General features: G+C 58.2%; 59 protein-coding genes, 1 tRNA gene, 1 pseudogene and 1 riboswitch. Of the genes and pseudogenes, 16 read left to right on the top strand and 45 right to left on the bottom strand.

Features of this window, described 5'->3' with window-relative positions:
* On the bottom strand, positions 1-249 hold a 249-nt coding region (locus tag BMX04_RS16420), incomplete at its 3' end, for a transposase (protein WP_139194595.1).
* 160 nt (positions 250-409) lie between these two features.
* Here BMX04_RS16420 and BMX04_RS16415 point away from each other — a divergent pair.
* Entirely contained in the window at positions 410-1,168 is a 759-nt protein-coding gene (locus BMX04_RS16415) for a DUF6478 family protein (RefSeq protein ID WP_050663088.1), read from the top strand.
* Positions 1,169-1,181: 13 nt separating this feature from the next.
* On the top strand, positions 1,182-1,559 hold the full coding sequence (locus tag BMX04_RS16410; RefSeq protein WP_074787971.1) for a hypothetical protein: 378 nt from the start codon (positions 1,182-1,184) through the stop codon (positions 1,557-1,559).
* A gap of 59 nt (positions 1,560-1,618) precedes the next feature.
* Here the strand turns inward: BMX04_RS16410 and BMX04_RS16405 are convergent, their stop codons facing one another.
* Positions 1,619-2,431: an MBL fold metallo-hydrolase gene (locus BMX04_RS16405; protein ID WP_074787970.1), complete on the bottom strand. Its 813-nt coding sequence runs from the start codon at positions 2,429-2,431 to the stop codon at positions 1,619-1,621.
* A 124-nt stretch (positions 2,432-2,555) separates the two neighbouring features.
* Positions 2,556-3,776 (bottom strand): bifunctional alpha/beta hydrolase/OsmC family protein, encoded by a 1,221-nt coding sequence (locus BMX04_RS16400; RefSeq protein ID WP_074787969.1) that lies wholly within the window; start codon positions 3,774-3,776, stop codon positions 2,556-2,558.
* Between the two features lie 198 nt (positions 3,777-3,974).
* On the opposite strand from BMX04_RS16400, the gene BMX04_RS16395 reads away from it, so the two are divergent.
* Complete coding sequence (locus tag BMX04_RS16395) at positions 3,975-4,718, top strand: GGDEF domain-containing protein (protein WP_074787968.1); 744 nt, start codon at positions 3,975-3,977, stop codon at positions 4,716-4,718.
* A 116-nt stretch (positions 4,719-4,834) separates the two neighbouring features.
* A complete protein-coding gene (locus BMX04_RS16390; RefSeq protein ID WP_074787967.1) occupies positions 4,835-5,023 on the top strand; it encodes a hypothetical protein in 189 nt (62 codons plus the stop codon).
* A gap of 6 nt (positions 5,024-5,029) precedes the next feature.
* Here BMX04_RS16390 and dddP read toward each other — a convergent pair whose 3' ends face one another.
* Complete coding sequence (gene dddP / locus BMX04_RS16385; protein ID WP_074787966.1) at positions 5,030-6,370, bottom strand: dimethylsulfonioproprionate lyase DddP; 1,341 nt, start codon at positions 6,368-6,370, stop codon at positions 5,030-5,032.
* Positions 6,371-6,540: 170 nt separating this feature from the next.
* Here dddP and BMX04_RS16380 point away from each other — a divergent pair, with 170 nt between their 5' ends.
* Positions 6,541-6,834 carry an SCP2 sterol-binding domain-containing protein gene (locus BMX04_RS16380; protein WP_074787965.1) on the top strand — a complete coding sequence of 98 codons (294 nt, stop codon included), beginning with the start codon at positions 6,541-6,543 and terminating at the stop codon, positions 6,832-6,834.
* A 13-nt stretch (positions 6,835-6,847) separates the two neighbouring features.
* On the opposite strand, the gene BMX04_RS16375 is transcribed toward BMX04_RS16380, so the two are convergent.
* The 10 genes from BMX04_RS16375 to thiD form a co-directional block, all read right to left on the bottom strand.
* Complete coding sequence (locus BMX04_RS16375) at positions 6,848-8,476, bottom strand: AMP-binding protein (RefSeq protein ID WP_074787964.1); 1,629 nt, start codon at positions 8,474-8,476, stop codon at positions 6,848-6,850.
* A gap of 87 nt (positions 8,477-8,563) precedes the next feature.
* Positions 8,564-10,078, bottom strand: coding sequence for an Asp-tRNA(Asn)/Glu-tRNA(Gln) amidotransferase subunit GatB (gene gatB, locus BMX04_RS16370; protein WP_074787963.1), 1,515 nt, complete (start codon positions 10,076-10,078; stop codon positions 8,564-8,566).
* A gap of 63 nt (positions 10,079-10,141) precedes the next feature.
* Positions 10,142-10,825 (bottom strand): thiaminase II, encoded by a 684-nt coding sequence (gene tenA, locus BMX04_RS16365; RefSeq protein ID WP_074787962.1) that lies wholly within the window; start codon positions 10,823-10,825, stop codon positions 10,142-10,144.
* Positions 10,822-11,754 (bottom strand): ABC transporter substrate-binding protein, encoded by a 933-nt coding sequence (locus tag BMX04_RS16360; RefSeq protein ID WP_074787961.1) that lies wholly within the window; start codon positions 11,752-11,754, stop codon positions 10,822-10,824. Before BMX04_RS16360 ends, tenA begins: the two co-directional genes overlap by 4 nt.
* Positions 11,751-12,728: a HesA/MoeB/ThiF family protein gene (locus BMX04_RS16355; RefSeq protein WP_074787960.1), complete on the bottom strand. Its 978-nt coding sequence runs from the start codon at positions 12,726-12,728 to the stop codon at positions 11,751-11,753. The genes BMX04_RS16360 and BMX04_RS16355 overlap by 4 nt, the downstream gene beginning before the upstream one ends.
* A complete protein-coding gene (locus BMX04_RS16350; protein WP_074787959.1) occupies positions 12,725-13,321 on the bottom strand; it encodes a thiamine phosphate synthase in 597 nt (198 codons plus the stop codon). Before BMX04_RS16350 ends, BMX04_RS16355 begins: the two co-directional genes overlap by 4 nt.
* Entirely contained in the window at positions 13,321-14,091 is a 771-nt protein-coding gene (locus BMX04_RS16345) for a thiazole synthase (RefSeq protein WP_074787958.1), read from the bottom strand. Before BMX04_RS16345 ends, BMX04_RS16350 begins: the two co-directional genes overlap by 1 nt.
* A 1-nt stretch (position 14,092) precedes the next feature.
* On the bottom strand, positions 14,093-14,290 hold the full coding sequence (gene thiS, locus BMX04_RS16340) for a sulfur carrier protein ThiS (RefSeq protein ID WP_074787957.1): 198 nt from the start codon (positions 14,288-14,290) through the stop codon (positions 14,093-14,095).
* Positions 14,274-15,260, bottom strand: a complete 987-nt coding sequence (locus tag BMX04_RS16335; RefSeq protein ID WP_074787956.1) for an FAD-dependent oxidoreductase — start codon at positions 15,258-15,260, stop codon at positions 14,274-14,276. The genes thiS and BMX04_RS16335 overlap by 17 nt, the downstream gene beginning before the upstream one ends.
* Complete coding sequence (gene thiD, locus BMX04_RS16330; protein WP_074787955.1) at positions 15,257-16,051, bottom strand: bifunctional hydroxymethylpyrimidine kinase/phosphomethylpyrimidine kinase; 795 nt, start codon at positions 16,049-16,051, stop codon at positions 15,257-15,259. Before thiD ends, BMX04_RS16335 begins: the two co-directional genes overlap by 4 nt.
* A 46-nt stretch (positions 16,052-16,097) precedes the next feature.
* A riboswitch (TPP riboswitch) is annotated at positions 16,098-16,202 on the bottom strand.
* 54 nt (positions 16,203-16,256) lie between these two features.
* Here thiD and BMX04_RS16325 point away from each other — a divergent pair.
* Both BMX04_RS16325 and BMX04_RS16320 read left to right on the top strand, forming a co-directional pair.
* The gene (locus tag BMX04_RS16325; protein ID WP_244888573.1) at positions 16,257-17,699 is read left to right on the top strand and encodes an MmgE/PrpD family protein; all 1,443 of its coding nucleotides are present in this window, start codon (positions 16,257-16,259) and stop codon (positions 17,697-17,699) included.
* Positions 17,696-18,667, top strand: coding sequence for a D-2-hydroxyacid dehydrogenase (locus tag BMX04_RS16320; protein ID WP_074787954.1), 972 nt, complete (start codon positions 17,696-17,698; stop codon positions 18,665-18,667). Before BMX04_RS16325 ends, BMX04_RS16320 begins: the two co-directional genes overlap by 4 nt.
* A gap of 85 nt (positions 18,668-18,752) precedes the next feature.
* On the opposite strand, the gene BMX04_RS16315 is transcribed toward BMX04_RS16320, so the two are convergent.
* The 4 genes from BMX04_RS16315 to BMX04_RS19505 form a co-directional block, all read right to left on the bottom strand.
* Positions 18,753-19,868 carry a site-specific DNA-methyltransferase gene (locus BMX04_RS16315; RefSeq protein ID WP_074787953.1) on the bottom strand — a complete coding sequence of 372 codons (1,116 nt, stop codon included), beginning with the start codon at positions 19,866-19,868 and terminating at the stop codon, positions 18,753-18,755.
* Positions 19,869-19,970: 102 nt separating this feature from the next.
* The gene (locus tag BMX04_RS16310) at positions 19,971-20,591 is read right to left on the bottom strand and encodes a ribonuclease HII (protein WP_074787972.1); all 621 of its coding nucleotides are present in this window, start codon (positions 20,589-20,591) and stop codon (positions 19,971-19,973) included.
* Positions 20,592-20,685: 94 nt separating this feature from the next.
* Positions 20,686-21,138, bottom strand: coding sequence for a hypothetical protein (locus tag BMX04_RS16305; protein ID WP_074787952.1), 453 nt, complete (start codon positions 21,136-21,138; stop codon positions 20,686-20,688).
* 22 nt (positions 21,139-21,160) lie between these two features.
* Positions 21,161-21,538 (bottom strand): hypothetical protein, encoded by a 378-nt coding sequence (locus BMX04_RS19505; protein ID WP_074787951.1) that lies wholly within the window; start codon positions 21,536-21,538, stop codon positions 21,161-21,163.
* Between the two features lie 195 nt (positions 21,539-21,733).
* Here BMX04_RS19505 and BMX04_RS16295 point away from each other — a divergent pair, with 195 nt between their 5' ends.
* On the top strand, positions 21,734-21,967 hold the full coding sequence (locus BMX04_RS16295) for a hypothetical protein (protein WP_050663066.1): 234 nt from the start codon (positions 21,734-21,736) through the stop codon (positions 21,965-21,967).
* A gap of 25 nt (positions 21,968-21,992) precedes the next feature.
* The gene (locus BMX04_RS16290) at positions 21,993-22,697 is read left to right on the top strand and encodes a winged helix-turn-helix domain-containing protein (protein ID WP_074787950.1); all 705 of its coding nucleotides are present in this window, start codon (positions 21,993-21,995) and stop codon (positions 22,695-22,697) included.
* Here the strand turns inward: BMX04_RS16290 and BMX04_RS16285 are convergent, their stop codons facing one another.
* The 6 genes from BMX04_RS16285 to BMX04_RS16260 all read right to left on the bottom strand — a co-directional run bounded on the left by BMX04_RS16285 (position 22,698) and on the right by BMX04_RS16260 (position 29,573).
* On the bottom strand, positions 22,698-23,708 hold the full coding sequence (locus tag BMX04_RS16285; RefSeq protein WP_074787949.1) for a cytochrome d ubiquinol oxidase subunit II: 1,011 nt from the start codon (positions 23,706-23,708) through the stop codon (positions 22,698-22,700).
* Position 23,709: 1 nt separating this feature from the next.
* Positions 23,710-25,095 carry a cytochrome ubiquinol oxidase subunit I gene (locus tag BMX04_RS16280; RefSeq protein WP_074787948.1) on the bottom strand — a complete coding sequence of 462 codons (1,386 nt, stop codon included), beginning with the start codon at positions 25,093-25,095 and terminating at the stop codon, positions 23,710-23,712.
* A 670-nt stretch (positions 25,096-25,765) separates the two neighbouring features.
* Entirely contained in the window at positions 25,766-27,670 is a 1,905-nt protein-coding gene (locus tag BMX04_RS16275; protein WP_083398219.1) for a sensor histidine kinase, read from the bottom strand.
* Positions 27,671-27,868: 198 nt separating this feature from the next.
* A tRNA-Arg gene (locus BMX04_RS16270) sits at positions 27,869-27,945 on the bottom strand.
* A 426-nt stretch (positions 27,946-28,371) separates the two neighbouring features.
* Complete coding sequence (locus BMX04_RS16265; protein ID WP_074787946.1) at positions 28,372-28,746, bottom strand: helix-turn-helix domain-containing protein; 375 nt, start codon at positions 28,744-28,746, stop codon at positions 28,372-28,374.
* Positions 28,747-28,748: 2 nt separating this feature from the next.
* Positions 28,749-29,573 (bottom strand): hypothetical protein, encoded by an 825-nt coding sequence (locus tag BMX04_RS16260; protein ID WP_139194594.1) that lies wholly within the window; start codon positions 29,571-29,573, stop codon positions 28,749-28,751.
* 166 nt (positions 29,574-29,739) lie between these two features.
* Here BMX04_RS16260 and BMX04_RS19155 point away from each other — a divergent pair, with 166 nt between their 5' ends.
* The 3 genes and pseudogenes from BMX04_RS19155 (at position 29,740) to BMX04_RS16245 (ending at position 31,861) form a co-directional block, all read left to right on the top strand.
* Positions 29,740-30,288, top strand: coding sequence for a hypothetical protein (locus tag BMX04_RS19155; protein WP_139194593.1), 549 nt, complete (start codon positions 29,740-29,742; stop codon positions 30,286-30,288).
* Positions 30,285-30,662, top strand: a complete 378-nt coding sequence (locus BMX04_RS16250) for a hypothetical protein (protein ID WP_074787943.1) — start codon at positions 30,285-30,287, stop codon at positions 30,660-30,662. Before BMX04_RS19155 ends, BMX04_RS16250 begins: the two co-directional genes overlap by 4 nt.
* 243 nt (positions 30,663-30,905) lie before the next feature.
* A pseudogene (locus BMX04_RS16245) lies at positions 30,906-31,861 on the top strand (IS5 family transposase).
* Positions 31,862-32,169: 308 nt separating this feature from the next.
* Here the strand turns inward: BMX04_RS16245 and BMX04_RS16240 are convergent.
* Complete coding sequence (locus BMX04_RS16240; protein WP_139194592.1) at positions 32,170-32,742, bottom strand: hypothetical protein; 573 nt, start codon at positions 32,740-32,742, stop codon at positions 32,170-32,172.
* Between the two features lie 624 nt (positions 32,743-33,366).
* On the opposite strand from BMX04_RS16240, the gene BMX04_RS16235 reads away from it, so the two are divergent.
* Entirely contained in the window at positions 33,367-33,696 is a 330-nt protein-coding gene (locus BMX04_RS16235; protein WP_074787941.1) for a hypothetical protein, read from the top strand.
* 755 nt (positions 33,697-34,451) lie between these two features.
* Positions 34,452-34,820, top strand: coding sequence for a hypothetical protein (locus tag BMX04_RS19150; RefSeq protein ID WP_139194591.1), 369 nt, complete (start codon positions 34,452-34,454; stop codon positions 34,818-34,820).
* A 46-nt stretch (positions 34,821-34,866) separates the two neighbouring features.
* Here BMX04_RS19150 and BMX04_RS16230 read toward each other — a convergent pair whose 3' ends face one another.
* Positions 34,867-36,234 (bottom strand): IS5 family transposase, encoded by a 1,368-nt coding sequence (locus BMX04_RS16230; protein ID WP_074787940.1) that lies wholly within the window; start codon positions 36,232-36,234, stop codon positions 34,867-34,869.
* Positions 36,235-36,488: 254 nt separating this feature from the next.
* Entirely contained in the window at positions 36,489-37,067 is a 579-nt protein-coding gene (locus BMX04_RS16225) for a nucleoside hydrolase (RefSeq protein ID WP_338101075.1), read from the bottom strand.
* Positions 37,068-37,600: 533 nt separating this feature from the next.
* Between BMX04_RS16225 and BMX04_RS16220 the strand changes: the two genes are divergently transcribed.
* On the top strand, positions 37,601-38,239 hold the full coding sequence (locus BMX04_RS16220) for a tyrosine-type recombinase/integrase (RefSeq protein WP_074787938.1): 639 nt from the start codon (positions 37,601-37,603) through the stop codon (positions 38,237-38,239).
* A 34-nt stretch (positions 38,240-38,273) separates the two neighbouring features.
* On the opposite strand, the gene BMX04_RS16215 is transcribed toward BMX04_RS16220, so the two are convergent.
* The 9 genes from BMX04_RS16215 to BMX04_RS16175 all read right to left on the bottom strand — a co-directional run bounded on the left by BMX04_RS16215 (position 38,274) and on the right by BMX04_RS16175 (position 48,919).
* The gene (locus BMX04_RS16215) at positions 38,274-38,609 is read right to left on the bottom strand and encodes a hypothetical protein (RefSeq protein WP_074787937.1); all 336 of its coding nucleotides are present in this window, start codon (positions 38,607-38,609) and stop codon (positions 38,274-38,276) included.
* Entirely contained in the window at positions 38,606-39,085 is a 480-nt protein-coding gene (locus BMX04_RS16210) for a hypothetical protein (RefSeq protein WP_139194590.1), read from the bottom strand. The genes BMX04_RS16215 and BMX04_RS16210 overlap by 4 nt, the downstream gene beginning before the upstream one ends.
* Before the next feature lie 320 nt (positions 39,086-39,405).
* On the bottom strand, positions 39,406-40,134 hold the full coding sequence (locus BMX04_RS16205) for a M48 family metallopeptidase (RefSeq protein WP_074787935.1): 729 nt from the start codon (positions 40,132-40,134) through the stop codon (positions 39,406-39,408).
* Complete coding sequence (locus BMX04_RS16200) at positions 40,124-43,234, bottom strand: type I restriction endonuclease subunit R (protein WP_074787934.1); 3,111 nt, start codon at positions 43,232-43,234, stop codon at positions 40,124-40,126. Before BMX04_RS16200 ends, BMX04_RS16205 begins: the two co-directional genes overlap by 11 nt.
* A 7-nt stretch (positions 43,235-43,241) precedes the next feature.
* On the bottom strand, positions 43,242-43,655 hold the full coding sequence (locus BMX04_RS16195) for a hypothetical protein (protein WP_074787933.1): 414 nt from the start codon (positions 43,653-43,655) through the stop codon (positions 43,242-43,244).
* Positions 43,652-44,842 (bottom strand): restriction endonuclease subunit S, encoded by a 1,191-nt coding sequence (locus BMX04_RS16190; protein WP_074787932.1) that lies wholly within the window; start codon positions 44,840-44,842, stop codon positions 43,652-43,654. Before BMX04_RS16190 ends, BMX04_RS16195 begins: the two co-directional genes overlap by 4 nt.
* Positions 44,839-47,280, bottom strand: coding sequence for a type I restriction-modification system subunit M (locus tag BMX04_RS16185; protein WP_074787931.1), 2,442 nt, complete (start codon positions 47,278-47,280; stop codon positions 44,839-44,841). Before BMX04_RS16185 ends, BMX04_RS16190 begins: the two co-directional genes overlap by 4 nt.
* Before the next feature lie 361 nt (positions 47,281-47,641).
* Positions 47,642-48,355, bottom strand: coding sequence for a DUF932 domain-containing protein (locus BMX04_RS16180; RefSeq protein WP_083398217.1), 714 nt, complete (start codon positions 48,353-48,355; stop codon positions 47,642-47,644).
* A gap of 45 nt (positions 48,356-48,400) precedes the next feature.
* Positions 48,401-48,919: a hypothetical protein gene (locus BMX04_RS16175; protein WP_217644504.1), complete on the bottom strand. Its 519-nt coding sequence runs from the start codon at positions 48,917-48,919 to the stop codon at positions 48,401-48,403.
* A 115-nt stretch (positions 48,920-49,034) separates the two neighbouring features.
* Here BMX04_RS16175 and BMX04_RS16170 point away from each other — a divergent pair, with 115 nt between their 5' ends.
* Entirely contained in the window at positions 49,035-49,250 is a 216-nt protein-coding gene (locus BMX04_RS16170) for a hypothetical protein (protein WP_074787928.1), read from the top strand.
* Positions 49,251-49,277: 27 nt separating this feature from the next.
* Here the strand turns inward: BMX04_RS16170 and BMX04_RS16165 are convergent, their stop codons facing one another.
* The 9 genes from BMX04_RS16165 to BMX04_RS16125 all read right to left on the bottom strand — a co-directional run.
* A complete protein-coding gene (locus tag BMX04_RS16165) occupies positions 49,278-49,553 on the bottom strand; it encodes a hypothetical protein (RefSeq protein WP_074787927.1) in 276 nt (91 codons plus the stop codon).
* Positions 49,541-50,083: a CHC2 zinc finger domain-containing protein gene (locus tag BMX04_RS16160; protein ID WP_074787926.1), complete on the bottom strand. Its 543-nt coding sequence runs from the start codon at positions 50,081-50,083 to the stop codon at positions 49,541-49,543. The genes BMX04_RS16165 and BMX04_RS16160 overlap by 13 nt, the downstream gene beginning before the upstream one ends.
* Positions 50,084-50,221: 138 nt before the next feature.
* The gene (locus BMX04_RS16155; RefSeq protein ID WP_074787925.1) at positions 50,222-51,157 is read right to left on the bottom strand and encodes a replication-relaxation family protein; all 936 of its coding nucleotides are present in this window, start codon (positions 51,155-51,157) and stop codon (positions 50,222-50,224) included.
* A 143-nt stretch (positions 51,158-51,300) separates the two neighbouring features.
* On the bottom strand, positions 51,301-53,439 hold the full coding sequence (locus BMX04_RS16150; RefSeq protein ID WP_139194588.1) for a type IV secretory system conjugative DNA transfer family protein: 2,139 nt from the start codon (positions 53,437-53,439) through the stop codon (positions 51,301-51,303).
* Entirely contained in the window at positions 53,439-54,410 is a 972-nt protein-coding gene (locus BMX04_RS16145; protein WP_244888572.1) for a type IV secretory system conjugative DNA transfer family protein, read from the bottom strand. The genes BMX04_RS16150 and BMX04_RS16145 overlap by 1 nt, the downstream gene beginning before the upstream one ends.
* A gap of 406 nt (positions 54,411-54,816) precedes the next feature.
* On the bottom strand, positions 54,817-55,179 hold the full coding sequence (locus BMX04_RS16140) for a MarR family transcriptional regulator (RefSeq protein WP_074787922.1): 363 nt from the start codon (positions 55,177-55,179) through the stop codon (positions 54,817-54,819).
* 139 nt (positions 55,180-55,318) lie between these two features.
* Positions 55,319-55,510 (bottom strand): helix-turn-helix transcriptional regulator, encoded by a 192-nt coding sequence (locus tag BMX04_RS16135; RefSeq protein WP_074787921.1) that lies wholly within the window; start codon positions 55,508-55,510, stop codon positions 55,319-55,321.
* Between the two features lie 41 nt (positions 55,511-55,551).
* On the bottom strand, positions 55,552-56,064 hold the full coding sequence (locus tag BMX04_RS16130) for a site-specific integrase (RefSeq protein WP_139194587.1): 513 nt from the start codon (positions 56,062-56,064) through the stop codon (positions 55,552-55,554).
* A gap of 138 nt (positions 56,065-56,202) precedes the next feature.
* Positions 56,203-56,527 (bottom strand): transposase (locus BMX04_RS16125; RefSeq protein WP_175477394.1); only part of this gene is annotated, 325 nt, incomplete at its 5' end.

Raw genomic sequence — 56,527 nt, 5'->3', positions numbered from 1 at the left:
CAATGGCAGGTGGCTGCTGTGCATCACCGTGCCAGCCGTCACGGATGTCTGTCGCCCGCAGCCAGCACATTCCCAGGTCGCCCGATTTCGCTTGAGAGGCCAACCCTTGCAGGTGCCACAAGAGGGGCAGACGAAGCCGTCCGGCCAGCGTCGTTCTGCCAGATACTCCGAACACGCTTCCTCATCGAAAAAAAGCGCGTCGAACGCTTGGCGGGACATAGGTCTATCGTTTTTCCATCTGGCTGGCATGAGCGGAACAATAAGCGAACATCACAGATTTGCAAGCCCGGTGGCACAACATCCTGTGCCGCCGGAACGAAGGGGATAAGCCTTTTAATGTTATTCAAAGGCGGTCACTATATAACATGGGGCCGTCCCGCCTGAGAGGCTTGGCAAAGGTGCGTTCTGCATGAAAATTCTCGATGTCGTGATGCACCAGCGCAACCTGCGAAAGTGGCGGGGTGCTGCGCGTAACGCCTCGATGATGAATATCAGTGCCCTGCGTCGGGCACGGGCGCAGGCACGCAAGCTGATGTATTCCCTCAACGAGGTGATCTCGGTCGCCGATAACCGTCTTGCCTTGCCGATGATCGGCTCCAATGCCTTTCCGCGCCCGCACGGCACCGATTGGGCCTGGCGTCCCGAAGTCTGGCGTGAACCGCTGCCGGTGCCCGGCATGGCGTCGGTGCAATCGAAATCCATGCTGGGACGCGAGGTGACGCTGTTTCACGATTGCGCCCATTCGGAATTGTCACTGCGCCAGCTGCGCAACAGCCGCGAGGCCGATCTGGCCCCGTATGGCCTGCGTATGGATGTGTTCGCCTTTGACGGCTCGTTCCTGTCGCTGGTGCTGGATTTTCCGCAACAGGCGGTGGATGGGCTCACGCGGCGACACCTGATCCGTATGGACACCATCGTGGAACTGGAAAAGCCGCTCGAAATCTTTGCCCGACTGAATATCAAGCACGGGCCCAACACCGAACAGATCGTCCGCGAATTGCCGCTCAACGAGGAAGAGATCATGGTCGAGTTCGACCTGGCCTATTCCAACCTCAATGAAAAGCGGGTTGAACGCGCCTGGATCGACCTGATCTTCGAGAACCCGCAAATGAGCCAGGTCGTGCTGCGCGACGTCACCTTCAGCCGCCGCCCGCGCGCCGACCTCTAGGAATGGAGCGATTATGTCCGATCTGACACTGACCAAGACACGGCTTTTCGAGGGGGTTTGGGAAGGCGTGCTCTCGGGTGAGCCCACGGCCGGGACCACGCCGGAGATCGAGGTGACGCATCATCAGGACCCGATTGCAGGCGTTGAGGTGATCGCCCGCCCGGATGCGGGCGATTGGGTTGTGCGCGTGCCGGTCCCGCCCGAGAAGGTCGCTGACGGGGTTCAGACATTCGTGATCCGTGATCGTGCGACCGGCGCGGTTCTCGACAGCTTTGCGCTGCTGGCGGGGGATGTGCTGAGCTATGATATCCGCGCGGAAATGGCGCTGTTGCGCGAAGAGCTGGACCTGTTGAAGCGTGCGTTCCGGCGGCATTGCCTGGAAACGATGTAGGCGCAGTTCCGGCGGTTGCGTGGGACGGCCGATGATGGCGCGGCGGCGCGTGCCGCGCCTTACTCTGCCTCGCGCAGATAGGCCGGGCGCAGCACGATGATGGTGGGCCGGTCCGGCAGGCTGCGCAGCGAGACCTCGATCTCGCTCACCCCGGGGCGCAGGATCGCGAAATCCCCCTCCATCCCCGCCAGAAACCGCTCCAGCGTGCTGTCGGTAAACCAGTGCATCGGGATCACCACGCTGGCGCGCACCCGGCGCAGCACGTTCATCATGTTCTCGATATTCATGGTAAAGCCGCCATCGACCGGGGCCATGACCACGTCCATCCGCCCCAGCGCGGCATATTGATCGTCCGATGGTTCGTGATGCAGGTGGCCGAGATGCGCGATGCACAGGCCCTCGGCCTCGAAGACGAAGATCGAGTTGCCCTTGGGCTCCACCCCGCCGCCCGAGCGGATATCAGTCGGGACGTTGCGCACCAGCATGCCGCCGAGATCCAGGTGATGGTCGATGCCTTGCCCGAAGTCCCCCCAGCCGGGCAAAACATGCGGGATCGCCGGGTCAGGATTGGCCGTCCAATGGGTGGAATGGGCGTGGTTCATGGTGACGATATCGGGGATGAAATCGACATTGCCGACAAAACCGGTGAAATCCGTCACCGCGTTGTATCCCCCCGCCTGAATGAGAAACGAGGCATGCGCGATGTAGCGGATGCGCGCGGTGAACTCTGGCAGGGGATCGCGAAACCCGGCCTTGTGCAGATAGTCCAGCCCGGGCGTGGCATCGGCCAGCGCGATGCAATGGCTTGGGCGACGGTCCTGCGCCGTGGCGGGCAGGCCAAGCACCAACATGACAAGAAGCAGTCGGATCATCGGCAGTCCTCCTTATTGTCTCAAGGAGGATAGCACGGTTTGACGCCGCGTCAGCCTTTTGCCGCGCAGAGCGGGCGTGTTGCCCGGAGAATGCATGCCGGTGGCACATGGTCCTGCGCAAGAATTAATCAGGACGCGCAGCGCGGGTCTCGACGATCGAGGACCGCTCCAGCGTGCGATGCACCGGGCATTTATCGGCGATCTCCATTAGCTTGTCGCGCTGTTCATCGCTCAGATCGCCCTCCAGCCGTACCACGCGGGTGAACTTGTCGGCCTTGGCGTCGCTGCGGCTGTCGGCATCCTGCGCGTGCACCTTGTCATGGCAGACATCGACGCTGACATGATCGAGCGGCCAGCCCTTGCGGCGGGCATACATGCGGATGGTCATCGAGGTGCAGGCCCCCAGCCCTGCCGCGAGAAAGCCGTAGGGCGACATGCCGCGATCTGTGCCGCCATAGGCTGAAGGCTCGTCCGCCAGAACGTGATGGCCGGGCCCGGCATTCACATCCTGCAAAAAGCCGTCTGCATCGGCCTCCGAGACGCGCACCACGCCCTCGGGCGCACCGGGCGGCGGGGCCGGTGGGGTGAGGTCGAGATAGCGAGCGGCCCAGGCGGCGATCACCTGTGCGGCATATTCGGCATCGTCGGAATCGGTGATCAGGTGATCGGCACCGTCGAGCGTGACAAAGCTCTTGGGGTGCCTGGCTGCCTTGAAAATCTCGGCGGCGTTCTCGACGCCCACGGTGGCGTCGCGCGGCACGTGCATCACCAGAAGCGCGCGATTCAGATGGGCGATCCGCTCGGCGAGGTTTTCGGCGCGCACGTCCTCGATAAAGGCTTTACCGATCCGGATGGGACGCCCGCCCAGCGTCACCTCGGCCACGCCATCCGCCTCGATCTGCTCCAGCGCGCCTTCGAAGTTATGCGTCACATGGCTGGGATCGAACGGCGCGCCGATGGTCACGACGGCGCGCGCGCTGTCGATCTTGCCCGCCGCTGCCAGAACCGCGGCCCCACCGAGGCTATGACCGATCAGCAGGCTTGGTGCCATGTCGCGCGCGGAAAGCGCCTTGGCGGCTAGGTCGAGATCCTGAATGTTCGACGTGAACGAGGTGTTCTCGAACTCCCCCCCCGAATGGCCCAGCCCGGTGAAATCAAAGCGCAGCACGGCGATGCCTGCGCCTGCCAGCCGAGCCGCGATACGCCGGGCGGCGGGAATGTCCTTGGAGCAGGTAAAGCAATGCGCGAAGAGTGCGGTGGCCAGATGCGGCCCCTCGGGCAGGTCGAGCCGCGCGACGAGATCGTCGCCGGAATGTCCGGTGAAGGTGAGGCGTTCGGTGGGCATGGCATGTCCTTTTGCAAGTCGCGTTGTCCTTAGAGTAGGGAGGCGACCCCGGTATCGCCACCCCCGGTAGGACGCGTCACGCGAAGGTGAGGCCCCGTCGCAATTGCCTCAAATCCTGTGGATTATGGCGGCGATCCGCCACGCGTCGTTAACGATTGCGGGGCATCCTTGACCGGGGTCGAATGGAGAGGGGTGCCCATGCCTTGGGAGGTGCGAACGCGGCAGGATGAAATCCGGTTCACGCTGGTCGTGTCACTGATCGTGCTGGCGGCCAGCGGTGTGTTGCGCTCGCTGATGCTGCCGCCCGAACTGGCGATGCCGACGCTGGTGCCCGGTGCCGCAATGGCGGTGATGATCGCTGCGCCGATTGGCTGGATCATCGCACGGCGCCTGAGGGCCGTGCATGATCTCAGTGCGCGACTGGAACATGCACTGCACCATGATCTGCTGACCGGGGTGCGCACGCGGGCCAGTTTTTACGAGGCTGCGCGCGCGCTGGAGGGCCAGCCTTGTGTCGTGATCGTCGCGGATATCGACCATTTCAAGGGGTTCAATGATTGCCATGGCCATTTCGCGGGGGATCAGGCGTTGCGGCAATTCGCGACCCTTCTGGCCGGCAATTGCCGGGGCGGCGATCTGGTGGCGCGGTTCGGCGGCGAGGAATTCGTCATCGTGCTGCGTGGGACGGGGGCGGACCAGGGGCGCGCAATCGCAGACCGCCTTGCCGACCGGGTGCGCGCAAGCCCGATCTACGTCGGAGAGCGCAGCCTGTCGCTGACCGCCAGTTTCGGGGTCGCTGCGTGGACGCCCGGCGGCGACATGGATAACGCGATCCAGCAGGCCGATTGCGCCCTGTATCGAGCCAAGAACTCGGGTCGCGACCGTGTCTGTTGCCATCACGCCGGACCGGAGGGCGCGGCACCGCTTCAGGCGGTAAGTTGACAGGATCGGGCCATATTATCACAAAACGTGATGCTTGGCATGCGAAACATTCGCTTTAATTATGCAATCTGCGTGCCTACCTACAGTCTTGCACCATGCAAGGAAAGGACAGCACGATGCCCCATGATATCAGCCTCACCCCCGTCGGCCGCTCGCGCCGCGTTCCGCACTTCGCCATCGGACTTGGCCTTCTGGCGCTGCTTGTGGCGATCCTCGCCTCGAGCCCGGCACCGGAATCCCAAGACACGGACGCGGCGGCCCCTGTCCAAGAGGATTGGCACGGCAATGTGCGCCGCTCGCGCTGACCGGGGTCAGTCGCCCATCAGCACCGCGTCGAATGGATAGCGCGTCAGGTTCTCATAACCGTCTTCGGTGATGAGAACCTGATCCTCCAGCTTGATCGAGAAATCGCCCCCCACCTCGCCCACCAGCGCCTCGACGCAAAGCACCATGCCGGCCTCAAGCGGATAATCGAAGGCACCGGGCACGGCATGATCCGGATAGGCCACCAGCGGCCACTCGTCACAAAGCCCCACGCCGTGCATCAGGCAGCCGTATTTCTGCGCCTGATAGCGGTCCTCCAGAACATGGGTATTGGCGCTCAACTCGGGGATCATCACGCCGGGTTTGAGCATCTCCATATTGGTCTGGATATGTTCGACCGCGTGGCGCATGGCGTGGATCATGTCGGGGCGGGGTCGCGCATCGCCGATCCACCAGCTGCGCGAGATATCGACGCAGATGCCGTAAGAGCCGATGAGGTCGGTATCGAAACTTATGATCTCGTTATTCTGCGCGATGCGCGGCCCGCATTCCTGAAACCACGGGTTGGTGCGTGGCCCCGAGGCCAAGAGCCGCGTCTCGATCCATTCGCCGCCGCGCCGGATGTTCTCGGCATGCAGGACCGCCCAGATGTCATCCTCGCTGGTCTGACCGAGCGGCACATTGGCCCGCGCGAACACCTCCATCTCCGCGACCGCCGCCTCGCAGGCATGGCTTGCGCAGCGCATGGCGCGGATCTCGTCGGGGCCTTTGACGCTGCGCGCCTTCTCGGTGACCTCTTCGCCCTCCATCACGACAAAGCCCTGCGCCTCGAGCGCGCGCAAGCCATGCAGCATCGGCTTGTCCACGGCAAGACGGTGGTTGCCCGGCGCATGCTCGTCAAGGATCGTGCGCACGTCATTCGCAAAGACATCGGCGGCCACGTCCACCTTGTCGCCCCGGTCGAAATAAAACAGATCCGCGCCCGATCGCACCTCGCGCACCAGAGGGTTGAACGATGACAGGAACGGCGCGTTCTTGTAATCCCACATCACCATATGGCCATCTGCGCACAAGAGTACCGCGCGGAACGGGTTGTGCGCGTTCCAAAGCTGCATGTTGGTGCTGTCGGTGGCGTAGCGGATGTTCAAAGGGTCGAACATCAGCAGCCCCGCATAATCGCGATCCACGATATGCTGCGTCAGCCGCGCCCAGCGGTAGTGGCGCATCTCCTGCAGGTCGGGCAGGTCGAGCCCCGCCGCCGCCCATTCGGCAAAGGCCAGCTGCGTCGGGCCGATCTCGATCCGGTTGGCATCGTTGGGGGTGTTGTCGCCCAACATGGCCCCGCGCGTCGGGTCGATCTTGCGGGTGTCGCGGTAATGGGTGTTCATCGGTGGCGGTCCTCCTGCCCTGGGGTCAAGAGTGCCATGTACCGCGTGCGCGGCGCGCCCGATTGCGACATGGTGCGTGGTCGTATTCTTGCCGTGCCTGCGATGTGACGCGAGGTTTCGCTTGAACCGGGCCGCGCGACGGCGATGATCCGGGCACAAAGGAGCCCGGCATGACCACGATCATCGACGATTATACCACCACCCTCACCCCCAAGGCGCGCGGGCGCATCAAGGGGGTGGCCAAGCTGCGCATCGAGGGGCAGGGCAGCGTCATGCTGACCGAAGACGGCGCCGCGCCGGGTGACGAAGCGGCGGATGTGGTTTTATCGGCCAGTGACGAGGTGTTCCGCAACATCCTGTCAGGCGCGCAGAACCCGATCATGGCCTACATGTCGGGCAAGCTGAAGGTCGAGGGCAACGTGCAGCGCGCGCTCAAGGTCAGCAGCATCCTGACCGACGCCTGACGCCTGTCCTAAGTCACAGCCCCCGCGCTATCTGGCGCAGTTCGAATTTCTGGATCTTGCCGGTCGAGGTCTTGGGCAGCTCCTGAAAGACCACCGATTTCGGTGTCTTGAACCCGGCCAGACGCTCGCGGGCAAAGGCAATGAGATCAGATTCGTCTGCCGTCGCGCCATCCTTCAACTCGACAAAGGCGCAGGGCACCTCGCCCCATTTCTCATCCGGTCGCGCCACCACGGCACAGAGCAGCACCGCCGGGTGCCGCATCAGCACGCCCTCCACCTCGACCGAGGAAATATTCTCGCCGCCCGAGATGATGATGTCCTTGGCCCGGTCGGCGATCTGCAGATAGCCGTCGGGGTGCTGCACGGCGATGTCGCCGGAATGGAAATAGCCGCCCGCGAATGCCTCTTGCGTCGCCTTGGGGTTCTTGAGGTACCCCTTCATCACCGAATTGCCCCGGATCATGATCTCGCCCTGTGCCTGCCCGTCCATCGGTGTCTGGTCCATGGTCTCGGGGTCCATCGCGGTGATATCCTCCATCATTGGCATCAGGATACCGGTGCGGGCCTTGATCGCATAGCGGTCTTCGTCATCCAGATCGTTCCAACCCTCCTGCCACAGGCATTCGGTGACATGGCCATAGGTCTCGGTCAGCCCGTAGACCTGCGTCACCTGAAAACCCAAAGGCTCGATCGCCGCCAGCGTCGCGGCGGGGGGCGGGGCCCCGGCGGTAAAGACATCGACGATATGATCGAACGCACGCCGGTCCTCGCCCTTGGCGTTGACGATGGTGTTGAGCACGATGGGCGCGGCCCCGAAATGGGTGACACCCTCATCGGCGATGGCGTCATAGATCGCCTTGGCGGTGATGTCGCGGCAGCACACGGTGGTGCCACCCAGCATCGGCATCATCCAGACATGGTTCCAGTTGTTGCAATGAAAGAGCGGCACGATGGTCAGGTAACGCGGATAGCGCCGCATGTCCCAACTGACGACGGTGCCCATGGTCATCAGATACGCGCCGCGATGGTGGTAAACCACGCCCTTGGGCCGCCCGGTGGTGCCCGAGGTGTAGTTGAGCGCGAGGCTCTCCCATTCGTCCTGCGGCATGATCCACTCGAACTCGGGGTCGCCGGTCGCCAGCAATTCTTCGTATTCCATGTAATGGCCGTGGCCATGCACGCCCGCCTGATCGTCGGCCACCTCGATGATGCCGGGAGCGGGGCGCTCCATCAGCTCGGTGGCCTGCATGAGGGTGGGCAGGAATTGCGGATCGCAGAGCACCAGCCGCGCCTCGCCGTGGTCGAGGATATAGGCGATGGTGTCGGCCTCGAGCCGGGTGTTGATCGCGTTGAGCACCGCCCCCGCCGCCGGCACGCCGAAATGCGCCTCGCAATGGGCGGGGATATTGGGCAGGAGGGTGGCCACCACATCGCCCGGCTCGATCCCGAGACCCGCCAGCGCCGACGCGAGGCGAGAGACCCGCGCGTGATATTCGGCATAGGTCTTGCGGAACCCGTGATAGACCAGCGCCTCGCGATCCGGAAAGAGATGCGCCGCGCGCCGCAGATGCGACAACGGTGTCAGCGCCACGAAATTCGCGGCACAGCGGTCCAACCCGGTCTCGTCCTTCATCCAGCCCATCGAACCCTCCCTGATTCTCCCTCGCGGGTCCGGAGAGATTAGGCAAGTTCAGGGCGCTTTCAAATGGGGAAGATCGGGCGGAGGCCGTTACAGCCCCAGCTTCGCCGTCACGATCTCGTTCACTGCCTTGGGGTTGGCCTTGCCGCCGGTGGCCTTCATCACCTGCCCCACGAACCAGCCTGCGAGTTTCGGGTTGGCTTGTGCCTTTTCGACCTGCGCGGGGTTGGCGGCGATGATCTCGTCGACGGCCTGCTCGATCGCGCCGGTGTCGGTGACCTGTTTCATACCGCGCGCCTCGACGATCTCTTCGGGGTCACCGCCCTCGGTATAGACGATCTCAAAGAGGTCCTTGGCGATCTTGCCGGAAATGGCGTCGGACTTGATCAGCCGCACGATGGCGGCCAGTTGCGCCGGGCTGACCGGGCTGTCCTCGATGGAGTGGTCTTCCTTCTTCAACCGTCCAAAGAGTTCGTTGATCACCCAGTTCGCCGCCAGCTTGCCGTCGCCTGCACCTGCTGCGACCTGCTCGAAATATCCGGCGTTGGCGAGATCGGCGGTCAGCACGCTGGCGTCATACTCGCTGAGGCCGAACTCCAGCACAAACCGCGCCTTCTTGGCGTCGGGCAGTTCGGGGAGATTGGCCGCGATCTCATCGACCCATTCCTGCTCGATTTCCAGCGGCAGCAGGTCGGGATCGGGGAAATAGCGGTAATCATGCGCCTCTTCCTTGGAGCGCATGGACCGGGTCTCGTTCTTGTCCGGGTCATAGAGGCGGGTCTCCTGCACCACCTCGCCGCCCGCTTCGACAATCGCAATCTGGCGGCGCGCCTCGTAATCAATCGCCATCTGGATAAAGCGCATGGAGTTCATGTTCTTGATCTCGCAGCGGGTGCCCAGATGCGCGAAATCCTGCGTTTCCATGTATCTCTCATACTGCCCCGGACGGCAGATCGACACGTTGACGTCCGCCCGCAGGTTGCCGTTCTGCATGTTGCCGTCGCAGGTGCCCAGGTAACGCAGGATCTGGCGCAGCTTGGTGACATAGGCGGCGGCCTCTTCCGGGCCACGAATGTCGGGGCGGCTGACGATCTCCATCAGGCAGACGCCGGTGCGGTTCAGATCGACAAAGGACATTGCTGGGTCCATGTCGTGGATGGATTTGCCTGCGTCCTGCTCCATATGGATACGTTCGATCCGCACCAGCCGCGCGATGCCCGGTTCCATGTCGACGAGGATTTCGCCCTCACCCACCAGAGGATGGTAAAGCTGGCTGATCTGGTAGCCCTGCGGCAGGTCGGGGTAGAAATAGTTCTTGCGGTCAAAGGCCGACCAGAGGTTGATCTGCGCCTTGAGGCCCAGCCCGGTGCGCACCGCCTGTTCGACGCAAAACTCGTTGATCACCGGCAGCATGCCCGGCATCGCCGCGTCGACAAAGGCGACGTTGGAATTGGGCTCGGCCCCGAAGCGGGTGGAGGCCCCGGAGAAGAGCTTGGCGTTGGAGGCGACCTGTGCGTGCACCTCCATCCCGATGACGAGTTCCCAGTCGTGTTTCGCCCCGGCGATGACCTTGGGTTTCGGGGATTCGTAGGTGAGATCCAGCATCACGCGGCTCCATGCTCTGACTTGGCCCGCGTTCTACGCGGCAGGGGCCAAGGGGGCAAGGGGCTAGCGTCCGAAGCTGAGCCCCATATCCCAGAACGCCACCTCGAGCCGCGTGGCGGTGGTGAAGCGGTGGCAGAGCCGGTCCCATCCGGGCGTCGTTGTCGGGTCATCCCCCAGACGGCGCGCGACCGCCCCGTCAAAAAGCGCGCCCGCATCGCGGCAGACCTGCTGATAGTCGTCGCCCGCATAGGTGCCGATCCAATCGGCATAGGGGTGATCATCGGGCACCGGCCCCAGCCGCGCGCCGATCTCGCCATATCCCATGACGCAGGGTGCAAGTACCGCCAGCAGGTCGAGGAAATTCCCCGAATGCCCGGCATCGAGCACGTAGCGGGTATAGGCGAGGTTGGCGGGGTGTTCCTCGGCGCTATAGAGGTCGTCCTCGCTCAGCCCCGCCTCGGCGCAGGTTTTCACATGTAGGCTGAGCTCGTGATTGACCAGTGCGTCCACCGTGGCCGCACTGGCGCGCATCTCTTCGAGCGCATCCGCCTTGGTCACGGCCAAGGCCCAGGCGCGGGCGAAATGGATGAGGAACACGTAATCCTGCACCAGGTATCCGAGAAACGCCTTGCGCGGCAGCGTGCCCTCGCGCAGCCCCTCGACAAAGGCGTGATGGGTGTAGTGCGTCCAGACCGTCCCAGCCGCATCGCGCAGGCGGGGGAAGGTCGCTCCGTAATCATGGGTCATTCTGCGTTCAGGTCCATGGCAAGGCCCGAAACGGGCGTGTCAGTCTCGATCATCCCCGCCTCCAGCAGGAACTGCTCGAACCGCTTGTAGCGCGCGTGATCGAGCGCGGCGGGACGGGTGGCAAAGCGCGGGAAGGTGTCCACCCAGGCTTTCTCGTTCAGCTCGTCCTGCAACTCGCGCGAGGTGCCGGCGAATATCTCCCAGCTCTCTTGCGGATGGTTCATGATGTATTGCGTCGCGCGCTCGGTCGCATGCAGGAAGCGGCGGATCATGTCGGCATCCATGCGGTCGGGATTGGCGACATAGATCAGCTCGTCATAGGCGGGCACGCCCTCTTCCTCGATATAGAAACAGCGGCCCGGCACGCCTTCGATCTCCATCTGATTGAGTTCGAAATTGCGATAGGCGCCGATCACCGCATCCACCTGACCGGACATCAGCGAGGGCGAGAGCGACCAGTTCACGCTGACCAGTTCGATATCGCTCAGGTTATGGCCATGCTGCGCGAGAATGGTCGAGAGCAGCACCTCCTCGACCCCCGCCACGGAAAAGCCGACCTTGCGACCCTTGAGATCGGCGGTGGATTTCACCGGACCATCCTTCAGCACCAGCAGGCAGTTGAGCGGCGTGGCGACCAGTGTGCCGACCCGGCGCAGCGGCAGCCCGTTCTCGATCTGCATATGCAACTGCGGCTGATAGGAAATCGCCAGATCCGCCTGCCCAGCGGCAACCATCTTGGGCGGGTCGGAGGGGTCGGCGGGGGCGATTACCTCGACCTCCAGACCGGCCTCTTCGAAATATCCCAGTTCCTCGGCCAGGATGATCGGGCCGTGATCGGGGTTCACGAACCAGTCGAGGATCAGCGTCATCTTGTCCTGCGCCATGGCCGGGGCGGCCAGAAGGGCGAGGATCAGGGTCAGATATTTCATGTGTCTCTCTCCTGTTGGAGATCGCCGAGGGCGATCAATGCAATCTCTCCGTCCCAATGGCCACGCAGCCGCGTCGCGGCCTGCCATGACCGCAGGCCAGAGCGGCAGGCCAGCACGGCGCGCGCGCCTTGGGGGTGCAGGGTGTCGAAATCGGGCACGCTGTGGCGCTTGGCGTCTAATAGGGCGGGGCCGGATTCGTCCTCGGCGCGCAGGTCCACCAGCCAGTCGCCCGGCGTGATCTGCGCAGGCGCGATGAAGCCAAAGCCGCTTTCCGGCTCGGGCGCGCCATCGAAACGGAAGCCGCCGAAGCGGTGGCCGATGGCGTCGAACGTGACGAGTTGGCCGAGCGGTTGTGGCTCAATCCCTGCCAAAATTGCCATTGCCATCTGTGCCTGAAGGCTGCCGATGACGCCCACGCAAGGCCCCAGCACGCCATCTGTATCGCAACTGCCCAAACGGTCCGGCAGGTCAGGGAACACCGCCCGCAAAGACGGCGCGCCGCCGCAGAACCCGCCGACATAGCCGGAGGTGCCCACGACCGACGCGCTGATCAGCGGCCTGCCCAGTTCAAGGCAGGTGTCGGACAGCACATAGCTCGCGGCGAAACTGTCGGCGCAGTCCAGAACCAGATCAGCAGCGGCCACGTGATCCGATGCATTCATTGGGTCAAGCGGCTCTGAAACGGCGGAAATTGCGCAGTCCGGATTGAGTGCGCCCATATGCACGGCGGCAATCTGTGCCTTGGGCAGGCCGACATCCTCCATGCGAAACAGCGTTTGACGGTGCAGGTTGCTCAGGGAAACCCGGTCGCCATCCATCAGCGTGATCCGCCCCATGCCCGCGCCCACAAGGTATTGCAGCACCGGCGCGGCAAGTCCGCCTGCGCCGACAACCAACACATGCGCCGCCGCAAGCCGCGTCTGCCCCTCTGCCCCGAATTCAGGCAGGGCGATCTGGCGAGCATAACGGTTCATGTCGTGGCCTCGATCCATTGCCGCACCCGCGCCTCGGGGGTGTCATTGAGCGTGATATCGGTCACGGCAGAGACCACATCGGCCCCCGCCTCGAACGCACCTTGCGCCCGCTCCACCGACATGCCGCCGATGGCGACGAGGGGGATGTCGCCGATCAACCGCTTCCATTCCGTGAGCTTGTCCAACCCCTGCTCGTGCCACTTCATTTTCTTGAGAATGGTCGGATATACGGGACCAAGTGCCACATAATCGGGGTCATGCGACAGGGCGCGGTCCAGCTCAGTATGGTCATGGGTGCTGAGGCCCAGCTTGATTCCGGCGCGGCGAATGGCGGGAATGTCGGCGGTATCGAGATCCTCTTGCCCCAGATGCACCCAGTCGCACCCCTCATCAATCGCCGCCTGCCAGTGATCGTTGACCACAAGGATCGCGCCAGTCTCACTACACAGGCTCTGTGCCTGCGTAATTTGCTGTTTCAGTGCTTCGCCGGTCATATCCTTGACCCGCAATTGCACAAGCCCCACGCCAAGCGGCAAAAGGCGGCGCAGCCATGAGGCGTCATCGAAAATCGGGTAAAACCGCGGCAAGGTCATCAGGTAAACGCCCTCCCAAGAACAGGCGTCGACGGGGCGGCCATGTCGCGCGGCTCCATCGGGTCGGCCTCAAACCCCAGGCGACCCGCCTCCAGCGCGCGGGCGAACCCTTGGGCCATGGCTACCGGATCACCCGCCTTGGCGACCGCTGTATTCAAGAGCACCGCATCATAACCCAATTCCATTGCGTGCGCCGCCTGTGACGGCAGGCCGAGACCTGCGTCAATCACCAGCGGCAGGTCGGGGAAATGTGCGCGCAAACTGCGCAGCCCGTAGATATTGTTGAGCCCCAGCCCGGTGCCGATGGGCGCGCCCCAGGGCATCAGAACCCGGCACCCGGCCTCGACCAGCCGCTCGCAGAGCACCAGGTCCTCGGTGCAATAGGGAAAGACCTGAAAGCCGTCATCGGTCAGGATGTGCGCCGCTTCGACAAGGCCGAACGGATCGGGCTGCAACGTATCGGCATGGCCGATCACCTCGAGCTTGATCCAGTTGGTGTCAAAGAGTTCCCGCGCCATCTGCGCCGTGGTTACCGCCTCGCGCACCGAATGGCAGCCGGCGGTGTTGGGCAGGACGTGAACGCCCAGATCACCGATCATGTCCCAGAAGGCTTGCCCCGCGCGCTCGCCCCCGGCCTCGCGGCGCACCGAAACGGTGGCAATGCCCGCGCCGGAGCGTTTGAACGCCTGCGCCAGGATCGCAGGCGAGGGGTATTGCGCGGTGCCCAGCATCAGGCGCGATTTGATTTCGGTGTCGTAATACGTTGGCATGTCAGCCCCCTTGCCGAGGGGCCACGATCTCCACGCGATCCCCCTCGTTCAGTCTCTGTTCAGGCCTCAAAGTGGCGGGAACGAAGCCTTCGTTCACCGCTGTTGCCACCTTGGCCTCGCCATAGCCCAACTCGATCAGCAGCGCGTCGAGTGTCGTGGCGGCGGTCTCCTGTGCGGTTCCGTTAACCGTGATCTTCATGGACCAACTCCGATGTTTCGTTCTCGCGCGTAACCAGCCCGGCGGTCATGCGTGCGACGGCAGGCGACAATAGAAATCCATGGCGAAAGAGGCCGTTGACGTGGATCATCTCGTCCTTGCGGGTGATGCGCGGCAGGTTGTCGGGGAAGGCCGGACGCGCGTCGGCCCCGATTTCCATAACTTCGGCCTCGCCAAAGGCGGGGTGGAGCGCGTAGGCGGCAGAGAGCAGTTCCATCACCGAACGGGCCGAGGCGCGCCCCTTCTCCTCGCTCTCGATCTGTGTCGCGCCCAGCATGAACACGCCGTCGCCGCGCGGCACGATATAAAGCGGAAAACGCGGGTGCAGCAGGCGAACGGGACGGGTCAGGGTCACATCACGGCTGCGCAATATCACCATCTCACCCTTGACGCCGCGCAGGTCGGGCAGGGTGTCCTGTGCCGCAAGCCCGCGACAGTCGATCACCGGGCCCGTGGGGGCGGCGTCGCTTTGCTCGAACCGCGCGCCTGTGTCCTCCAACCGCTTGCGCAGATGCAAGAGCGCCGCGCGCGGGTCGATATGCGCTTCGTCTGTGAAGTAGAGCGCGCGGTCGTGGCGGTCGGCCAGATGCGGCTCTAACGCAGCCAAATCCTCGCCGGTGACCAGCCGGTGCCCGGTGGTGCGCCGCGCGAATTGATCGAGTTCGCGACGGTCGCGCTGCAAGGTCACCACGAGCGAGCCGCGACGGATCACCTCGACGCCCTGCGCCTGCCACCAATCGGCGGCCTGTTGCCCCAACCGCACCACCGGCTCTTCTGCGGTGAAACCCTCGCAGAAGGGCGCAAGCATGCCGCCCGCCCACCACGAACAGCCATGCGCGCCGGGCGATGGCGCGGGGTCGCGCAGGGTGACGGCGACGCCACGGTTGATGAGTTCGGTGGCGACGCACAGCCCCACGATGCCCGCGCCGCGGATAGTGACAGCTTCGGTCATGTCCAGACCTCGTGAAAATGATGCACAGGCCCATGCCCCTGCCCGATCTCGAGCGCGTCGGCGGCCAGGATCGCGCGGTGCAGCCAGCCGTGGGCGTCCTCAACCGCTTTTGACACGGTTAGTCCCTTTGCCAGCCCCGCCGCGATGGCGGAGGACAGCGTGCAGCCGGTGCCGTGGGTATTGCGGGTTGCGATGCGGCGGGCGTTGAGGCGCGTCACCTCATCGGCGATCAGCCAGTCGGTGCAGATCTCGCCTTGCCCGTGGCCGCCCTTCATCAGCACCGCCTTGGCCCCCATCACGCGCAGCCGCGCGCCCTGGTTCTGCATTTCGGCATCATTCATGGCCTCAGAACAGCCCAGAAGCGCCGCCGCCTCGGGCAGGTTCGGTGTCAGAAGATCGGCACGCGGCAGAAGCTGCGCGATCAACGCCGCGCGCGCCGCATCCGGCAACAGCCGGGCACCCGATTTCGCAACCATTACGGGGTCGAGCACCACGGGGCCGCGATACCCTTCCAGCGCCCGCGCCACCGTCTTGGTCAGCGCGGCATCACCCAGCATGCCGATCTTGATCGCATCAACCCTGATATCGCCCAATACCGCCGCAATCTGCGCCGCCACGCTGGCATTGGGGATCGGGTGCACATCGGTCACCGCGCGGGTGTTCTGCGCGGTCACGGCGGTGATCACGCTGGTGCCATAGACGCCCAATGCCGAAAAGGTCTTGAGATCGGCCTGAATACCGGCACCGCCGCCGCTGTCGGAGCCTGCGATTGTCAAAGCTGTGGCAATCATCTGCCGTTCCTCTCAGTCTTGCGGGGAACGGACGGGGGGCGCGCGAGGCGTGCATCGGTCCGTTCCCTACGCCGGTGTTAGCCGGATCAGGTTCGATGGGTTGGCGCATCGCCTCTCAGCCCGTGCATTCCGGGCACCCCAACGGAGTTGCCATAGAGGTAACAGTCACGTTGGGCCCTCGCAAGGGGTGAAAGCGGGACAGGATATGTCGCAAACCGTCTGCAAGGCACCACCGTCCTGCGTCACGATGGATCATGGCCAGATCCTGAAAGGCGCGATCATGTTCTATGCCGCCAATCCCCGACAGTTCGACCCGATCGCGCGGTTCGCGCTCGATCCCGACCTTACCGTGCCCGAGGAGGTGCTGTTGCAGACAGCGACCCTGCTCATCGACACGCTGGGGGTTGCGGCAGGGGCGGCGGCGCTCGATGTGGGGCGGATCGCGCGCGAGTTCGCCTGCGATTTTCACGGTGCCGCGCGCGAGGAGCACCGTGCGACGCTGCTTTTCGACGGGCGGCGCTGTGCGATGCCGGGGGTAGCCTGGGCGCTGGCCACGCAGATCGACAACCTCGATGCGCATGACGGGCTGAATGCCACCAAGGGGCATATCGGCTGCGCGTTGGTGCCTGCGCTTTTCGCCTTTGCCGAAGCGCGCCCTAGTCTGACCGGGCGGCAGGCGCTCACCGCACTGACCATGGGCTACGAGGTGGCAGCGCGCGCCGCTGTCGCGCTGCATGCCACGGTGAGCGATTACCACACCTCTGGCGCGTGGAACGCGCTGGGCGTGGCGGCGCTGGGCGCGCATCTGCGGGGAGATACCGAAGAGGTGCTGCGCCACGCACTGGGCATCGCCGAATATCACGGGCCACGCAGCCAGATGATGCGCGAGATCGCCAGCCCCACGATGCTGCATGATGGTTCTGGCATGGGGGCATTTGTCGGGATTTCGTCCCTGTTACAGGCTGAACGCGGGTTCACCGGCGCGCCCGCGATCACCGTCGAGGGGGCCGAGGTGGCGCATGTCTGGGCCGATCTGGGCCGCGACTGGACGGTGATGCGCAATTATATCAAACCCTATCCGATCTGCCGCTGGGCGCATGGCGGGCTCGAATGCCTGCGGGTTCTGGCAGAGGAGGAGGGCGTGACCCCGGATCATATCGAGACGCTGGAGGTGGCCACCTTCGCGCAATCCGCCGCCCTCTTTCCCGGCATGCCCGAGACCACGAGCGAGGCGCAGTATTCGCTCGGCTTCGCGCTCGCGGCCTATCTCGTGCATGGCCGTCTCGGCCCGGCGGAGATTACTGGCGACGCGCTGCGCGACCCGTGCGTGGCGGCGATGCACGCCCGCATCACCGTGCGCGAGGAGCCGCGCCATTCGGCGCGCTTTCCAGAGGGGCGGTGGTCGGACGTCACGGTGCGGCTGAAGGATGGGCGCGAAGTCCACTCGGGTGATTGCAACGCGCGCGGCGGACCCGAGGCGCCGATGCCCGAGGCCGATATTCGCGCCAAGCTGTCGGTGATGGCTGGGGGCACGCTGACAGAGGCGCGGATCGACGCGCTTTGGAGCATGCGCCGCCGAATGCTTGACCAAGGCACCGAATTCTCGCAGCTTGCAAGCCTCGTCACCCCCGAACCGGACGCCCCATGACCGACGCCCCGCGCATCCTGATCCATACCAGTGACCCCGCCCCGATGCTGGCGCGGCTGGCCGAGGTCGCGCCGGAGATCGAGGCGCGCGGGCATGACAGCTATGACGGTCTTGATCCGGTGCTGGCGGAGTTCAGGCCCGATATCGTCTATTCCGTCGCATTCCATGGGCGCGTGGGCTATCCGCGCGCGGCGCTGCTTGGCGCGCATGGCCCGCCATGGATCGCGGTGGGCGGGGCCGGGGTGGATCATCTGACGCCGTGGGATGCCGGGGCGGTGACGGTCAGCAACGCCGCCGGGGTCGCGGCCGCGATGATTGCCGAGTATGTCTTTGGCGCGGTGCTGCATTTCACGCTCGATATCGACGGGATGGCCGCCAACCGCGCGGAACGGCACTGGGAACGCTCTAGGCTGATGACGCCGCTCAAGGGCAAGACCATGCTGATCGTCGGGCTAGGGCATACCGGTCGGGCGGTCGCAGAACGGGCCAAGGCGTTTGGCCTGTGGGTGATCGGCACCCGCGCGCGCCCGCAACCGATGGAGAATGTGGACGAGGTGCACAGCCCCGATGCGTTGCCGGGGCTTTGGGGCAAGGCGGATATCGTGGTGCTGTCTGTGCCGCTCTTGCCCGGAACGCGGGGCCTTGTGAACTCCCGCGCCCTGATGGCGATGAAGCGGGACGCGATCCTTGTCGATGTCTCGCGCGGCTGGGTGCTGGATGGCGCGGCGCTGGTCAATGCGATGCGCATGGGGCACCTGAGGGGGGCCGCGCTCGACGTGTTCGAGACCGAGCCGCTGCCCGGCGATCATCCGCTCTGGGGCCTCGATCGGGTGATCCTGTCGCCGCATTGCTCGGCGGTCTACGACGGTTGGGCGATGCAGTCTTTTGCGCTCTTCCTCGATAACCTCGGTCATTGGCGCAGGGGCGAAAGCCTGTTCAATATCGTCGATCCGGATCGCGGATACTGACACGAAAAAGGCCCCGCCATGAGGGCGGGGCAGGTCAGTGGTGCCCGATCAAGTCAGGCCTCGGGCACCGGCGGTGACCGGGTGATCAGTTGGGCCGCTCTTCCATCTCCGAGCGGATCTGCTGGCGCAGCACGTCGATGGGCACGGTCTTGCCCTCGCGGCGAAAGCACCAATAGGTCCAGCCATTGCAGGAGGGTGCGCCTTCGAGATGCGCGCCGACCTGATGGATCGAACCTTTGACATCGCCGCCGATGAGCGTGCCATCGGCGCGCACCTTGGCCTTGTGGCGCTTGTTCATGGAATAGAGTTCCTCGCCCGGGCGCAGCATGCCCCGTTCGATGAGCGTGCCGAAAGGCACACGCGGCTCGGCGCGTTTGGAAGTCGAGACCTGAAGCGCGTCGCGGTCGTATTTGCGGATATTCGCGAGCCGCTTTTCAGCCACCTTGCGATAGGCGGCTTCGCGCTCGATCCCGATGTAATCGCGGCCCAGCATCTTGGCGACCGCCCCGGTCGTGCCGGTGCCGAAAAACGGATCAAGCACCACATCGCCGGGATTGGTCGATCCAACCAAGACCCGGTGCAGCAGGCTCTCGGGTTTTTGCGTCGGGTGCGCCTTGTCGCCGTTGTCGTCCTTGAGCCGCTCATGCCCGGTGCAGATGGGCAGCACCCAGTCCGAGCGCATCTGGATCCCGTCATTGAGCGATTTTAGGGCTTCGTAGTTGAAGGTGTATTTCGCGCCTTCTTCCTTACTGGCCCAGATCATCGTCTCATGCGCGTTGGTCAGGCGCTTGCCGCGAAAATTCGGCATCGGGTTTGATTTGCGCCAGACCACGTCATTGAGCACCCAGAAACCCGCATCCTGCAACGCGGCGCCCACGCGAAAGATGTTGTGATACGAGCCGATGACCCAGATCGCCCCATTGGGTTTCAGGATACGCCGCGCCGCCGCCAGCCAGTCATGCGTGAACCGGTCATAGGCGGCAAAGCTGGCGAACTGGTCCCAGGCGTCGTCTACGGCATCGACCTGGCTGTTGTCGGGCCGGTGCAGATCGCCGCGCAGTTGCAGATTATAGGGCGGGTCGGCGAAGATCAGGTCGACGCTGGCCTCGGGCAGGCCATTCATCACCTCGATGCAATCACCGTCCACAATCGTGTTGAGAGGGAGCGCAGGCGCGCTCTTTTTCTTGGTCATCGTTTTCATCTTCTGCCTCTGTGCCGGCGCTGATGCGCTCTGGTGTTATTGAGGTCAAAGATGAGTCAAACCCGATTCGCCGTCAATTTCTTTTTTGAATCAGTAGGTTAGTTATTTATCTTGATACAAGATATTGTGGACCGATTTGAAGGAACGTCTATGGTGTGGGGTCACACCGAGATTTAGAAGTGCGTCCTTGTGGCTTTTGGAAGGGTAGCCCGCGTTACGCTCCCAGCCGTAGCCGGGGAACTGTTGCGCCAAATCCCGCATCAGCTGATCGCGCCTTGTTTTCGCCACAATCGAGGCCGCCGCAATCGACAATGACGCGGCATCCCCCTTGATGATCGCACGCGCCGGAAGGGTCAGGCCGCGCGGGATCAGATTGCCGTCGATGAGCGCCATGTCAGGGGCGACATCGAGCCCCGCAATCGCCCGCTCCATAGCCAGATGGGATGCGCGCAGGATGTTGATCTCGTCGATTTCCACGACCGTCGCATGCGCGACCGAGACCTGCGCGCAATGCATCAGCGCGGCACAGAGCGCCTCACGGCGTTTTGCGCTCAGCACCTTGGAGTCGTTCAGCCCATCGGGAATGCGCGCGGGATCGAGGATCACGGCGGCGGCGGTCACAGGCCCGGCAATCGGGCCGCGTCCAACCTCGTCCACCCCGGCAATGCGAGAGAAACCCGCCACGCGGGCCTCGGTTTCATGAAAGAGATCGGGGCCGGTCATGCAGCAGGCAGATCGCATGCCACCCTCAAAATGCAAAGGCCGAAATGCAAAGGGAAGAGGCGCGCCCCTTCCCTTTACCGGCCTGCTCGATGGTTCAGTAATAGCCGTATTGGTTCAGACAGCGGTCACGGTAGATGGTGCGGTGATGCCCGCCCACCCGCACGGCGCAGGCCGACGGCAGTGCGGCATGGCCATAATTGTAGCCGCGCAGGCACCGCCCGGAATAGCCCGAGCGATGGCCGTTATAGACCCGGCATTTACCGGGCAGGTTGACCCGTTTGGCATGACCATAGCCCTTGTCATGGCCGCGCCCGTGACCGCGCCCCGCATGGTGACCGTCATTGTGCCCGCGAGAGACATGGCCGCGCCCGTGCCGATCATTGTCATTGTTGTCATTCGCAATGGCCGCGCCGATCAGCCCGCCCACGATCAGCCCGCCGAGAAGGTTGGCATTGTCGCTGCGGTCCCGGGCGAGCGCGGGGTCGGCAAGACCAAAGCCGAGGCTGAGCGTGGCGGCGGTCAGGATGGTCGTGATCCTGGTGAACATCATACTCTCCTTTCAGCTTGCCTTACTTACCGTAGCGATCGCGGCGATAGTCGGAGCCGTACTGACGGTTCCGTTGCCCCGTGTAATGGCGGGTCCCGTAGTGGCCACGACGAAAGGCGTTGGGATGACCGCGCTGCACGCGTTGACGTGGTGCCGCGCGATACCCGTTATGGCGGCGCGGGGCATAGCCATAGCTCTTGTGACCATACCCGCGCGAGACGTAGTCCCGGCGCTTGTCACGCTTGTTGTCGGCGATGGCCGCCCCCACGATGGCAAGGGCGGCGACCCCTGCGATGATGGCGGCGGCTTCGCCCCGGTCGCGGGCCTCGACGGGCGAGGCGGCAAGGCTTGTGACGGTCATGGCCGAGCCGATGATGAAGGCGATGAACTTGCGGTGCATGATCTTTCCTTTCAGATGGGTGGACGGTGTGTCCCTGGCGTGCGGCCTGCATGACCGTCCGCGATCCACTGAAGGTGGGCCAAGCCTGCCAAGACACGCAATATCGGCCCCATGATATCAGATATCAGGCTCTTTCCGGGTCATTTCGGGTCACGGGATATTGAATAGCCGCGGGGTTCGGCGCATCTTGCCGACATGACACAGATCACACGCCTCACCATCGCCGCCCTTGGCCTGTCTCTTTTGGCCGGGGCCGCGCATGCCGCCTGTCAGGTGGAATACAAGGCCAAGCGCGACAAGCCGCTTGAGCTTTACTATGATGTGACCACGGTCAATGCGCCGTGCTCACAGGCCGAGGCCGCGCTGCGCTCGCAGCTGTCTGCGCGCGGGCTGACCCTGCTCAAGGTGTTGTCGAAGAAGGAAAAGTGATGGTGAGCGACGCGAGGACACGCCGATGCGCGGAATAGAGGCCACGGCGGCGGATGCGCGCCGCGCGGGCAATCGGGTGGTGATCATCGGCGTGGTCGCGATCGTGGCGATCCTGACGCTCGCGGCCATCTTCCTGTTTCTCAGCCTGCCCGACGCCAATGCCTTCAATGCGCGGGTCGAGCGGATCTTCGTCGAGAACGATGCGCTGACCGGCGAGGGCGAGATCAAGCTGCTGGAAATCCTCGCGCTCTCGGGCACGGCGTTTTCGGAAACACTTGTCAGTTACCGGATGGTCATCTTCGTCCTGCTGGTCTTTGCCACGGCGCTACTGGTGGCCGCATTGGTCTTTCTGGTGATGCTGATCACCCTCAATCGCCGGATGGCGCAGATCGAGCGGTCGGGCATTCAGGTCAGTTCCCTCTTGATCAGCCGTGACGAGAAGACCGTCTATCTCAACAATATGGGGTTCAAGCTGACCGATGCCGCGATGGAAACGCTCAGCGTTCTCGCCGAGGCGCGACTTGATGACGATGTGCTGACCGGGGCGGAGATCGAGGCGGTTATCTCGGGCCGCAAGACCGAGGATTGCGAGGAGGCGGCTGGCGCCACCCGGATCAAGCGCCTGCGCGACACCCTCGGCAATCAGCTGGTGAGCGAATTGCTGGTCAAGAATATCGCGCGGCGCGGTTACATGCTTGCCATCGACAAGGACGTGATCCGGGTGCTCTGATCACTCGTAGCTCAGCGCGGTCGCCTTGCCCCGGAACACCCGGTACGAGAGCGCGGTGTACCCCAGGATCATCGGTAGCACGAAGAGCGTGCCGATGAGGATGATGAACAGGCTCTCGGGCGCGCTTGCCGCCTCGTAGATGGTCAGTTTCTCGGGCACCACATAAGGGTAAAAGCTGTAGGCCATGCCGCAGAACGCCAGCGCAAAAAGCGCGATGCTGACGGCGAACGGAAACCACGCAAAACTGTCGTCCCGTGCGGGCAAACGCCGCAGCGCGATCCACAGAAGCGCTACCAGCGCCGCCGAGATAATCGGCAGCGGGGCCAGAAACAGCGCCTCGGGCATCGCGAACCATTTGTCAAAAATGCGCGGGCTGACGAGGGGCGAGGCGAGCGACACCGCGCCAAGGCCGAGGATCAGCCCCCAGATGCCGCCCTTGGCCCAGCCGACCGCCTTGCGCTGCAACGCGCCTTCGGTCTTGAGGATCAGCCACGCCGCCCCGATGAAGCTATAGCCCACCGTCAGGAACACCGCCGTCAGCGCAGCAAAGGCCCATGTCGCCGGGCGCTGTTCCAGACCCATGATATACATGCCCAGCATGTAGCCTTGTGACAGTGCCGTCATCATGCTGCCCGCGTAGAACGACAGGTTCCAAAGACCCTTGCGCGCGGGTGGGGCCTTGGCCCGGAACTCGAACGCCACACCGCGCAGGATGAGGCCGATCAGCATGATCGCCACCGGCAGGTAAAGCGCCGTCAGGATCGCGCCATGCGCCGCCGGAAAGGCCACCAGCAGGATGCCGATGGCCAGCACCAGCCAGGTCTCGTTGGCGTCCCAGAACGGCCCGATAGAGGCAACCATGCGGTCCTTTTCCGCCGGCTCCGCGAACGGGAACAGCACGCCGACGCCAAGGTCGAACCCGTCGAGCACCACGTAGATCAGGATCGACAGGCCCATGAGTGCGGCAAAGGTGAGCGGCAGCCAGAGTGCGGGGTCTCCGAAATAGGTCATGTCATTCTCCGGGAACATGCGCGGCCATCGGCTGTCCGCGCGGAGTGGTGGTTTCGGGCCTGTCCCCGTGCGCCGCCTTGCGCGCGAGGTAGAGGATCGCGCCGATATAGGCGATCAGCAGCGCCGCATAGACCGTGAGATAGGCGATGAGCGTGGTGGCAACCATCGGCGCGGGCACGGCAGCCACCGCCTGTTCGGTGTTCAGCACGCCGGTCACAAGCCAGGGCTGACGCCCGATTTCGGTGGTGTACCAGCCCGCCAGCGTGGCGACCCAGCCCGACAGCGCCATCGGCACCATCGCCCAGAGGACCGGGCGCGGCAGCCCCTCGACCCCGGCGCGGCGGCGCGTCATCAGGATTGCCGCCCCCCAGCTGAGAAACAGCATCGCAAAGCCGGTGCCGACCATCACCCGGAAGCTGTAGAAGACCGGGGCAACCGGCGGATGCATGACGCTACCATCCTCGCCAACGAAATCATTGAGCCCCGGCACTACGCCCGCCGCGTGATGCTTGAGAATGAGCGACGCGCCGTTGGGAATGCCGATCTCGAACCGGTTCTCGCGCGCGGCCTCGTCCGGCACGGCAAATAGCAGTAGCGGCACGTTGCCCCGCGTTTCCCAGTTACCTTCCATCGCGGCCACCTTGGCGGGTTGATGTTCCAGCGTGTTGAGCCCGTGGAAATCGCCCGCGAGGATTTGCAGCGGGATGAGCGCGGCGCCGACGAACACACCAGTGCGCAGCGTCGCGCGTACCGCGTCAGAGCGATCCCCCCAGAGCCAGCGCAGCGCCGAGACGCCCGCGATCAAGAACGCCACGGTGAGCCCGCTCGCTAGCAGCATGTGGGTCAGCCGGTAGGGCATCGAGGGGTTGAAGATGATCGCCAGCCAGTCGGTCGCATGCGCCACGCCGTCGCGCATCTCGAAACCCGCGGGCGTGTGCATCCAGCTGTTGAGCACCAGAATCCAGAAGGCCGACATGGTGGTGCCGAAGGCCACGAGGAACGTCGCCAGCGTGTGCATCCAGACGGGCACACGCGATGCCCCGAAGAGCATGATCCCGAGGAAAACCGCCTCCAGAAAGAACGCCGTCAGAACTTCATAGGCCAGAAGCGGCCCCGCGATATTGCCCACGGCCTCCATGAACCCGGGCCAGTTGGTGCCGAACTGAAACGACATGGTGATGCCCGACACGACGCCCATGCCAAAGCTTAGCGCAAAGACCTTCACCCAGAAGCGATAGGCCTCCATCCACTTCTCATTCCCGGTCCGCTGCCAAGCCAGCTTGAACGCCAGCAGCATCCAGCCCAGCGCGATGGTGATCGTGGGAAACAGGATATGGAACGAGATATTCGCCCCGAATTGAATACGCGACAACAGCAGCGTGTCCATGACGTGACCTCCGGTATAGGTTACATCCTAACATAGATTTGAAACCGATGATTTCGCCCCCCTGCGACAGAGTGCTCAGGGGTGTTCCGGGGGCTGCTTCGGGCTAAACCACATGCTTCACGGCGATGTCGTCTGGCACCTATGGCACACGCGTTTTCGTTGGTGAGAACTGTGGCGCACGACGGCTCGGAGGCCAGAGCGTCAATTGTGTTAGAAACGAACCTCGGCTTGGCTTGGCCTGAACCCGAGATATGCACCACCCGCGCGAAACGCACCGAAGGTGCCGCGTGATCGCCGGGCCGTCCCGCGGCCTGGCGATTTGAGAAGTTGCGCGACGTGTCGAGGATACAATGACTTGGCTGGCATAAAGTACCCACCACGACCGTTGCTTCGCCAGTCCCCGGCCCTGCGATCACGCGGCACCTTTTGGCGGGGTGCTATGTCCGCTCCAGGCCAATGGCCGACCTTGATCCCGACTTTCACCAAGAGCAACTTTGTCCGCGCGGTAGCCACTCGATCACAGAGTGCTGATCGTCCGTTCAATTCATAACCTCGGGTTGCAACAATCCTGTTGCAGGTGCTTGTGAAACGTTGCTTGCGGCGCTCACAGGCAAGCACTGGTCGATGCGCCTTGGTGTGTTTTGGGACCCGCCTGCCGACTTCGCAGCCGTCATACCGGATCGGTGCGGGGCAGGTGGATGCGAAAGCAACTGCCTTCGTCGGGGGTGGAGGTGACGCTCAACTGTCCGCCCGCGCGGGTGATCAGGGTCTGGCTGATCGACAGGCCGAGGCCGGTGCCCTCGGCCTGCTTGGTGGTGTAGAACGGATCGAAAATACGCTTGCGCACCTCCGGCGTGATGCCGTGGCCGGTATCCTCGACATGGATCGCCACGCCGTCCCCCTCGTCAAACACCCGGATCGTCAGCGTGCCGCCCCCGGCCATCGCATGCACCGCGTTGAGGATCAGGTTGACGATCACCTGCTGCAACTCGGTCCGCGCCATCAGCACCGTGCGGGTGCTCTTCAAATGCAGCTTGACCGTCACGCCCGCCGCCTCGATCTGGTGCCGCGTCAGCACGAGGCAATCGCGCGCCACCTCGGCGGGCTGGATCGTGCTGCTGGCACCGGAATATTCCTCTGGCTTGGCGAATTGCAGCAGTTTCGAGACGATGGCGCTGATCCGGTAGACCTGATCGTCAATCAGGTCGAACTCGGTCTTGACGGCATCGGCCTCGTGCCTGAGCGTCGCCCGGGCGACCTCCAGATTACCCTGAATGACGGCGATGGGATTGTTGATCTCATGCGCCACGCTGGCGGTAATCTCGCCCACGGCCGCCAGTTTTTCAGACATGATCAGGCGTTCAGTGGTCTTTTCCAGCTTGCGATTGGCATCGCGCAGATCGCGGGTGCGGGCCTCGACCTTGTGCTCCAGGCTCTCACCCCATTCGCGCAGCTGGCGGTCGCGTTCCTGTATCTGGTCCAGCAAATCGTCGAGATGCGCCGCGACCTGCGCAATTTCGCCGGTGTCCGCCGTGGGGCGGTTGCGCGCGTTCAGGTCACCGGCCTCCACTTGCGCGATGGTCTGGGTCATGCGTTCCAGCGGACCAAAGATATGCCCGGCCCATCGCAGGAAGATCGGCACCGACAGGATCGCGATCAGCACAAACAGCGCGGCGAGGATGACGATGGTGTTGGTCTTGGCGGCCTGAAAGGGCGCCTCGAGAAAGCCGACATAGAGCATGCCGACCCGCGCGCCACGGCTGTCCACGATGGGCTCATAGGCCGAGATGTACCAGTCATTGACCACGAACGCCCGGTCGAGCCAGGTCTGCCCCTCGCTCAGCACCCGCGCCCGCACCTCGGCCGAGACCCGCGTGCCGAGCGCGCGCACGTTCTCGAAAAGGCGCACATTGGTCGAGACGCGCACATCCTCCAGAAAGAGGGTCGCGGTGCCCTTGCTGCCCTCGGGCAGGCTCTGATCGCGGTAGACCAGCGCATTGATCGTGTCGATGAAATCGAGATTGCGGTTGAGCAGCATGCCCCCCACCAATGCGCCGGGCCGCCCGTCGGGCAGGGGGATCGGGGCGGCGGAATGGATGATCATGCCGCGATCCTCGACCGCGCGGTCGGTGGGCACGGCGGCGCGCGTCTCGACCAGTCGGATCGCCGCCTGCTCTGCCATGCCGGGCGCAAGCGCGTCCATCTGAGCGGGGGTCAGGATATCCACCGCGCTGCGCCACTGACCCTGCAAGGCGCTGCGCACCACGGGCCAATCCGACGGGCCGAACCCGTCCCGCGCGGTCGTGCCATCGGTCAGGTAGAGAAAATCGAGCCCGAGTTTCTCGCGCTCCGCCTCCAGCAGTGCCGCCCGTGCCTGCGGTGTCTCCATCGCCGCGCGCAGGGCCACGGAGTTGGCGATGGCATCCAGCCGCTCGCCCGAATTCTCCAGCAGCCGTTTGAGGTATTGGTCGGCGATGGTGAGATCGCCATTGACCTTGGTGATCAGCAGATCGTCGATCCTGCCGGTCCAGCGCAGCGTGGTCCCGCCGAGCAAGAGCGGCAGCAGCACCAGCATGGGCAAGAGCGCGATCACCAGAAGACGGATGCGGACCGATCCGAAGAGCCGCACCAGAACTCCCGGTCCCCGCTCTGACGGTGCGTCCAAGTTCCCGCCTTTCCTGTGCAAAACGTCCGTCCCTCCCCTGCCAGACCCATAATGCCCGATTGCCGCTGACACTCCAGAGGCTTTTCATATCGCTCATGTCACGTGATCTGGCGACCCCGGCAGGATTCGAACCTGCAACCTGCCCCTTAGGAGGGGGCTGCTCTATCCAGTTGAGCCACGGGGCCTTTATTGTTTTTCAGATACTTAGATGTGAAGCTTGGTAGATTTGTCTCTATTTTGTCTCCCAATTGATTGATGGCGAAAACGACGGCCCCACATTCATCGCAACTGCCTCTCCACGGTTTACCATCGTAGGTTTCGTAGACACCAGTGCAGTTGTGGTCAATGCACCAACCTTGGGACCACCGTCACAAAGGTTCGTCAAGACGACCTCCTATTTGAAAATCACGCAACTAGATCAGGCTGCGCGATAGCGAACTTGAGCCAAAGCTCGAATGTCCGTTAGCCAATGATAAGATTGATAAATACCCTTTCTTAGTATTCTTCTCTTCGTCTTTTTACCTGTGTATTCTTAGTGTCAAAATTTTGGACACGCAGAAGTGCCGATATGCGACATCCAGATGTCCAAATTTTTGACATCTGGATGTGTGCTATTTGTTGGACGCTGTTGATTGCAGCCCCCTTGCGGTCATGAACAAGGTGTATGTATTCGGTTTGCCCAGGCCGCGCCGTTTGATCGAGATGTAGTCCTTTCGCTCAAGCTCTTTGATGTGGGTGTTTACACTCTGCCTTGATATGCTGAGATCATCGGCCAATCGGTCTTGACCCGGAAAACACGAATTGTTGTGCCATGCGTAGGAGAGCAACATCGCGTAGACCAGCTTGGCGCCTTGTGAAACCCCCTTGGCCCGAAGCAACGCATTGGGCACTTGCGTGAACCCGCCCTGGGTAAAGACATCGCCGCCCTTGATGACGATGTTCTTCTCTTGGATAACCTCTCCAATCGACTTCATTTTCATAGCCATTATTATACATCATGCACCGTCGGATTTGGTGCATCGTAGCGCACAGGGTCGGTGGTTTGTGTCGGCTCACTTGCTCGCTGTCGGGGTCGCTCAAGTCGCCCGCCAACTGCGATCGTCTCAAGTGTCCCGAGCATCTGCTCAGCAATCTTGACGACATCGCCGCGCTGACCGCGAGACGATACGATCTCTTCGCGCAAGAACTTTGCGCTCTCTTTCGCTTCCGACAATTGCTCTTTCAATCCGGCGTTCTCTGCCCTCAAGCTGGCCAGTTCTGCGGCGGCATGCAGCGGCGTGGCAGTTTCATGCGCCGGCACATCGCTGCGTGCAACCGCATCCTCAACTGCATCCACCTGCACGTTGCCGCGTGCAGGTTCATCTACTGGTGCATGCTGCGGTACGTCGGTGGAAATAGCCTCATCTGCACCTGCATCCTGTTGCACGATCGCTGCACCTGAACTGACATGGCCAACATTCTCAGCGATCATGTCCGGCAGAAGTTTGCGTTCGAGCATCAGAAGGGAAGTCTCGGTGGTGAAGTAACGACTGAGAAGCCCAAGCTTTCTACAGTCAAGATCACCAGAGCGACACCAACGTTGAACCGTGTCTTTGGACTTCGTCAAACCTTTGCCTCGAAAGTGCTCGCGCACCTGCTCAACAGAGATCGTGTAGTCGTCCTGCTTGGAAGCTGCATGCCCCTGCATGATATCAGGTGGCGCTGTATCCTGCTGCAAAGTTCTATTTTGTGGGGTGGTTTCTGCTGCACGCTCCTGTGATGCAGGCTGAATCAGCGGCTCACGCCGACGTGGGCTGGTGAAATCTGTTGTCATATGGCTTCAGTTTAGCACGCCGGGATCAATCGGTCTGCTGAGCAAAAATTACCATGCGCGAGGACCCGATCGAACCAGCCCTTTAGAATTTCTGGAGGAGCAATCGTAACCGCCATTATACATACTAGGTTGCAAACGATCCCATACGGGCATTAGACCTGTTCACGTGGCTTTATGGAACTCGATTTTGACGGTGGATTTGGCACTCTGGCTCACAGGGGTTGGCACCCTTGCGTCTATAGCAAGCATGATCGTTGCTATCAAACAGGCCCAAAAGGCGTACAAAGCGAACCAAAGTGCAAGGGCGGCAATGGCTACAGTTCAATTATCTGCCGTGGCAGAGCGCCTAAAAACCGCTCAGGAACATATCCGAGATGTAGCACCCGGAAAAGTAAAACAACGCGGACGCCAATTTGAGCCCAAGATAGCTTCGATACGACAAGAGTTCGATACCGCCTTGGGTGCTTTGCCAGCCGTAGGAGCAGGCAGCACAGCTCGTGGGCTGTTGGTTAGGGCACAAGGCCATCTAAATACCTACCAATCCTTGCCTAAACCGAAAGGCGACCCTCAACTGGAAAATCTTCCAGTAGAACCGAAAAAAATTGAGGTAGAACAAGAGAAACTGCGAGAAGAATGGCAAGCACTGCAAGGTCGAGTCCAAGATGCAATTTCTGATCTAAGATCAACAGCTTTTGATACTGGTGAGCAACAATGACAGAAGTCGAAATCATTCAAGCTATAGAAAAACTTCGTTATCATGTTCGGATTCTTGGTGAATCCATTGACTACGACAAGCACCCTGTCGAAGCTCTCATACTTGGAAATGATTGGGGCCCCAAAGATCTTGACCAGGCTCATGACATTTTTGAAGGTTGGGACAAGCGCCTCGAAAAAGGGGAAGAGATGAACAGCGGCTCGTTTGAGCATGCATTCAAGGAAAGACTTGGAGTCAGTTATCAAGGGCTTAAGTCAATCATTTTGGCTTTTTACAGCAACGACCAATGGACGAATGTGTGCGAAGCCTATGTTGATAGTTTTGGCAAAAACCCGTCAGTCGAATTCGCTATGATTGCACGGCGGGAACGCTGACTTCTTATATCAAATAGCGGCCACGGACACCGAGACGATTTTTCCTTAGAAAATATCGACGATTTTCATCTGCGTTTCTTTGCGACTGTCTTCACGGATAAACCGGTCTTTCGGGACGTAATCTGCAACAGGTTCCCCGTCAACAACGCTTTGAAATCTGGTAACCTTAAGGAACGTCTGAAAAACCTGCCAATTTCAGCCTGATCTGGTAGGCTTCGGTAACGCTTTCGAGGAGCCTTGCCGATGTCGAAACAGCCCGCTTTTCCCGGCCTGCGCGATGCAATGAAGAAGAAGGTCACGCGGCGCGAACAGTTCCTGGCCGAGATGGATGCGGTGGTGCCATGGTCGCGGTTGTTGGCGTTGATTGCCCCGCACTATCCGAAGGCCGGGCCGAAGGGCGACCGCCCACCGATGCCGCTGGAGACGATGCTGCGGGTCTACTTCCTGCAAAACTGGTATGCCCTCAGCGATCCGATGGCCGAAGAGACGCTCTACGACAGCGAGGCGATGCGCCGGTTCGCCGGGATCGAGCTGGGTGACGACCGCATTCCGGACGAGACCACGATCCTGAACTTCCGTCATCTGCTGGAGCGGCACGGGCTGACCGAGGCGATCTTTGCGGACGTCAACGCGCATCTGGCCGACAAGGGCATCACGCTGCGCTCGGGCACGTTGGTCGATGCGACGATCATCGACGCGCCGTCGTCGACGAAGAACAAGGCGGGCGCGCGCGACCCCGAGATGTCGTCCACCAAGAAGGGAAACGACTGGTATTTTGGCATGAAAGCCCACATTGGCGTAGATGCCGACAGCGGCGTTGTTCACAGCTTGGACACCTCGACAGCCAAGCTCCACGACAGCCAAGTGTGGGATGACCTTCTGCATGGTGACGAGACCTCCGTCTGGGCCGATAAAGGATATGTGAGCGCCGAGCGCGAGGCCGCGTTCAATGGGCCGGGCAAGGTCTGGGGCGTCATGCGTAAGGCCCGAAAGGCGGCAAGCTGCATCCCCTCGACGAACGGATCAACCGGGTGATCGCTATGGTGCGGGCCAAGGTCGAGCACCCGTTCCGGATCGTGAAGCGCCAGTTCGGCCACATGAAAACCTGCTATCGGGGCCTCGCCAAGAACCGCGCCCAGCTCTTCACGCTGTTCGCGCTTGGAAACCTGTTCCTGGTGCGAAGGAGACTGATGGCATGAGGACGAGTCTGCCCAGAATACGCCAAACCGCCGAAATGGCGGCCCTGAAGCCGCTTAGTCGGCCGCAAACAACCCGTCTCACGCCTTCCAAGACCATCAAGCCATAATCTCGACGCAGCCGAACCCGTTGATCAGACGTTCCCCAACTGTTCCATCCCGGATGATCACATTTCCCCTCGGCGATCTGCCCTCTTCATGGCAAGATCAGTTCTGAGGATATTCGGGACGGGGGACGACCATGCTGATCCATGCGGCACACTCGAACCGTTTTGGGTCAGCGTGCGGCCGCGCTGCACTGTACTGCCTGATCAGCCACCTGTTTCTGTTTCATCGAAGGCTGCCTCCATCTTGTCAAGCCAGTCCCAATAGGCTTCAAGGGCGTCGCTGTCATCAGCGACATGGACTAGCATTACCCCGTCAACCTCTTCTTCGTAGAGGATGCCCTCCCAGATCAATCCGTTGATCAGCGTACGGCGATCGCCCTTTCGCGTGTCCTGAGCGTAGGATCTTTTAACTAAATACTCATAATCGAGCGGCCCTTGCGCATCGATGAGATCTAAAACTGAGCCGATGATCTGAATGCGCTGTGCGGCCTCGATGTTGTTCTCACGGATCAGCGGTGCGGCCTGAGCCGCTGCACCGAACACCGCGCCGAGCAGGTGCAGCACACCGCTCACGACCAAGCCGCCCTCTATATCGCTCGCTGCACGTTTGATGCTGCGACCGTGCTTCTCTTTCGCTTCGGCAATACGATCTGCGCTGTTGCTGTAGGCCTCGGCACTGTCGAGAATCTCTCCTGACAGCCCTTCAACATTATCGTTTAGGTCCTCAAGTAGCTCTTTGCGGGTCGGCATATTCAGAGCCTCGCTGTAGCTGCCCAAGCGGTATAGTTTCTTAAAATAGACGTTTTTACCGGGCACGTCGACAGTCTAGCTTGCACTGCCTCCTGCCCCCCCCTGACGCAACCTGAGCGCCAAAAACCGTGGGTTCTGGGCACCCTGCCCGTCCGACCCAAGATCAACGAGTTACCAGTCCCAAAAACCCCGTGCACAACCCCATAGCTCTTGACACGTTTCTGACCAACCGGCCGGGAGCTGTCTCAGTTCTGCTTTTCATTAGAAGCGGAACCTTGGGGCGGCGGCAGAGCTGAGATACAGAGATGAATTATAGGTCAGCACATGTAAACGCCATTCAGAAATGTCACCGATTGCGCAAAGCAGAAGTGTCACCAAGAGTGCTGACGGTAGCAAGGCTTAGCAGCCCAATAGTGGGTGTTATGAGAAGCAACTTGCACAGAGCGAAGATCGCGCAAAGGTTGCGTGAAAACGGTTTTAAGGAACAGGTCAAGTAAGGTTGTTAAAATACACCATCTGACGCCCAAGCCACGGCTCAGTGTGCCAAGAGGGTTGACCGGGCCACAAAAAGTGACAGTGTTAAAATAATACATTCTACTTGGAGAATGTTGACTTGAATAAATCGCTATTTTTTGAAATCAGGAGAACTTTATGAGCCGAGGAAGTAACATTCTAGCAGCAAGTGCCGCGCTTTTTGCACTCGCAGCGCCCGCAGTGGCTGGCAATATGGCGGATTGCACCTACAAGGGCTCTATTTCGGGGAAGACAGCCACCATCGTGGTACAGGGCAGCGAGCCGGTGTCTTACCGATGGGGAAATTACAATGCGAAGAAGGTTTCCCAGGATGGTAATACCATTTACATTGATGCAGCGACCCTAGCAAATCTGAGTGTTGGCGCTACCCAGAGTGGCAAACCCGCCTTTCAGGGGGTTTGGCGGTACAAAGGCAACAACGAGAACGTCACGTTTATCTGCCGCTAGGGGATTTTAAAAAATCGGGAGCGGGCATTCATCTTGCGAATTTGATATAGTTGCCGGGGCGTATGAGTAAACCATGCTCTGGTCATGAAAAATGAAGGCCCCACCAGAATTCTAGTAGGGCCTTCATCCGCTTAAAGCGGACCTCATAACAGTCCAGAAACCGGTGGGTTTCGGACGCTCTGCCCGCCCAACTCAAAATCATCGAGTTTCGATGCCCAAAACCCCCTGCTCAATCCCGAAGGTTTTGGCACGTTTTTGGCCAACCAGCCGAGAATTGGCCTAGTCCCGCTTTTGATTAGAAGCAGAATCTAGGCTCAAACGGCAGGTCTGAGCCCATTTTTCCCGATGCTGCGTGATGCACTAATGTCCGCTAACACAGGGGGTGACAAAAACCGTCAAGAACCGCTTAGGTTTTGAATGGGGTTTGTGGCGGCGCAAGACAGGGCGAGGAGCGATTGACGAAGAGACAGGGAACAAGCCTGCCGGTGCTGTGGTGTCAATGTCTTCGGCCAAGGATCGAAAGCCGGATCACCCACGCCCCGTGACAGGAAGTCGTCCTCAGATCACAGATTAGATGCCCGCATCACAGCATAGCGTTTCCAAGAGACTTGATCTGGGCGCAAAATAGCGACAGCATCCAGAAGAAGGTGTTCTAATCGGGGAATATCCGCTAAGGAGGCGAACATCCCAAATTTCTATTTCAAACCTAAAACAATCGTGGAAGACTTAAATCTATAAAAAGAAGGATGCTTATAATGAAAAATTTCATGGCTTCTAGTGGAGTCACTTGCGCTCTAACCGCAGTGGCGTTTGCCGTTATTCCTGCATGGAGTCTGGCCGCAGAAAAATTGAACGCAAACCAAGTTTTGGAGACCTTCGTCGGGACGCCATGGCATTCAAAGTCCGGGGCATTTCTCTTCCAAAAAAATGGTCAGTACACCTACCAGAGGTTTGGAACGAGTGAGCCCGCTGGCGTTTGGGAGTACCAGTTGGCTAGCGATGGCACGGTTTCAGGCCGTTCCACCGATTACAAATTCTATCGTCGCGATGATGGCAGTTACTTCTATTTTCATAGCCGCACTAACAAAAATTATAACGCATACCCCAACAAATCATTTCCATAAGAACTAAACACCTGGGATGCTTATTAGTCCGCACTGAACATCGCTTTCAGGCCGCAATTTTGTCGACGTGGTCTCTTCGGCCGTACGTCATTTCGGCGTCAAAGATCATACAGGTCAGTTGGATCAGCGAGATAAGCTGACGCAAAACCTCCCTCAGGTGTCTGAGGATCATGCGGATGTTGTGGCCGCAGCCGCAGAGCACGGCGAAGAGGGCATCGCCGTCGGTTCCTTTCAGGGTGCTTCGCGTTAGTCGACCGTCGGTCTTCATGTGGCCGATCATCGGTTCGATCGCACTGCGCCGTCGAAGGAGCTTGGCAATGGTTCTGGTGACGCCGCGCCGGGCTCCACTGATGAAGACCTTCACAGTCTCGACCCCATGGCCCCGGTATCCGCGATCGACGAAGGCCATCTGTGGTCTCTGATCGGTCAGGATTTCGATCTGCTCCAGCGCCTCGTGAAGCGTGTGACCGTCATAGGGGTTGCCGGGCAGCGCCCGCATTCCGATCACAAAGCCGCCCCTATTGGTTGTGGCCACGCTGACTTTGGTCCCGAACTCGTAGCGCTTGTGCGCCTTGCCCTTCGATATGCAGTCCACCGTCGGTTCGTGCAGACTGTAGAGCTTTTTCTTGTCCTTCAGCTTCTGCGCCAGCAGCCGGTTCACCAACGCGATCATCTCTACCAGGCGCCCCTTCAGCGCCCCGTCCGGAACTTTACCCAGTTGCCGCTCAATGTCGCGCAGCACGCGCCCGGTATAGCTCTTGAGCCGACGCAGCGCCTTGCGCATCCGCTTGAACTGGCGGGCGTGGGCATAGCGCCCGACCTGAACGGCCAAACGGGGCCCGAGACGGTTGTAGTTCTGCCGCAGTCCGATCCCGGCCTCGCGGGCCAGCCCGACCAGTTTGCACCTTGCCGTCTCGTAGAGCCGGGCGTCGGTAGGATGGGCAATATTCTTTTCCATCACCGTAGTATCGACAGTGACCCGCTTGAGGTCGTTGCTCTTCACTGCCCCAGTGCGCTTTCCGGCCTCGATCGTCTGGGTCAGCATCCACTCAACACCTTCCTCGCCTATCCGTTGGCGCCAGCGCGTCAGGGAGGACGGATCAATCGGCAGACGGTGCTGGAAGAACATCTCACCGCAGAAATGCTGCCAGTATGGGTTCTCCGCCCACCGGGCCACGACCACCTCGTCCGAGAGCGCAAAGGCATGCTGGAGGTAAAGAAGCCCGGCCACCAAACGCGGCTCGCTCGCCGGGCGACCCGTATGGGACGGAAAGAACCCAGCCCATTCCCGCTCGAAGACCTCCCAGTCGATCAGGGCGGCAAGTTTCACCAGCTCATGCCGCATGTCGATCATCTCCACCAGGCGGGAGCGCAGGAGATCGTCTTGTTCCGGAGGACGTTTTCTCGGCTTCATATCGTGGCTCGAAATTGCAGGGTTCCTGCCGAGATGATACCAAACCCTGCAATTAACGCCCAACAGAATCGACCTGTTTATAAACAAAATCAAATACCTGGCGGTTGTTCAGACCGGACTTATTATTCTCTGATTGTGGCTCTATCAAGCATGAGAAGCGGTTTGTCGGTTCGAGCTTGTGGTTGGTCGCCAGTTTTGCGCCGTTACCATTCTATCAGGGAGATGTTTGGACGTTCATGGAATCAGAATCTTCTTCAGTCACAGAAGGTGAAGTAAGAATGCTGGGTTGAGGAAAGAATAAGATCATCTCCGGCCCTGATATTCACGTAACGGCAGCGCAAACGATTGTGATATGGCGAGACTGCCATTGCCGCGACCACATCAAACGGGGGCAATCTAGTACCGAACCAAAACCGTGTCTTGCGGTGCCAAGCTTGTTGCGCTTTTTGGGCAAAACCCACCGGCATAAAGCTGTTGGGCACAGTGGTGTTCATCGCTGCCCGAAATCCGACGAAGGTGGTTTTGATGCCTTTATCATAAAGCAGCGGCAACACCGCTTTGTATGCCAGCCGATCTTTGACGTAGTTCATGTCCCGCACCTCTTTGCCGCCAGATTTAGCGTAAAATCGATCACCCGGTGAACGCCCAGAGACAAACACGATTTCACGCGTGCGTTTCAGCACTGTCGGGTAGCTCCCGATCAGCTTTGCAAGGTCAGTAGCAGGTGACAACACCAAAAAGGTTACATCACCCCGGCCCTGTTCGATTAGCCTAGTTACTCGCTGGTGTGTCGCGGCACTTCGCTTTGTTCTCGGCCGAGACCCCGGCAACACCAAGAGATCGGGAAACTTGGAAAGTCCCAGATCGTATGAGCGTTGCGCCGAGGCGTTTCCTCCTGCGGCCACTACTGCGAGGATGTGAACTGTGTCTGTGCGCCGAAGCGCTTCTACCGCCAGACAGTCATCAGGATCACCCGCTCCGTTGTCAGTGCAGGCAAAGTCGGCAAAGATTACCAACGTCCGTTCATGCGCCGATACTGGCGCACAGAGGGTAACCAACAACAATGCGATGAAATTTGACCGAAGTATAACCCGTAAAATGTTAGCGATCTCTCAAAATGTGTAGACTCTATCTCAAAATTGTTGCCTCATTCTGCTTTAAAAGCAATACCTAGGAACGAAGAGTTCCTAGTTTAACGACATAACACCAGCACAGCCGTCTTTTCAGCGAGATGCAACAGGTTCCGCTTTTTGTTAAAAGCGGAACTCCTTTTCTCTCGCTAACCCGTTAAAAATATAGGCTTTCCACTGCAAGGGCTCGCGCAGGTTCCGGTTTAGGGGTATAATGGTTAAAAGCGGAACTGTTTATGGCCAAAAAACCCAAACAAAAAACAGCCTGGAACAAGGGCAAGATCGTCGGCCCGAAACCGGCTCTGACCGCTCGTCAGGTGGCGACGATCAGAGGCGTGTTGGCAGAACGAGCACCGTTGCGCGACCAGGTACTGTTCGCACTGGCGATTGATAGCTGTCTGCGGGGGAGTGACCTCGTACGTCTCAAGGTCAGCGATGTGATGCTCTCTGGCGAGTTGCGCGACAAGGTGCGGGTGCAGCCGTCGAAGACCAAGTCGCGTAGCCAGACATCGATTGTGTTTGAACCGAGCCGCGACACCCGGACATTGCTGACACGGCACATCGATGCTGAAGACCTGCTTTCAACAGATTGGCTCTTCACGGCTATGCAGCGGCGTGGTGGCCCGGAAAAGCCGCTGAGCGAGCGGGCGTACCTCAAGCTGGTCAAGAAGTGGGTCAGCTACGCTGGCCTAAACCCCGAGCTCTACGGCACCCATTCAATCCGCCGCTCCCGACCGGCGTACCTCTATCGCAAGACGGGCAACCTGCGCGCGTGTCAGATCATGCTGGGGCACAAGTCGCTGGCGTCAACACAACTCTATCTTGGGGTTGAGGAAGAAGAAACGTTGAGCCTCGCGCGGCAGTTTGAGTTGTAGGGAAAGCGCAGTGTTGTCTTGTTTCCAAGACCAACTAATCGACTGTCGGTTCGTCAGTCGCGATCCAATGCTTTGGCGGCAAATAGCCATCAACCAAGTAGTCTTGAATACCAGGGTTGATCATCAAAATTTCTTCATAAGTCCGACCATATACGTATCGTTCGCCAGGTGCGATGAGTAACGGGGTGTTTTTGCTATAACAGCTCAACTCATTAAACAACTGCGTATCCGCGCAGTCTTCGTTGACGAGAGTGAAGCCAGCTGCCTCGAAGGCAGCAATATTCGCCTCTTTTTCATCAGCAAACGCAGCGGGAGTGAGCGCGACAGCAAGAGCGGCTGACAACACGGTGAAAGCCAAAAGTTGTTTCACTGTACCACCTCCACATCACAAAATTCGGGAACAAACATATACTTCGGGACTCTGTTGGTCGCTTGAACGTACCCATCCAGCACACCGCAGGAAACCGGGGTGATCAACTGAACCGCTGATCCTTTGATCCGGCGCACCTTCCACTGATCCGCCCGGAAAACTCCGTCCGCTGCGTACATCCGCTGACCCGTTGTCGCGTAGGTCACGCGATAGATCGGGTACAGGAAGCCCTGAGGGCTTGAGTGTATGTCGATGAACCGCGCGGTTGACCCTGCCGGGAGTTGCGCAAAAGCGCAGCTGCCGCTCTGCAATATACTATCATTGCGCAGGAACTGCTGGGCGTTCACGACTTTGTTCAGGCTGGCGGTCATGCCGTCCTGCTCGAAGCACACGAGCTGGAAAGGGCGATCTTGTGCCTGCGCCGCGGTGGCAAGGCTGAGGCCGATCAACAAGCCGATTTCCGCCAGAAACTTCATACTGTTCTCAATGTATTGAACGCTGAAACTCTTAATAGCAGAAAAATGTCCTGTTATCCAATATATTGGATAACAGGACATCCGTGCCTGCCAGATCATGCTGGGTCACAAGAGTATCGCATCGACACAGCTTTATCTTGGTGTTGAGGAGGAAGAGACGTTGGATTTGGCACGGCAGTTTGAGTTGTAGGGTATCTTGCAACTAGACCTTGAGTTTGACCACCGATCCAGCGGGAAGTATGGTGTCAAGCATCGTATTGTCGTCCACTGAATTCAGCTCTATGAATTCTTCAAGACTCATGCGCTCTGGGATTTCACCATCACATATTCCAATGCTCATGGGCGAGTGGTGCGGTATTCAACTCATCCCTGATCATGCGCCAAATCGGTAACTTCTGATCAAGCAGAGCCACAAACCGATCCGAATGGTTTCGTTCAAAAAAATGCGCCAATTCATGCACAATGACGTATTCCAGACACTGCGGCGGCTTCTTCACAAGTTCAAGGTTCAGCCATATCCGCTTCGCCTCGATGTTGCAGGTACCCCATTTGGTTTTCATTCGCTTGATCCCCCATTGTGGAAGACAAATGCCGAACGATTCCGACCAAGTTGCCATCAAGGGAGCCGCGCGCGTTTTTAGCTCGTGGCGATACCAGCTCTGGAGCACTCTTTCTCGCGTTGCCTGACCCCCCCCCGACCTGACATACAAGTCTAACGTCCGGCTGTTGCGGATGTGAACACGACCAGCACGGGCACCCTCGATTATGTTTAGGCGATAGCGTTGACCGAAAAAGAAATGGCTCTCGCCAGACACATAGGATCGCTCGGTTTGCCGGGGCTGTGTATCGAACTTTGCCTGCTGGCGTTTGATCCATCCCATGCGCGTGACAACGGCTAGGCGCACAGCCTCATCGTTGACGCCCACCGGGGCAGCGACCCGCACGCGCCCATTCGGCGGGTAAACGCCAAGGTGAAGGTTCTTGATCGGCTTTCGGACAACGTCGACTTCAATTCCGCCAACCGTAATCTGGTACCCTTCAATATTCATGCTGATTTCGAACCAGGTCAAAGATCAGGTCGACCAAGGCAGGATCGGCGATGTTTGCCTTGATGGCGTTGCGTACTTCTTTTTCCTTGAACCGGTTGCCGCGCCAGGCGTCTTTCTTGGTCGCCCGAATGGCCGCGTCGACTGCTATAGCCAATTCCTCATTTTCATTGAGGTTATCGAATAAGGCTCTTTTTGCCGGAGTGTCGACCGACGTCGGGTATGACGTTGTCGTCTCCGGGCTCTTTGCCTGTTTCGTCAACTCAACGATCTTTGCAAGATAAGCCTCGTAGTTGATCGCGTCGGTCTTTCGTTGTGCGATCAACGCGTCCAATAGGTCCGACATCTTTTCATAGTATTTCGGATTGATCGGCGTCTCATCGATGATCAACTTGCGCACGTTGTTTTCAATGGTTTCGGCGACCGCTTCCTTGTTCTTTCGTATTCCTCCTGGCAAAGCTTCCACCGCATCGACACCGCGCTCCGCGATCAACTGAATCAGCGACATGTCATCAAACTTGGAAATAAGTTCACTTTCCTCGGCGCGAATATAGGTGTCGATCAAGTGCCGCATTGCGGGCTCGTACATCTTGAGATCGATGTAGTCTCCGCTAGCTAGCTTCACCTCGTTTCGGACTTTTTCGAAATGATCAACATCCGCCTTTATGGCACCCGTTTCACTTTCAGAATAGCCCGCCTCACCCATTTCATTTGCGATCTCAGCATAGGCGCGCAAAAGCGATGCAACCAGCCTATAAAGGGCCAGGCGCTTCGGCTCGTTCTCCTTCAGGGCGTCTTTGTCCGATGTGTCTTTGGCGCAAAAGAACTGCAGATACGCATGGGTATCCCGAGGGGTCTCGACTGGCTCGCAAAGTGCCCGGACCGCTTCCAGCGCGTCATTCAAACGGTTCTGCCCCATCTTCAGGCGATCGGTGAGCAGACCCGCCACATCCTCCTTGTCATACCCATCAAAAGCCTCGGTCGTGTAATCCTGGATCGAGGTCTCAAGACTTTTGAACAAGTCCTTGTAGTCGATGATGTAGCCGTATTCCTTATCGTCGCCGTCCAAACGGTTGACCCGGCAAATCGCCTGGAACAGCCCGTGATCCTGCATCTTCTTGTCGATGTAGAGGTATGTGGCTGACGGCGCATCGAACCCGGTAAGCAGCTTATCCACGACGATCAGCAGCTTCATCTGCCCTGGCGCGTCGATAAATTTCTTCTTGGCCTGCTTTTCGAATGCCTCAGCTTCCTGACCGCCCAGCATCTTGGTGTAAATGTCGTATTGCCGAAGCCGCTCGGTCAGACCCTCGCCACTTTCCTCGCCTTTGATATCGCTCGCGGTCGGCTTGTAGGACGTGACGATTGCGCATTTGCCCGCCAGATCGGTCTTGTCGAACAGCTCATAGAACTTGCACGCCTGATAAATGCTCGACGACACCAGCATTGCGTTGCCGTGACCGCTCTTCAGGCGATCCTTCAATTCCATGTCCAACAGGATATCCGCGACAATCCTCTCAAGGCGCGATTGGCTCGACATCACCTTTTGCATTGTGCCCCAACGGGCCTTCAGCTGCGCCTTGGCCAAATCGTTCAGCCCCTGAGTCTTGATCTCGAACCACTTGTCGATCTTGTCCTGCGACGTGATGTTCTGGTCTATGTCCCGGGCCTCATAACGCAAATCCAGCACAACACCATCGGCGACGGCCTCGTTGAACTTGTAGGTATGGATATAGGGGCCAAATACTTCGAGGCTGGTCTGCTTGTCCTCTTTTAACAGCGGCGTGCCGGTGAAACCGATGAACATCGCGTTCGGCAGGATCGCCTTCATCGCCTTGTGCAGATCGCCGCTTTGCGAGCGGTGGCATTCATCTACAAAGACATAGAGATCGCCCTTTGCGCGAAAATCGCGGGGCAGTGCAGCGCGCATTTCTTCGATGTAGCTGCCCACATCGGCATCGGTTTCGTCCTTGCCGCCGAACTTGTGGATCAGCGAACACAGCAGCCACGGTGCCTCAGCGTTTAACTGCGCGATCAGGTCCGCGCCGCTTTTGCTGCGCTGGATGTCCTCGTTGACGCCCTTAAACACCTTCTCGATCTGCTCGTCCAATTCGGTACGGTCAGTGATCACCAGCACCCGCGCGCCTTTGACGTTTTCGCGTATCCACTTGGCCAGCCACACCATCGTCAGGCTTTTGCCCGACCCCTGGGTGTGCCAGATAATCCCGCCCTCGCGCCGCCTGATCTTTTCCTGCGCCGCACGCACACCGAAATACTGATTGTGACGGCAGGTCTTTTTTGCACCCGCGTCATAAACCAGAAAGTTGTGGATCATCTCCAGAAACCGGTCCTTGGCACAGAGCCGCAGCAGCGCCGTGTCCAGCGGCGACAAACCCGGTTCATCCCCCAGATAGCGCGCATCGCGGGCGTCGATCCCGTCGCGATAGGCGGGGTTCTCCTCGCGCCAGTTCAGCCAGTATTTCTCTTTGCTCTCGATCACGCCATAGCGCAGGCCCTCGGTGTCATTGCCCGCCATTATCATCTGCATCGTGGTAAAAAACCGCTGGATAAACATCGGCTTTTGATTGTCGAGGTTCTGGCGGATGCCTTCCGAAACCGACACGGTCGAGCGTTTCAATTCCAGCACGCCCAGCGCGATGCCGTTCACATAGATCACCACATCGGGGCGCTTGCCAAATGTCTTGCCGTCAGATGTTGCGGCCTTGACCGCCACCTCTTCGGCGATAGCGAAATGGTTGGCGGCGGGGTTGGCCCAGTCGATCAGCCAGACGGTCTGGGTCTGCTCGCCCACCTCTGCCTTGACCTTCACGCCATAGCGCAGCAGGTCATAGATGTCGCGGTTGATGTCATAGAGGCTGCGGGATTGGTCGGTCGCCACTTTCGTGAGGTGTGCGATGGCCTTGGTGATCAGCGCGGGGGTGTAGCCTTTGGCGGTCAGGTAGGGGCGCAGGTAATCCTCTTCGATGTTGCTGTTAGCCGTGCGGTCGATCCAGTTGCCAAGATAGTCATAGCCCAGCCTGTCCTGAAACAGCTTGACCACGCGGCTTTGCGTCTTCTTTTCAACCTGCCCGACGTTATTCATACCGACCTCACGAGTTCATCAAATCGACTGCAGCAACGATCTTGGAAATCTGCAGTGATGCCGAAGTTCTTTCCGGACCAACTGCAAAGATAAACTTTGCCGGGTAGTCTTTTGGCAGCCAATTCAGCACGTCACTTTCAGCCAGTTCGACATCGATCCATCGGGCGTCGTCAGACAAAGCCGTGATCCTGTTGATCACCACCATCTGGCCCGTTTCCGTCAGCAGGCCAAAGGTCCAATGATCGTTCATCATTCTGGACGTGTACCATGCTGGCAGTACCTCGGCCGCCTGACTGGCATCCGTAAGCATGGCTATCTTTCGCTTGGTCTTCTGCCATTCACGGTAAGAAATGAAGGCCCCTGCCCAACCGGACAACCCTCCAAAAACGACCAGTCCATCCAGAACCCAACCAAAACTCATACCAACCGCACCTTTCCTGTCAGAAGTTGCTGCATCATCCCCTGCTTGACGGCCCGCGCCTTGGCCGCCCGCGCCTCCAGCGCCGCAAGATCGGCATCCATGTCCGAGAGGACCTCGGCGATGGCGGCTTGTTCGGCCTTCGAAGGAGGCGCAGGTATTTCCAAAAGTAACAGCTTTGAAACTGTAAGGACTGGCTGCGCAGAAGACTCTGCACGGCGGTTAAGTGACAAAGTGCCCATTGCACGCGTCAACCAACTGACATCCGTGGAGTCAAACGCTTCGACAACGATGGCGTGTTCAGATGCAAAAAAGCGTCCGGTGACTTCCAAAAGATTTCCGCACAATGCACCGACGCGTCCGATCAAACAGTAGGTCCCTTCGTGAGTGTAGCGGCCGACATAACCGCGCAAGCCATTGCCCCCGTAACAAGGAAATGGCGAGTGATCATCAATGCCTTTCGCGGTGATGCCTTCGCCACTTTTCATCGAACAGAGTTCCCCCAACCGCTTCACCTCCCAATCCCCCGAGAAGCCCGGCAGGCGGGTTTTGCCGGTGAGGAGTTGCTGCATGGCGGCCTGCTTGAGGTCGCGCTTCTTGGCAATCACCCCCTCCAACGCCGCAATCAACCCATCCGCATCCGACAACGCCCCCGCGATGGCACGTTGTTCGGGGAGGGGTGGAGCAGGAACCTCAATGCGCCGCAAATGGTATGGGCCAAAGTTTGGTTGGGCCCCACCGGTAATCATTAAATCTATCTGCTCTTTGAAAAGGTCCGAGTTAAGCAAAATCCATAGGTAGGCGTAGTCGCATGACTTAAGTGGCTTAAATCTAATGACACTAGTGTTCATGACTAGCGGCAAGTCGCGGGCGCGAACGATCGAAGACTTCCCATAGCTGTTGCCAGAGCTCGCCATGACAATGTCGGTATCATCGACAGCGAAGTGCATATACATTTTCGAAAACTCTTCGAGACTGATGTGTCTTTCAGTGCGATCCAGGTTAAGGAAACCATTTTCCAAGTTTGTGACGTTGATCACTTTCATTCCTGATCGGGTGAATTGCCAGTTTCGCAAGCCAGGACCCTCTTGGAACCAAGCCATTTCAGGAAGTGGGCGCGCCTCCCAATCCTCCGGAATAACCCCAACCTCGGTCTGCTTATACCCCGGCCAGATCCCCTGATTGCTCACAGCGCAAACCCCATCTGCGCCAGATGGGCGGCGACGCGGGCGTCCAGCGCCTCAAGCTGCTGCGTCAATTCCGGCAAGGGCGTGGCATAGCGTTCCGCCAGCACCTTGACCCGCCCCGCCAGCGCCTGTGACACGCGGTCCACCTCTGCCGCCACATCGCCGCGCACCTGCGCCAGCCATTTATCCTCGACCAGCAGCGCCTTGACCTCTGCCTCGGTCAGCTTGGCATACTGCGCCACGACCATCGCATCCAGCGCCGCCTGCGCCTCTTTCACCGCCCTAACCGCTGCCGCCTCGGCATCAATTGCCGCCGCACAGGTTTTCAGCATCGCGCGTTCGTCGCCCGCGTCCTTGTCGGCGCGGATATCCCGCGCGCGGTCCTTGACCGATTTCGCGGTCAGCTTGCCCTTGTCGGTCTTGGCCTCGGCCAGCAGCCCATCCTCGCCGCCGTGCTCCTCGTCCAACTCCTCAATCACCCGCGCGGCCTCTTCCGCTTTGGCCTGCAACGCGTCCAGCGCCGCCTGTTCGGCGGCAAAGAACCGCGCCACGATCAGCGCGGGCGGGATCAGTTCGGCCTTGAGCTTGCGCCGCCCCAGCATGATGTCAGGGGTTTCCGTAAATTTACCGTCGGCGTTCTTGACCAACTCGCGGATCACCCGCCCCGCCGCCCAGCCATCCTGCACCAGCACATAGGTATCGTCCTGCATCACCTCGGCCCAATAGGTCATCAGGTGCTGATAGACATCATAGCCGTCGATTAGTGGGACAGGTTTGAAGCGGTCGAGCAAATCCTCGGATATCGCGGCGATCAAGTCTTTGGGTTTGTCACCAATGGCGATACCCCGAAGCCCGCCCTCATGTGCGGCGCGCCATGCGTCAAACACCGCCGTCACGCTGTCGGTAAAGGTGACAAATTCGGGATGGTCCAGAATGGCGGATTTCACGCCTGTGGCATCGACCAGTGGGGCGAGATACCCGGCCCGGTCACCCGGCGCGAAAAGGGTGTCACGCACAGCGGGCAGCACCCGCCAGAAGTCGCCGAGGCCATCGACATCGCGCACCGGAATGCCGCCGCGCAGGTGGGCGTCGATATCCTGCAGGTCTTCGGGTTCAGAGCTGTCGATATAGCGCGGGATGTTGAGGTTGAAGCCGTGCTTTTCAATCTCGGCCAGCGGCACCATGCGCGAATACTTGTCGATCTCGATCTGCTTGGTGAAGGCGTCGACGATCTTGTGCAGGTCCTGAGAGCGCAGGCGGTTCTTGTTGCCATCCTTCACAAAGCCCTTGGAGGCGTCGACCATGAAAATGCCGGTGCGCGCCTGCGCATGTTCCTTGTCGATCACGATGATACAGGCGGGAATGCCCGTACCATAAAACAGGTTGGCAGGCAGGCCGATGATGCCCTTGATATAGCCCTTGCGGATGATCTTTTCGCGGATGTCGCTTTCGGCATTGCCACGGAACAGCACCCCGTGGGGCAGAATGACGGCACCTTTGCCGGTGGTCTTCAGCGATGCCATGATGTGCAGCAAATAGGCGTAGTCACCGTTTTTGGCGGGCGGCACGCCATAGTCGAAGCGATCATAATGGTCATTGACCGGATCAAGCCCGGTGCCCCACGCCTTGTCCGAAAACGGCGGGTTGGCGACAACGAAATCAAAGGTCTTGAGCCCACCGTTGTCGTTCTTGAAATGCGGGCTGGCCAAGGTGTTGTCGCGCCAGATTTCCGCCGTCGGGCAATCGTGCAGCACCATGTTCATCTTGGCGAGGGCGCGGGTGGCCACGTCCTTTTCCTGACCATAGATCGTGATGCCAGCGGGCGCTTCATCCCGCGACTTGAGCAGCAATGAGCCGGAACCGCAGGTTGGGTCATAGATCGTCTGGTCGGGACGATTGGACGCGCTGATGCCAATCGCCTTGGCCATGATCCGCGACACCTCGGACGGCGTGTAGAACTGGCCTTTGCTCTTGCCTGACTCTGTCGCGAAGTGACGCATCAGGTATTCGTAGGCATCGCCTAGGATATCGTCGCCCTCGGCGCGATTGTTCCGAAAATCGAGTTCGGGACGGTTGAAGATCGCGATCAGGTTCGACAGGCGATCGACCATTTCCTTGCCGGTGCCGAGCTTTTCTTCCTCGTTGAAATCGGCAACGTCGATGACGCCTTTGAGGTCGTTCGCTTCGGCCAGCCTGGAAATGATGACATTGATCTTGTCGCCAATCTCCTTGTCACCCTTCAAGGCGACCATGTCAGCAAAACTGCCGCCCTCAGGAATTTCCATCAATCCATCAGGATCGCCTGCGTATTTATCGGAAACATATTTTACGAATAGCAAAACGAGGACATAGTCCTTGTATTGCGAGGCATCCATGCCGCCCCGGAGTGCGTCGCAGCTTGCCCAGAGAGAGCTGTATATTTCAGATTTCTTAACTGCCACTAGGCCCTCGATTTCTTGTTTTGGCCACCCAGATCAAAGTTATCATTCTAAGTCGCTATGATTGTGTATCTCGGTCAGCGATTGTTTATGTCGTTTTTGCGCGGCACGAGTGATCTTAAAGTATATTCTGAGCCTTGAGTATCATTGTCCACGTCATAGTGATTGGTCAGCAACCTTTTCACACTTGGTGCCTAACAAATGCAATCCGCTCTTGGAGCCCAACCAACTAATCTTATCTTTTTCTGACCAGTGTTCCCTGTTTAGCAGACATTGCAGTGGCGGGTTGGGGCCACCCCTAGCGCTCGACCACACAAAAAAACACCCTCCGAAGAGAGTGCTGATAGAACAACAATTGAGTGGTTCAGTTCAAGCGAGTACATATGCCATCTACTACTTCGTGCAGCTTTTGTGTGGATCGGGGATCTTCGGCCACTCTGCCTATCATGGCGTAGGTAGCCGCGTTAAAAAGTCTCCAAGCGGTCTTATCGCCCCAGTCATGAGGTGGATTGTCCCAGGCATTAGCGACATTAGCGATACGCTGGACGTTTATGACCCCGTCACGGTACATCTGCATGATCGCAGCATCTGCCTGGTAGTCGCCCAGCTCCGCCGCTTTGAAGCGGTTGTACTGTTGGGACATGGCCAGCCTTGCTTCGTGCAACGGCTCAATTGCCTCTGCCACCAGTGCCGGTAGATCACGCTTGGCATTGGCTGTGTGCCGCCGCTTGATGACCTTCTCGCCGGTAAAGGCGGTGTTATCACAGACAAAGACACGGGAACCAAAGGCAATGCCGATAGGCCAGGATTTATCGTTGCTATTGCGCAAACCAACGGTGTGCGTGTAGTCGCCATGTGCAGACTTTAGTGTCAGTAGGCCAAAGTACCTCAACCCATCTGGCATGATGCCGTGGTGTTCTTCGGTGATCTCGTGGCCATGAAAGCCCAGACTGAATTTCACCATCTGCACAACGTCGTGGTGTGCGATAGGGTGATGGCTTTTTGTAGCCGCAGGCATAGGCACGTCAGGAAGGGCAGAAGCTTCTATAGCCTCTGCCCCAGCATGTAGCATCAACATGATATTTCTCCAAGTATGTGAAAAGAACGTACTTAGAGTAGTATATCACCATTTGAATTTTAGTGCCTTATGGGGCGATTGCATATACGCTAAAGCAAAGGCACGTTGATCACTTATATACTCCCTATACTTCTTGTAGTAGAGTCTTTGACCTATGATCTCAGCGACCAAGTGCGGAATACATTCCTGCGCGACCTCGGTGCCAAACACGTTTATGATGTCAGTGATTTGTTGGTTACATGTAAACATTTCACCAACAGTGCTAAAGTCATAACCGCTGGTGTAGTGGGTATAGTCATGCCAGGCGCGAAACGCATAGTTTACAGCGGGCTCAGCAAAGATCGTACAGTCTGATCCACCGGAGTAAACTAGCAACTTCTTACCAGCGTCCATATGATCTACCAGCTCACGATAGGTTCCTAGACCTTCATCTGAAATCTCGTAGTCGATCTGATCTGCCATCAGCTCGATAACAGAGTTCAAAGTTTCATTGAGCGGTACATTGATTGTATTAAGCATCTTACTCTCCCAGTTAGATGCCTTAAGTTTGACCTTCATTTTCACAACTACAACGGGCGGCATGAGTAACAGTGAGTAGTATGGATACTACTAGGGGCAGTGAGGACAGAACACTATTTGTTTCATGGTAGTATTCAGACAGACAAAGAGGAGAATTAAAATGTCTGACAAACCAGCAAAGAAGTTTAGAATTGGTTTCATCACAGCGACTATATGGAAAAACAACGGAACAGATCGCGCGTTTTATACTGTTGATCTGAGCCGGACGTACAAAGACGGTACTGAGTTCAAAAACACCAACCAGCTCAACCATCCCGACCTGATGAACGCAGCTCGTTTGCTGACAAAGGCAGAAAATTGGATAGCTGAGCAATAAAATAAGCCCCCATAAATTGGGGGCTTTTTAAAAGAGTTCGCCTTGTCTGGCGGCCTCTGCTTGTCGTACCCACTTGGGATCTTTGGCTGCGTGTGCAATCCATTCTTCGACAAACGCTTTAGGACTGCCAAACACCTCGATTTCCTCTGGAGCAACAAAGTGTGAACGATAGCCTGTCTCAGTGATCGGCAATGGCGCAGCGGCTTTGATTTCCAGATGGTGAAAGGGTGAGTGCCACTTCTCCTTCGAGTAGACGATATTGACTGTAACTCCTTCCCACACCAAGCCTGTCAAAGTGACCATTTTGGCGGCAATTGCAGTTCCTCAGCCCCTACATAGCCAGCCAATTGGCCGGTTTTTGTACGGATCGGGATCGCAACCTTTCCTTTGAGGATGCCGCGTGGGGCAAACCCAACCCCAAGAGCTTCGGCAGTCTCAGGATCAAAGCCAAGTGTCTCCACCGCTGGGTGATCTGGCTCGAGATAATCCAAAGCACGGAAGCCACCACGGGCCTCCGCGCTCTTTTTGGATTGGCCTTTCGGCTTCTCCAGTGGAGCGGTGTCTCCGACAAGAAACTGTGCAGCCTCTTTCACGGAGCAATCATTCACGAGTTGGACAAGTGCCAGCACATCGCCGCCTTTACCGAGTGCAAAGCTATACCAGACGCCTTTTGCTGGCGTGATAACAAACTTGCGATCCCCTTCCTCGCCGGAAGGACACCGGCCGCGTAGCTGTGCACCTGATTTTTTGAGGGTTAAACCAAGCCGTTCGGCCACCTGTTCGATAGGGTGATCTTGCTTGATCTGTTCAAAGTCTAAAAGCTGGGTAGCCATCACAGAGTACTCCTTTTGTTGAAGGACAGTCTGTGACTAATTATACACTACTTTTGCGTTTCAAACTTGGCGCAACAATTCACACAAACAAAATGGTAGTCAGCAGAGAATACCGTGTACTTGTGTGTGCAAGTTAACTTAGGAAGCTTTGTGGTCTGTACGATCTTTAAGAGTTGATCCATCTATTCGCTCCGTTGGCAGTCCTGCCCGATGCCATTCAGCAGTGAATAGTTCTGGGCAAGGTTTCGGTGAACGTAACATCCCCTTAGCATTAACACTATGTGTCGGTACAGAGGCAAAAAGAAACAAGTGGCTTTTGCCTACCAGATCCTCTACCAATTTTCTTTGGTTGTTAGATCGAGTATCAGTGGGTGCAACCACTATCACACGCATGTTACCCACACCCAGCTTTTCCTTGTAAACTTGTGTTTTAACAATATCCCGGTAGCCAATTAGCTTCTTCAAAAAGGATGATGATCGCTTGAGTGTGCTGGGGTGAATAGTACTTGTGTTTTCTGCCTCCAGTACAAAGTAGGCTTTTTTACCATTTGAATACTCTAGTCCAAATATCCCGTCTGGCACTAGGTGCTTGGATTTACTCGTTTCTACCCGGCCACCAAAATCGTGCGTGACAGTACAGGTGAGCTGCAAAGGCTTCGGGTCGTCTGTCCCGGCCAGTATCTCAGACATAGGAATGTAGCGGACATCGGTTCCGAGTGATCCCATTTCGATGGACGCCAGGGTGTCGCAAATCATCATGGAATGGGAGAAATACTTGCGATAGGTCGTGCCCTTACCCCGATACAAGTTGGTGGCTGTCTCTGAATTCTTGTCTTGCTCTTGCAGATACTCGATGCCGCGCTTGTCGAGCGTATAGATTTCCTCGTTGAAAAGCCCGTTGTATGCCCAGAGCTGTTCTTTGGGTCGGTCGATCAACTTTGCATCCCAGAGGGCGCGCAGCTGGCGCTGTGTCCGGTTAAAGCATGTGTTCTCAATCAGACCGTGGATGTGGGACGTGCGAAGGAACTGGTAACGGTTGAGCGCTTCCAGAATACGGGTACGGCCAGTGGTCATTACCAAGACACTTGGCTCTTTTGAACGGGTATACCGAGACTTTCGCATAGTCTCTTGTTCAGCGACTTTGTCAGTGCTGTCAAAGGTTGGCATGGTTGCTGTGATTACGCCTGATAACAGGTAGTTAGGATGAGTATATCAAACTAATCTAGCTCTTGAGGGCCATCAGGGTCATTCAGTGGGCGCTGCGACGACGCAGAAGCGTTTGTGGCGGCTTTATAGCCATATGTCTGCGCCATGTGCTGCTTGATCGCTGTGATCTGCTGGGGCGATTTCTGTGGGCTATTCTCCAGTCGTAGGAAGTCTGTCTTGCGTACGATGGTGCCAACGCCCCGGACGCTGCAAAGAAACGAGTTCTTTGGCATGGCATCTATTTCAGCTTTAGTGACACGCATGTCTCTGGCCATCGCCGCTACATCCTCACCTGATACACCGCCAGCAAGTTTAATTGTTGTGTTAGCTGACAGGGTGGAGCGCAAGGCAGGGTCTGCAAACGCACCGAGGTCTTGGTGCGCTGCGGTAATACCCAGACGGCGCTTGCGCCCTTGCTGGAACATCCGCACGACTATCGGGGCAGCAGATAGGTATTCCTGTGCTTCATCTATGTACAACATGGTCGGCACAGTCTTGTTGCCTGAAAGAGAAAAGCTGGCAATTTGAGCAATCATATAGCGGCCAAGCAACCTCGCCCCTTCTATTGAAATGCTCCCCGATGCAGTGTTAATCAAGATGACACTTGGTTTTTGTAGCTCTTTCCCAAGATCGATCTTCCCGACCGGGGCAGTAAACATTCTTTGCAGGGTTGGGTTTTCTAAAAGGCGGTACAATCGTTGAGCGATTTGGTTTCTTGTCTCGCCATACTGTCCACGTTTTACATCAAACTGGTTGTCAAAAAAATTGATGACAACTGGGTTTAAGTTCAACATATACTTTCGATAGTTGGCAGTTCCGTGTTCTAGTACGTCTAGCATAGTCAGCAGATTGGCATTTGGCACCTCGAAAAGAAGCCTTGATACATACCGATATACGGTCTGCTGCTTGGCCGTCAGCTCGTTCTCTAGTGAGGCGAACATAAATTCATATAGGTCAACAGAAGTAGTAACTTCATCCTCAGAACTACCGCCACGAAATGTATCAAGGGCAAGCGAAAACTCAGGATGCGTTGGGTCAAGATAGACAAGCCGCTCTGGTGGGACGACATGCAACAGTTTTTCAAGCATGTTCTCCTGACTGTCGATTATTACAATGCTAATATCTTCATTTACCAGATCATCCAAGATCAAGTCTTGTAACAATTGGGTTTTACCGTGGCCCGATCCACCGATAATATGAGTATGCTCATACCTGTACTCAGGCTTTAACCGGACAGCTATCTGAATACCATTTAGATATTGCATCATGTCGCCTAGGATATTTTGTGCGGTTACAAAGGGGAGAAACGCATCAGTATATGCATACTCTGGATGTTCGCAGGTCTTTGCAAAATCGCTGATATACTCGCCCCACGCCCTGCCAGGGCCAGCAACGCATAGGTCATAGGGCGGCAATGTCGTAGCCCATAACTCGATTGCTTCGATCACATCTTTTGTCTTGCGCTCTAGTGGTGCGTACGCTGCCGCAACAAAGATAACATCCTTCTTTAATCCCTCTGGGATGTTGGCATCTGGTATTGCGTTTACTACCGCCAGCCGGGCAGCGTTTAGCTCATTTTCAGGTGCTTCTTCAGCAGGAACACCCTCGGCCTCCTCTTTTGCCAAATTTGGATTGAGTCCGTCCTTCAAAGTATCAAGGGCAAGGCATGCGAACATGCCTGTAATTGCCAAAGCAAAAAGGGGAAGTGTTAAAGGGTGATCTATTGATACTTTTATACCTGTAATATTAAAAATGGCCAGGACTGAAAAACCAACTATCATTAAGACAAGGAGTAGTTTATACAAAACTTGTCTAGTTGGCACCTCATTAAGAAAGGTATCCGTCAAAATCGGTGTGAATATTAGACAGAAAACCACCCAAGGAACAATTCCAGATGATATGTACACGGCTATTAAAGAGAGTTGGCTTTCTGGTGTAGAAATGGTGGCAAGTATTATGCAAATGCCAAATATTGAAGTGAGTTGGAGTGTAGTGTAATGGATACTTATTGGGAATCCGTGATAATATGCTTCACCCCTTCTGAAAGCTAGCCGAGTAAGCAACAGGCTAGCTAACAATAAGGCAATCCCAACAAAAAAAGCAAACAACTGAAAGTCTCTTACAAATACAGCAATGTAATAAACTCCCATCAAATACTCTCCAGTGGAGTAGTGATTTTATCAGGATCACCTTCATAGAAAGGAAATCGTCGATAGGTGTATGGCAGTAGCTCCTCTAATCCACGTTTAGACGTCATTGGTGGCATGTATGATTTCAGCACTTCCGCATCCTCCTGCGACACCCTAAAAACAAAGCGTTCTGGACAGTTTCCCATCAAAGCAGAGAACAGGGATTTTTCTACTTGGTCAATGTACTGGTGGACAAAAGTCAGAGACAGACCAAATTTCTTGGACCCTGAGAGAATGCTTTGCAGTGCCCCAGGGGCAAACATGTGTCCCTCGTCAAGGTACAGATCATACGGTTGTTGCGTGTTACGGGCCAATATCAGTTGGTTCAAATAGGAAATGATGAGCGAGCCAACAATCTTAACCGTGTCCTCGCCATACTCGTGGATCGGAAGACGTACCAGCAGGACGGTGTCGTCCAGCACCTTGGCCAGCGAAAACGTCTTTTTGTTTGTCTTAAAAAACTTGAAAACACGAGGATCACCCAAAAGGCCAAATAATTTGTTTAGCGTACTCGCGGATTCGGCGCGCCGATCCTTGGTATTCAGCTCCTCGTAGGCGCACCAGAATTGTTCAAGAACCTTATCTCTGAACTCTAGGCCAGTACGGTAGGTTTCATCTTGTAGGAGTGAAACAGTATCAGTGAGGTTCTGTGAATTGTATATCAAGGACAACGAGACAAAGAACAAATACATGTCCATCACGGGAGTGCTTTGGCCGTAGTAGCCTGATCCATCCTTTATACCAGATGAAAATGTTTTCGCCGATAGGGCGGAATGGACGGGTTCAGCCAGCGGGTTCCAGCGCGAGGTGCTTAGATCGAGGAGTTGATACTTTATGTCGGTAGCGTCCAAGTGCGGTATCAATGCATCAGTATCTGTACCGTGAGGATCAATAAAACAAACACCGTGTCCCTGAGAGACGCTGGTGGCCATCTGTTCCATTAGCAGTGAAGACTTGCCTGATCCTGACTGCCCGATAATGTAGCGATGTGCCATAACGGTAGCTTACCAGTCCCCCACCCCGTGTTGGTGACAGTCGAGGGCCGCAGAGCAAGCTACCGTTAAAGAACATAGTCCGGTGTAATTGTACCGTAAAATTGTAGGGTAGTACTGTCCGCAAGAACTGTTGTCAGAGCTAGGGTGTTGTTTAGACCCCGTATAGCGCTATGACCTATTACTTTTTTATCCGGCAGGACTGTGGGTATATATACCTAAAAAGGTAATAGGTCATGGCGTGAGCCTGACAACAGTTCTTGCGGAATGAGTAAGTATGAGGGGCTATGCTACCCCTTTGTAATTTCAGAGATAGACAATACATAAATACCCATCGTTTTACCCACTACTTGGCGGTGTATGCCCCGTCAGTAGCAACCAATATACCAGACTTCTTGAGGGCTGTGAGAGCATTTGAGATCGACTGTTTGCCCTTGGCATCATCCATCCCCATTGCAACTGCAATCTCGGCGGGCTTCATACCGTCACCATTCTTGATGGTCTTGAGTACATCATCCCGCACTCCTGTGCGGCGCGTGCGTTTAGGCGTAGTGCCTTCTTCTACCAGCTTGTAGTTAAAACCCAGGGCGTTAAGCTCCTGCAACGCTTGCTCAACCTTCTTCTTGGCGGTCTTTTTTTCTTCTTCAATAATAGTGCGCTTCTGCGCTTGTAGCTCTGCGATCTGTTTGTCAATGTCCGATACTTGCATGTGTACTACCTGTGCCTAATGGAATTTGTACGGCGGTAGTAGTTTGGCGATGTAGGTCGTGCAAGTGAAAGTTGGTGCTCACTTGTATTTGTGCAGGGGGCATCCCGAAGAATGCCCCCTACTCCCCTTTCACAAGGGGCTAGCGTGTGGCTATACGTTCAGCAACCCAATCGTAGATCTCACTTTCCACCCAGAACACACGAAACCCGATCTTGATCCGCTTAGGAAAACCTAGATGCGAGTATTCAGGATCATGCTCCATTCGATCTATGTGAGCCAGTGAAAAACCAACAATTTCTTTGACTTGCTTCTTAGATAGTAACCGTTCCATCGCTACACTCCATGATTAGGAGCTTCGCGCGAAACACCAGGTTAGCTAGTCCCAGCGATAAGAGAATGGATGTGTTGCTCGTAAATCTCAAGTGCTTGGCGCATTTCTTTGAGGTAGTTGTATTTGTTATAGATTGCACTGACGCCAGAGATCGAGCCACTGGTGTGTGCAAGTATGCGCTCGGTAACGTGCAAGGGAATGTCCAAGGAAGCGCAGATAGTGGAGAACGTGCGCCTCAGGTCGTGTACAGTCCAATGCTCAAGTGGAACATGCTTATCGAGCCTCGCCTTCCCTTTAGACCAACCATTAAAGGGTGCCACTGGCAACAGATTAGCAACCGTGTCAGTCAGAGGTATGACATGTTCTATCTTGCCCTTCATTCCCGAAGCTGGGAACACAACAGTATGGTCGATGACTGTGTAGTCCTTCCACTGCCCTATGCGCTGGCCGGTGAGCATCTGCAGCTTTAAATAGTTGCTGTACGGTGGGAAGTCATATGCCCAGACAGCTTTTATCTCATCATTTGCAAGCACACGGCTGCGTTGGCCATACACTACAGGGACATGGAGGAACGGGTTTCGATCTGTCAGTTCATTCCTGAGACACCAGTTATAAAAGACCTTCCATGACTTTATAGCCTGTGCATCATCTAAGTTAATGGAGTTATGCCCAAAAGTTGGTGACGGCTGTCATCAGGCGGCGTTTTGAAGTTGCTTGATCCCGTCTTTGAACTCAACCCCCTGAATGACTTCGGGCAGTCGGTTTGTGCCGCTGAGCTTTCGCCATTTTTTCTTGGCTGACATCATTAGCTTGAAGACCATGGACAGGGCCGTTTTGCGGCTTAGGCAGCCCTTGGTCTTGCGGGTTCGGTTGCGCACGGTAGCGAAGACGCTTTCGATGGGGTTTGTCGTGCGGATGTGCTTCCAGTGCTCGGCAGGGAAGTCGTAGAATGTCAGCAGCACGTTGCGATCCTTGGTCAGCTTTTTGACCGCACGCTCGTATTTGACACCGTAAGTT

It is taken from the genome of Roseovarius tolerans, assembly GCF_900109855.1.
Taxonomy (GTDB): Bacteria; Pseudomonadota; Alphaproteobacteria; order Rhodobacterales; family Rhodobacteraceae; genus Roseovarius; species Roseovarius tolerans.
Note: the sequence above shows the minus strand (reverse complement) of the source record. Positions and strands in the feature narration are given on the sequence as shown.

Coding starts and splice junctions, on each gene's coding strand:
- BMX04_RS16335 (WP_074787956.1), bottom strand. CDS start 15,260: ATGACCGAAGCTGTCACTATCCGCGGCGCGGGCATCGTGGGGCTGTGC.
- BMX04_RS16155 (WP_074787925.1), bottom strand. CDS start 51,157: ATGACCACTGGCCGTACCCGTATTCTGGAAGCGCTCAACCGTTACCAG.
- BMX04_RS16395 (WP_074787968.1), top strand. CDS start 3,975: ATGCCTTGGGAGGTGCGAACGCGGCAGGATGAAATCCGGTTCACGCTG.
- BMX04_RS16280 (WP_074787948.1), bottom strand. CDS start 25,095: ATGGACACGCTGCTGTTGTCGCGTATTCAATTCGGGGCGAATATCTCG.
- thiS (WP_074787957.1), bottom strand. CDS start 14,290: ATGAAGATCACGGTTAACGGAACCGCACAGGAGACCGCCGCCACGACA.
- BMX04_RS16380 (WP_074787965.1), top strand. CDS start 6,541: ATGACCACGATCATCGACGATTATACCACCACCCTCACCCCCAAGGCG.
- BMX04_RS16220 (WP_074787938.1), top strand. CDS start 37,601: ATGGCCAAAAAACCCAAACAAAAAACAGCCTGGAACAAGGGCAAGATC.
- BMX04_RS16350 (WP_074787959.1), bottom strand. CDS start 13,321: ATGACCTTGCCGCGGTTTTACCCGATTTTCGATGACGCCTCATGGCTG.
- BMX04_RS16210 (WP_139194590.1), bottom strand. CDS start 39,085: ATGAAGTTTCTGGCGGAAATCGGCTTGTTGATCGGCCTCAGCCTTGCC.
- BMX04_RS16170 (WP_074787928.1), top strand. CDS start 49,035: ATGTCTGACAAACCAGCAAAGAAGTTTAGAATTGGTTTCATCACAGCG.
- BMX04_RS16355 (WP_074787960.1), bottom strand. CDS start 12,728: ATGAACCGTTATGCTCGCCAGATCGCCCTGCCTGAATTCGGGGCAGAG.
- BMX04_RS16135 (WP_074787921.1), bottom strand. CDS start 55,510: ATGGAACGGTTACTATCTAAGAAGCAAGTCAAAGAAATTGTTGGTTTT.
- BMX04_RS16140 (WP_074787922.1), bottom strand. CDS start 55,179: ATGCAAGTATCGGACATTGACAAACAGATCGCAGAGCTACAAGCGCAG.
- BMX04_RS16375 (WP_074787964.1), bottom strand. CDS start 8,476: ATGGGCTGGATGAAGGACGAGACCGGGTTGGACCGCTGTGCCGCGAAT.
- BMX04_RS19150 (WP_139194591.1), top strand. CDS start 34,452: ATGAAAAATTTCATGGCTTCTAGTGGAGTCACTTGCGCTCTAACCGCA.
- BMX04_RS16325 (WP_244888573.1), top strand. CDS start 16,257: ATGTCGCAAACCGTCTGCAAGGCACCACCGTCCTGCGTCACGATGGAT.
- BMX04_RS16260 (WP_139194594.1), bottom strand. CDS start 29,573: ATGACAACAGATTTCACCAGCCCACGTCGGCGTGAGCCGCTGATTCAG.
- dddP (WP_074787966.1), bottom strand. CDS start 6,370: ATGAACACCCATTACCGCGACACCCGCAAGATCGACCCGACGCGCGGG.
- BMX04_RS16410 (WP_074787971.1), top strand. CDS start 1,182: ATGTCCGATCTGACACTGACCAAGACACGGCTTTTCGAGGGGGTTTGG.
- BMX04_RS16315 (WP_074787953.1), bottom strand. CDS start 19,868: ATGAAAACGATGACCAAGAAAAAGAGCGCGCCTGCGCTCCCTCTCAAC.
- BMX04_RS16195 (WP_074787933.1), bottom strand. CDS start 43,655: ATGAGTTTTGGTTGGGTTCTGGATGGACTGGTCGTTTTTGGAGGGTTG.
- BMX04_RS16275 (WP_083398219.1), bottom strand. CDS start 27,670: ATGCTGGTGCTGCTGCCGCTCTTGCTCGGCGGGACCACGCTGCGCTGG.
- BMX04_RS16290 (WP_074787950.1), top strand. CDS start 21,993: ATGCGCGGAATAGAGGCCACGGCGGCGGATGCGCGCCGCGCGGGCAAT.
- thiD (WP_074787955.1), bottom strand. CDS start 16,051: ATGATTGCCACAGCTTTGACAATCGCAGGCTCCGACAGCGGCGGCGGT.
- BMX04_RS16400 (WP_074787969.1), bottom strand. CDS start 3,776: ATGCCCACCGAACGCCTCACCTTCACCGGACATTCCGGCGACGATCTC.
- BMX04_RS16200 (WP_074787934.1), bottom strand. CDS start 43,234: ATGAATAACGTCGGGCAGGTTGAAAAGAAGACGCAAAGCCGCGTGGTC.
- BMX04_RS16165 (WP_074787927.1), bottom strand. CDS start 49,553: ATGGTCACTTTGACAGGCTTGGTGTGGGAAGGAGTTACAGTCAATATC.
- BMX04_RS16415 (WP_050663088.1), top strand. CDS start 410: ATGAAAATTCTCGATGTCGTGATGCACCAGCGCAACCTGCGAAAGTGG.
- BMX04_RS16265 (WP_074787946.1), bottom strand. CDS start 28,746: ATGGCTATGAAAATGAAGTCGATTGGAGAGGTTATCCAAGAGAAGAAC.
- BMX04_RS16235 (WP_074787941.1), top strand. CDS start 33,367: ATGAGCCGAGGAAGTAACATTCTAGCAGCAAGTGCCGCGCTTTTTGCA.
- tenA (WP_074787962.1), bottom strand. CDS start 10,825: ATGACCCATGATTACGGAGCGACCTTCCCCCGCCTGCGCGATGCGGCT.
- BMX04_RS16180 (WP_083398217.1), bottom strand. CDS start 48,355: ATGTTGATGCTACATGCTGGGGCAGAGGCTATAGAAGCTTCTGCCCTT.
- BMX04_RS19505 (WP_074787951.1), bottom strand. CDS start 21,538: ATGCACCGCAAGTTCATCGCCTTCATCATCGGCTCGGCCATGACCGTC.
- BMX04_RS16145 (WP_244888572.1), bottom strand. CDS start 54,410: ATGGCCACCAGCGTCTCTCAGGGACACGGTGTTTGTTTTATTGATCCT.
- BMX04_RS16360 (WP_074787961.1), bottom strand. CDS start 11,754: ATGAAATATCTGACCCTGATCCTCGCCCTTCTGGCCGCCCCGGCCATG.
- BMX04_RS16160 (WP_074787926.1), bottom strand. CDS start 50,083: ATGGCTACCCAGCTTTTAGACTTTGAACAGATCAAGCAAGATCACCCT.
- BMX04_RS16320 (WP_074787954.1), top strand. CDS start 17,696: ATGACCGACGCCCCGCGCATCCTGATCCATACCAGTGACCCCGCCCCG.
- gatB (WP_074787963.1), bottom strand. CDS start 10,078: ATGCTGGATCTCACCTACGAATCCCCGAAACCCAAGGTCATCGCCGGG.
- BMX04_RS16405 (WP_074787970.1), bottom strand. CDS start 2,431: ATGATCCGACTGCTTCTTGTCATGTTGGTGCTTGGCCTGCCCGCCACG.
- BMX04_RS16295 (WP_050663066.1), top strand. CDS start 21,734: ATGACACAGATCACACGCCTCACCATCGCCGCCCTTGGCCTGTCTCTT.
- BMX04_RS16310 (WP_074787972.1), bottom strand. CDS start 20,591: ATGACCGGCCCCGATCTCTTTCATGAAACCGAGGCCCGCGTGGCGGGT.
- BMX04_RS16390 (WP_074787967.1), top strand. CDS start 4,835: ATGCCCCATGATATCAGCCTCACCCCCGTCGGCCGCTCGCGCCGCGTT.
- BMX04_RS16150 (WP_139194588.1), bottom strand. CDS start 53,439: ATGGGAGTTTATTACATTGCTGTATTTGTAAGAGACTTTCAGTTGTTT.
- BMX04_RS16345 (WP_074787958.1), bottom strand. CDS start 14,091: ATGCCAACGTATTACGACACCGAAATCAAATCGCGCCTGATGCTGGGC.
- BMX04_RS16285 (WP_074787949.1), bottom strand. CDS start 23,708: ATGACCTATTTCGGAGACCCCGCACTCTGGCTGCCGCTCACCTTTGCC.
- BMX04_RS16205 (WP_074787935.1), bottom strand. CDS start 40,134: ATGAATATTGAAGGGTACCAGATTACGGTTGGCGGAATTGAAGTCGAC.
- BMX04_RS16305 (WP_074787952.1), bottom strand. CDS start 21,138: ATGTTCACCAGGATCACGACCATCCTGACCGCCGCCACGCTCAGCCTC.
- BMX04_RS16250 (WP_074787943.1), top strand. CDS start 30,285: ATGACAGAAGTCGAAATCATTCAAGCTATAGAAAAACTTCGTTATCAT.
- BMX04_RS16230 (WP_074787940.1), bottom strand. CDS start 36,234: ATGAAGCCGAGAAAACGTCCTCCGGAACAAGACGATCTCCTGCGCTCC.